Here is a 55541-nt window from a genome sequence, read left to right as displayed (position 1 = left end):
GGTGACGTGCTCGGTTCGATCGCGGCAAAGAACCACCGCAACGGCGTGGCCAATCCGTACGCCCAACTGCGCAAGGATCTGGGCGAGGAGTTCTGCCAGACCATTTCGGACAAGAACCCGGTGGTGGCCGAGCCGCTGCGCCGGACCGACTGCTCGCCGGTCTCGGACGGCGCCGCCGCGGTGGTGCTCAGTACCGAGGCACCGCGTTCCGGGGCCGCGGCTGCTGCCGTGCGGCTGGCCGGATTCGGCCATGCCAACGACTTCATGCCGGCCGAGAAGCGCGACCCCACGGCCTTCGCGGGCAGCCGGGCCGCCTGGCAGCGGGCGCTCGGCATGGCTGGCGTGGGTCTGGAGGATCTGGACCTCGCCGAGGTGCATGACTGCTTCACCATCGCCGAACTGATCATGTACGAGGTCATGGGGCTGACGGCCGCCGGCGAGGGCCGCCGGGCCATCGAGGAGGGCACGGTGTACCGCGGCGGCAAGCTGCCGGTGAACCTGTCCGGCGGCCTGAAGGCCAAGGGGCACCCGGTCGGCGCCACCGGCGTCTCGCAGCACGTGGTCAGCGCCATGCAGCTCTCCGGCACCGCCGGGGACATGCAACTGCCGGGTGCGCGGCGCGCTGCCGTGCACAACATGGGCGGCTTGGCGATCGCCAACTACGTCAGTGTGCTCGAAGCGGTCTAGCCAACTACCAGTCCACTATCCAAACGACTGCACCGATCTGGCCCTTCCGGGATCTCCGGGAGGGCCAGGCCCGTACAGTTGATGGGGTTTTTAGCCCGCGGGTTGTGATGAGCTCAGCGCACGCAGGTACCGTCGACGGGCAATCCGCTGCGCGATCATTGACTCCTCCGGATTGCGCCGGTGTCCAGCAGGTCCTGCAGGCCTCGCCGGAACAACTCCTTGCCGCCATGGGCCGGGTGGCGGATCTTCGGCACGTCCAGGCCGCTGGCGGTCACGCTCCGATGCCCGATGTTCCCCACCGCGACCACTGAGTCGATCTTGAACAGTCGGGCCAGATCCTGCCAGAAGAGCGTGCCGGCCGCGATCTCCGGCATCGACGGCGTGCGGTTGGACTGCGTCCGCCCGGGCTGGTGCGGATGGAACGGATAGGCGCTCCACAGCAGCGGCAGGAAATCCAGATCTGCCAGCACGTTCCACATGACCGTGGCGGTGGGTTCGGCCGGGACGGTCAGCACCTCCGGCGGCAGCAGGTACCCGTTGTCCGGGCCGAACATCCCGAAAGGGTCGTGCCCGGAGATCAGCGCCTTGTTCGTAAAGGGGACGCCGGTAACGGTCATGCCGCGGTAGCCCGGGGCCTCCCCCACCAGCAGGACAGCCGGCCGGCGTTCCAGCATCTGCTCAAAGTAGCGCGTGACGTTGTGCCGGCGTGCTGCGTTCTCGGGCAACTCCGTGGAGAAGAAGTTGCGGCTGGAGGGCCCGGTCTGGAACGTGCCCAGCCGCTCCACGAAGTCCCGGATCTCCTGCCCCGTCATCGATGCTGTCCCGTCACGATTCGAGCCTAGCCTCAGGGTGGGCGCCGATCGAACGGACGCAACGAGTGGTGAGAAGATGGCATCCCTGATGGGCAAAGATGCCATCTTCTCACCACTCGTTGTGGGGATGTGAGGGCTGTGCGCGTAGGAATGTGAGGTGCGCACGCGTGGGGATGTCAGGGCTGTGTGCGTAGGAATGTGAGGTGCGCACGCGTCGGGATGTCAGGGCTGCGCGTGTGGGAATGCGAGGTGGGCACGCGTCGCGATGTCAGGGCTGTGCGTGCATTAGCGCGGCGACAACGGGGCCTCGCAGCGCACACAACAGACGCCGGTGCCCGCCGCGGGAAGAATCCACGTCCGGGCACCGGCGTCGTGCTGTGAAGTTGTCAGGATGCGGCGGGCGCGGAGCCTGCCGCTAACCCGCTAGGCGCGGGCGGAGTCCTTGGGCAGCCGGGCGGCCAGCTTCCAGGCGGCGGGCATGGCCGCGGCCGCGATCAGGGACTTCACGATGCCGCCGATGATGAACGGGTACAGGCCCCACTCAAGCGTCTGCTGCAGATCGGCGCCCAGCGAGATGGCCAGCCAGGCCATGCCGAAGACGAAGGTAATCACGGTGCCGGCGAAGAAGGAAACCGTGGCGCCCAGGAACTTCTTGTCCCAGTTGCGCTTGGCCAGCCAGCCGGTCAGGCCTGCCGCCGCCACGAAGCCCACCAGGTAGCCGCCGGTCGGGCCGACGGCAGCGGCCAGGCCGGAGGAGGCCTCGGAGAACACCGGCATGCCGGCGACACCGGCCACCCAGTACAGCGCCATCGCCAGCATCCCGCGCACCGGGCCGAGGGTGCTGCCAACCAGCAGCACGGCCAGGGTCTGGCCCGTGATCGGGACCGGCCACAGCGGCACGGCCAGCTGCGCCATCACAGCGGTCAGGCCGGCGCCACCGATAACCAAAGCGGTGTTGGTCAGGGCGGTGCTGGGGACGAGGGCATCGGCCAGAACACCCTGGCGCGCGACGACGGCTGTACTCATGTTTGCTCCTTCTCGAGGGGTCTATCCCTGCGAAACTCCGGATCCGGATCTCGCACCACTGTACCGGCAGCCCTCAACGGCGTCCCGGTTTATGGCGATGATTACGCCATTCCAGCAGTATCGCGGCCCGCCGGCACGCACCGGCCCAGTCGGCTCAGGCCCGCCGGCACGCACCGGCCCAGTCGGCTCAGGCCCGCCGTCAGCTCGGGCGCCTCAGCGGGCGCCCGACCCGAAGTCGGCTCAGGCGGCCAGGCCGCTGGCCTCCGCGGTCAGTTCCAGGGCGCGCAGCCGCTGCGCGACCGTGGGCGCCTGGAACGCCACGATCAGCTCGTCAGCGTCGGCGTGCTTGGCGAATCCCTCCAGGTATTCCGTCACGGTATCCGGGGTTCCGACGGCCGAGTACTTGACCATCTGCTCCACGTGCTGGCCCTGCGGCGAGTCCAGGATCAGGTCGGCTTCCTCGTCGGTGAACTTCCGGTCCCGGCCGAACAGCAATGAGACCCGGCTGCGCCGGACAATCCGGAACTGCTCCTGCGCTTCCTCGTTGGTGTCCGCCGCGATGGCGTTCACGCCGGCGATCACGTACGGTTCGGCGAGCTGCTCGGAGGGCTGGAATTCGCGGCGGTAGACGGACACCGCGTCCTGCAGGGCGTTCGGCGCAAAGTGCGAGGCGAACGAGTACGGCAGCCCCAGCGCAGCGGCCAGCTTGGCGCCGAACAGCGAGGAGCCCAGGATGTACAGCGGCACGTTGCTGCCCTTGCCCGGTGTTGCATCCACGCCCTTGATCCGGGTCTGACCGGTGAGATAGCCCTGCAGCTCCAGCACGTCCTGCGGGAACGAATCGGCGCTCATCGGATCGCGGCGCAGCGCCCGCAGGGTGTTCTGGTCGCTGCCCGGCGCGCGGCCCAAGCCCAGGTCGATGCGGCCCGGATGCAGCGCTTCGAGGGTGCCGAACTGCTCGGCGATGGTGAGCGGAGCATGGTTGGGCAGCATGATGCCGCCGGCGCCCAGCCGGATCGTGCTGGTGTGCGCGGCAACGTGGGCAATCAGCACGCTGGTGGCGGACGAGGCGATCGACGCCATGTTGTGGTGTTCGGCGTACCAGACGCGCCTGTACCCGAGTTCCTCGGCCCGTTGCGCCAGCGCCACACTGCCGGCCAGGCTTTCGCCCACGGTCTCGTTGGTGCCGATGGTTGCCAGATCAAGGATCGACAGAGGTACGTTCACGCCGACGGGCCTTTCGTTGCGGGATGGCCCAGGGTAGTTGCCGCGGGCACACGTCGGGCATAACGACGGCGATGCCCGCCTTATTTCTTCCCCGTCCCCTCGGCGGGTTGTGGCTGGTGGCCGCGCGTTCTGCGCAGAGGGATCCCGGCGTAGAGTCTGGAGGCATGGAACATCGCCATCAAGGCCATGCGGAGGATCCCGACGAGTTCTGGGAGTCCTTTTACGCCGAGCGGGACCAGATCTGGAGCGGCCGGCCCAACGCCATGCTGGTCCGCGAACTCTCCGGCCTGCGTCCGGGCAAAGCGCTGGAACTGGGCTGTGGCGAGGGCGCTGATGCCATCTGGCTCGCTGAACAAGGCTGGCAGGTCACCGGCCTGGACATGTCGGCGCTGGCGCTGCAGCGGGCGGCCGAGCACGCCGCACAAGCCGGCGTTGCCGACCGGATTCACTGGCGCCGGCAGGATCTGGCGGACTGGCAAGCCGCCGAGCGGTACGACCTGGTTTGCGCGCAGTTCCTCCACTCACCGGTCGAACTGCCGCGGAACGCGATCCTCGCGTCGGGCGCCCGCGCCGTTTCCCCCGGCGGCCGGCTGCTGATCGTCGGCCACGAATCGTTTCCGCCGTGGTCCAGGCATCCAGAGCCGGAGGAAGCGCTGCCTACCGCAGCCGAACTCGCCGCAGAGCTTGGGCTGGATGGTCCGGCATGGACCTTGGAGACGGTGGACTCGGTTGAGCGCGAGGTCACGGGTCCGGATGGCGAAAGCGGCACAGTGACGGACAGCGTCCTGCTCGCCCGCCGATTCGCTGCCTAGCCCCGCCAGCTCCCCCCGTCCGGCTGTCCGGACGTGTCCTATCGCGAGCTCACACGACAACGCATGTGTGGCAGCTCTTATCCGGCAGCGTGCTCGATGCTGCAATCGGTGCCGGGAAAGACCATGCTCTCGTGGCCGTCGTCGAAACGAACGAAGTAGGGCGGGGCGCCGCCGTCGCCTCGAACCTCGATGACTTCTCCGTGCCGGTCCGCCGACTCCACCGTCTTTCCCCTGATGACAATGCGGTCTCCGGGTGCTGCGATCATGACCGCTCACCTCCCTCCCCCATAGCGTAGGGCAACGAGGTGCCGGCGACCAGAGTCAGCGTACCCAGCGGTGCGGAGCGGGGCGGCGGGTGCTGGGCAGCGCGTTGTTCTCCCGCCATTCATGCAGCCACTCGGGCAGCACCAGGTCGGCCGGCGGTTGCTGGCCGGTTGCCGCGAAGATCTCCTCGTTCGCGACCGGTCCCTGCTTCGATACCAGCCGGGTGGCGATGTAGGCGCGGGCATAGATCTCGCCGCGGGACACCATGCGCTGCTCGAAATAGATGGCGCGGTCGTCGAAGCCGATGATCCGGGTTTCAATGCTGTACTGCTGGCCGAGGGTGAGCGACTTGCGGAAGGCTATGGTCTCCGCGCTGACCACCGGGGACCAGCCCTTCCGGCGGAAGACGTCCCATACCCCGGCCCGCACCATCAACTCGAAGCGCCCAAGGTCCATCAGCGAGAAGTACATCCCGTTGTTGACGTGCATGGCGATGTCGATGTCCGTGGGCAGCACGCGCAAGGACAGCGAGGACGAATCCCAAATACCCAGTGCGGGCCGGCGGCGCGCCGTGACAAGCAGCAACAGGGTCCGGAAGATCAGATGCATGCCGTCATGCTACCCGCTGGTAACTTAGCTTCCCAGCACCGGAAGGTGCTGTTTGCAGCGGCGGGCCCGCGGACGGCAGAACGAAAGGCAGTGGACGGGAAGGAACGTATCTGCCCGCTAGCCCGACTGCCAGGCCCCTGCCGTCACCTCCCGCCCCGAACCTCCGGGCTAAACTTCTGCTGTGCAGAACATGAGCATCGTGAAGAAGCCCGGATACGCCGTGGACTCCGTCGATCGCGCCTTGCAGCTGATCGTGCTCTTGCAGGAGCGGGACTGGCTGCGGATCACCGACGCAGCCACGTCGCTCGATGTGGCCCCCTCCACGGCGCACCGGCTCATGGCCATGTTGGTGTACCGGGGTTTTGCCCTGCAGGATGACCAGCGGCGGTACTGCGCCGGCCCCGCGCTGCGCGCCGACTCCTCGGCAGATCCCACCCGGGCTGCCGTCTCCATCGCCCGTCCGCACCTTGAGGCGCTTGCCCTCTCCGTGCGCGAAACCGTCAACCTCGTGGAACGCGTCGGCGTCACCGCCCGCTACCTGTTCACGGCCGAGGGCCCGCAGTTGCTGCGGGTCGGCAACCGCACCGGCTCGGTGCTTCCGGCGCATCTTTCGTCCGGCGGCAAAGCCATCCTGGCCACGCTGCCGGCGGCGTCGGTCGCGCAGCTCTACACGGGCCGGCAGGCGCAAAAAACCGCCGCCAGCCTCGCAGCGGCGGAGCTGGACAAACTGCAGCAGGAACTGACTGAAGCGCGGGAGCGGGGATATGCCGTCAACCTCGGGCGCACGGAGGCGGATCTCGCGGCGGTTGGCGCACCGCTCGCCACCACAGGCCGGGCCGCCGCTCTGGCCATATCAATCACTTCGCCCCTGTCGCGCGGCGCCGAGATCCAGCAGCCGGAGGTCATCACCGCCCTCCACGCCACGTGTCAGGCTGTGCTGCGCGATCTTCAAGCGGAAGGCGCGCTGCCCACCGCCTAATATTCTGCTGGACAGAATCTCTTGGCGAATCCGTGGCGCCGATCACTACGCTGTGATCCGACGACCGAGCCAGGCAACGAGCCTGACAGAACCTCCAGGAGCATCATGCAGTTTTATCTCGACGGCTACCATCCAGGCGACCCCGAACTCCGGCCGGCTGCGGACGGCCGCCCGGACCGCCAGGGCGAATTGCCGGCGGAAGTGGACGTTCTGGTAGTCGGCACCGGACCAGCCGGCGTTGTGCTGGCCGCCCAGCTGGCCGAATTCCCGGGCATCACCACACGCGTGGTGGAGCGGCGCGAAGGCCCGCTGGCCCTGGGGCAGGCCGACGGAGTGGCCTGCCGAACGGTCGAAATGTTCAATGCCTTCGGCCTGGCCGAGCGCCTGGTCCGCGAAGGCTACTGGGTCAACGAAACCGTGTTCTGGCGGCCGGATGACCAAGACCGCTCACGGATCGTCCGCAGCGGACGGGTCCAGGACGTGGCCGACGGATTGTCCGAGTACCCGCACGTGATCGTCAACCAGGCCCGGATGCAGGACTACCTGCTGGAGCACATGCGCAAGTCCCCCAGCCGACTGGAACCGGACTACGGACTGGAAGTCACCGGCGTCGAGGTCGACGGATCAGGTGACTACCCGGTCCGGGTGACCATGCGCAGGACCAAGGCCGACGCGCCGTCGGAAGAGGTAACCGTCCGCGCTAAGTACGTAGTGGGATGCGACGGCGCCCGCAGCAGTGTCCGCCGGTCGATCGGCTTGGAACTGCGTGGCGACGCCCGCAACCATGCCTGGGGAGTCGCGGATGTCCTGGCCGTCACGGATTTCCCGGACGTCCGCTTCAAGGCGGCCATCCAGTCGGCGCAAGACGGCAACATCCTGCTGATCCCGCGCGAAGGCGGCTACCTGATCCGGTTGTACGTGGACTTGGGTGACCTCGACCCTGCCGACCGCGGCGCCCGGCAGCGGTTCACTTCGGACATGATCATCGAAGCAGCACAGCGCATCCTGCATCCCTACACCCTGGAGGTGAAGGACATCGCCTGGTGGTCGGTCTACGAAGTGGGCCAGCGCATCGCCGACCGGTTCGACGACGTCCAGCCGGACGAGCGCGGCCAGCGCACCCCGCGCGTCTTCATTGCCGGCGACGCCTGCCACACGCACAGCGCCAAAGCCGGCCAGGGCATGAACGTCTCCATGCAGGACGGCTTCAACCTGGGCTGGAAGCTCGCCGCCGTCCTGGAAGGCCGTAGCCCGGAGTCCCTGCTGGATACCTACTCGGCCGAGCGCCACGCCGTGGCCCAGGAACTGATCGACTTCGACATCCGCTGGTCCAAGACGGTCAGTTCCCGCCCAAAGGATCCGAACCGGCCCGGTGACGAAGGCCTGGAACCGGCCGAGCTGGAACGGCAATTCGTGGAGGCCGGCCGCTTTACCGCTGGCTTCGCCACGGACTACGCGCCGTCGATGATCACCGGCGAGGACACCCACGAGCACTTGGCCAAGGGTTTCCCGATCGGCGAGCGGTTCCACTCGGCCCCGGTTGTCCGGCTGGCCGACGCCAAACCGGTGGGGTTGGGCCACACTGCTCAGGCAGACGGCCGTTGGCGGCTCTACGCCTTCGCCGACTCCGCCCACCCGGGCGCGGCGGATTCCCGGTTGGTCGCCCTGTGCCGGTTCCTGGCCGAGTCCGAAGATTCACCCGTCCGGCGCTACACGCCCGCCGGAGCCGACGCCGATGCGGTCTTCGATGTCCGCGCCATCTTCCAGCAGGGGCACCGGGAGCTAGACGCAAACGACGTGCCGTCCTTCCTGTTCCCGCAGAAGGCTCCCCTTGGCCTGAAGGACTACGAGAAGGTCTTCACTCCCGATCAAAAGTCCGGGGAAGACATCTTCGATCTGCGCGGCATCGACCGCCAGCAGGGCGCTTTGGTGGTGGTTCGGCCGGACCAGTACGTCGCTCACGTACTCCCGCTCGACGGATACCAGGAACTCTCGGACTTCTTCGCCGGGGTCCTGCAGGAGTAAGGGGAACCGACGACAAGCGGCGGCGGACAGGTACCCGCAGGTTCCATGTCCGCCGCCGTTAGTGTTGTCGCTGCCTAAGACTCACCGTGCTCAGTCGGCAGAGTCGTCCCAGCCGTAATCCGGGTACTCGAAAAAGTCGTCGCCGTCGAGCGTGTCCACCTCGCCGGTGGCCATGGAATCAATGAGCGACTCCAGTCCGGTCTGGACCGTCTTGACCAGCATGCCCTTCATCTTCTGGCCGAAGGTATTCGACTGGCCCCGGACCTCAAAAAGGACCGTAGCCGACCCGTTCAAGGCAAACGCGGAGCGGCCTTGCCCGGCGTATTCACGTTCCTCCGGGTGAAGATAGCGGCCCACTGCTGCCAGCGGTGACTGGGAGCCATAGCTGTCCTTGATCCCGTCTGCCACCGCCAAGGCGTACCGCCTGGACTTGTCTTGATCAAGCAGCGGCCAGTCCTCCTTGTAGGCGGCACCGTCGTTGACACCCAGCGGCGGGTAATCCAAGGCCACCGAAATGTGTTTGCCGTCCTGCTCGCCTCCGGTCTGAACGTTACAGGGGCCCATGTGGTGTAGATCGACGACGGCGTCGACTTCGCCGAATTCGGCCCGTAGGTCAACATAGACGTCCCTGATGGCCTGGGATTCCGGAGCGAGGAAGAAGCCCGAATCTACCTGGCGTCCCGGCATGTCTTCCGGCTTCGGCACATAGTCGAGGTCCGGGTTGAAGTCCCGGTTCAAGTCAAAGCCGGGTACGTCGGTGCCGCCGTTGCCCGTCCGGTAGTACCAGGCAGGGGTGGACCCTTCAAGCTGCGGATGCAGGCGTTCCACGTCATCCCATGACTGCACGTTGGTGCGGCGATTCAGTTCACCTCCATCTGGATTCACCATGGGCATGGCAATCAGGGTGACTTCTTCCAGTGTCCGCTGGGTCTCAGCATCGTTGCTGGAGCCTAGCTTCTCGACGATCGCCAGCAGCGCTTCGGTTCCGGTCCGCTCATTGCCATGAATGGCGCTTTGGATGAGCAGCACACGATCGCCGTTGCCGACGCGGGCGGCATAGAGGTCGCGGCCGAGAGAGGACTGGCCCACCACATCCACGTCCACGCGGCCCTTGCTTTTCTGTTCAATACGATCAAGCCGGGAACCGAGCTCCTCATAGCTTGTCCAACCGCTGAACTGCGGGGAGTCCGTCGTCTTGCATGTTCCGTGGCCCGGCACGTTGGCCTGTGCCGGTGCCGCTCCGGCCGGGACGGCGGTGACCATCGTGCATACCAACGCCGCAGCGCCGATAGCGCCGAATAATCTGCTGGGATTGTTCACTGGTTCTCCTCTGGCGAGTGATCGAGACAAGTCAACCGTTTACCCAGCAGAGGCGGTGGTCAAGATCCATCAGTCGATTTCGGCGCGAGAGCAGCAAAGTAGCGGGGCGGGGCCGGCGAACATGCGCCAGCCCCGCCCCTGAGCGGATGAGCGACGCAGCCGTCTAGCGATGCGCCAGCCCCGCCCTCATTGCGTGAGCTACGGGTGGTGTCCGTGTTTCTTTCCATCGCCGACGTCTTCGGGAAGGCCTCCGGCGGGATGGTTCGGTCCGCCCGAACCATTCGTGAACCGCGGCTCTTCTTCCTCGACCACCCGCATCTCCGACGTCGTGGTGGGCACCGCAAACGGCACGTTGCTGGGCACACTGACCGCGCCGCGCACCGGGCCCATTCGTCGTTGCCGCAACGGATCCCGGCGCAGGTCCACGTACAGGGACACGCACAGCCCGATAATGATCAACACGAAGGGCGTCGACGCCAAGATGGTGAACGTCTGCAGCGCGTCCAGTCCGCCGACGAACAACAGCACAGCCGCCACCGCGCCGGTGAGAATGCCCCAGATGATGACCAACGGCTTCCACGGTTCCTTGCGGCCGCGGGAGGACAGCGTTCCGAGCACCACGGCGCCCGCGTCGGCACCACTGACGAAGAACACCGCGGTCAGCACCATCACCACGATGGCCGCGCCGATGAAGAACGGATAATGCTGCAGCGTGGCAAAGAAGGCGGCCGCCTCGTTTCCGGCCCCGGCAATGTCTTCCCCGCCCAACTGCAGGTTGATGCCGGCGCCGCCGAAGATGGAAAACCAGATCACGCTGACGGCGGTGGGGACCAGCAGCACGCCCAGGACGAATTCCTTGATCGTCCGGCCGCGAGAGATCTTGGCGATGAACGTGCCCACGAAGGGCGTCCACGAAATCCACCAGGCCCAGTAGAAGATGGTCCAGTTGGCCAGCCATTCGGTGCCGCCGAACACGGCCGAATGGAAGCTCATGGGCACCAGGTTGGCCAGGTAGTCACCGATCGAGGCGGGGATCAGGTCCAGGATGAAGACGGTGGGACCGAGGACGAACACAAACAACAACAGGACCAGGGCAAGCACCATATTGGTATTGCTCAGCCATTTGATGCCGCGGGAAACGCCACTCGCAGCCGAGATCACCACGCCCACGGTCAGCACGCAGATGATCAGGATCGGGGCCGCCGCTCCCGGATTGTCCTCGAACTGGCCGGTCCTCAGCAGCGCCAGGCCGGCGGCAATCTGCAGTGCGCCCAGGCCCAGCGAGGTCGCCGAACCGAACTTCGTACAAATGATGGCCAGGATGTCGATCGGCTTGCCCCAGCCCTTTTTCTCGATCCGCTCTTTGCCGAACAGCGACTGGAAGGGCGAGCTCATCAGGTTGCCGCGGCCCATCCGGTAGGTGGAGTAAGCGAGCGCCAGGCCCACCACCGAATAGATAGCCCACGGATGCAGCCCCCAGTGGAAGAGCGTGTAGGCCATCGCGTTGTTCGCCGCCTCGGGCGATCCAGGGGCAGCATCAACGAACGGGGGCGGCGAGGCCAGGTGTGTGACCGGCTCGTACACGCCAAAGAACATCAGGCCGATGCCCATGCCCGCGCTGAACATCATCGATATCCAGGACAGCGTGGAGAACTCCGTCGACTCCCCCTCGCGCGAGAGCGGAATGTTGCCGTACCGACCGAAGGCCAGCACCAGCGAGAACGCCACAAAGCCCGTCGCGCCGAGAATGAACAGCCAGCCGAAGGTACTGGTCACCCACCCGAGGAGAGCTCCGGCCACTTCGGTAACCTGCTCCGTAAAGAAAATGCCCAGCAGGCAAACGACGACGATTATGCCGCCCGAAACGAAAAGAACCGTCTTATCGACGGTTTGCCAGCCCCGCCGCCCGTCGTCCGATTCCTCGGAAACAGTCGGCAGAGGGCCAGTGTATTCGCTGCTCATCATGGTCCTCACTATTGTCACCGGTTGGCGTTGCGCAGCCCCGGGCTTCCTGTGGCTCTTCGATGTCAAACGTCCCGTAAGTATAGTTGCAGGCATGAATGAACGTGGCGAATCAGTAGCGGACAACCAGCCGGAAACCGATCATTATGGGGACTCCGGCCGCACCGTGTTCGGCAGCCACGGCGAAGTGTCGAAGAACGATCTGCGGGTCGTTGCGCACGCCGAGGTGGATGCGGCCAACGCCGCCGTGGCGGTAGCCATGGCCGGCGGCGGGCTGGCCGCCGAGGCCAACGCGATGCTGGTCAGCGTGCAGAACGACCTGTTCGATCTGATGGCCGACCTGCTGGTGCCGTACCCCAGCGACCTCCCGGTAGACGCGCGCATCATCCCGGAGCATGCGGAGCGGCTGGAGCGCGCCATCGAGCACTTTAGGCAGGAAGCCGACGATCTCAGCGGCATGCTCCTGCCCGGAGGAACGCTCTCCGCCGCCCTGCTCTATCAGGCCCGCACCACGGTGCGCCGGGCCGAACGAATGGTGTGGGCCGCCTTGGACGAACACGGCGACGTGGTCAACCGCGAAACCGGACGCTACCTCAACCGGCTGTCGGGCCTGCTGTTCGTGATGGGCCGCGCGGCAAACGCCGAGCACGGGGACGTGATGTGGGTTCCGGAGTCGTCTGTGCTGGGCGTCCTCGAGGACCGCCCCGACGAAGACTGACCGCACCGCTACCCATGCTGTAACCAGCATCACGGTCAGGCCGCTGGCCGGGTATCCTCTCCAGTGATGATCATCACCAGCGAGCCCGTCCTCCGGCCCGGCGCCGAGCCGTCCGTGCGCACTTTGGCGCGCGGGCTGTCCGTGCTGAGCGTGTTCGACGACGGCGCTCCGTCCATGCGTGCCGCCGACGTCGCGGCACGTGCCGGACTGAACCGGGCGGCCACCGCCAGGGTGCTGCGGACGCTGGTCCATTTGGGCTATGTGCGTTACCACGGGGAGAAGTTCGCGCTGACCCATCAGGCGCTGGAACTGGGCCACGGCTACCTGTCCGGCTCCCCCTTGGTGCTGGCCTCCCGCCAGAGCGTCGAATGGTTGACGGATGAATTCGACGAACCGTGCACGGTTGGCGTGCTGGCCGGCGGCGACGTCATCTGCATCGCGGCCACCCGGGTGCCCGGAATGATCCGCGCCGGGCTGACCGTCGGCGTCCGCATTCCGGCCCACGCATCGTCGATGGGAAAGGTGCTGATGGCCGGGCTCAGCGAGTCCGACTTCCGCTCCGCCATGGACGCAAGCCAGTTCAGCCGGCTGACAGAGCAGACCATCGACAGCACCGAACGCTTCCGGCTGGAGATCGAGCAGGTGCGCAGGCAAGGCTACGCGGTCAACGACAGCGAACTGCAATCCGGCCACCGCACCGTTTCGGTGCCGGTCAAGGACAGAGCCGGGGCGGTGGTCGCCGCCGTCGGCGTCAACATGCTGGCCAGTCCGGACACCCTGCACACGGCGACGGAGGCCCATCTTCCGCTGCTCCGCCGAGCCGCCGAGCGCATCGCCGAAGGCTGCGCCCCGGAATAGCCGAGCGCATCGCCGAAGGCTGCACCCCGGAATAGCCGAGCGCTTCGCCGAAGGCTGCGCCCCGGCATAACGCACGACGGCGGCGCTCCAGGTGGGACGCGAATCCTCACCCGGGCACCGCCGTCGTCATTCCCGTGGTTCAGCGGTCAGGGCACCGGATCCGCTGCCGCCGCGAACTGGGACATGTAGAGCCGGTAGTACGGGCCTTCGGCCGCCAGCAGCGTGGCGTGGTTGCCCTGCTCCACGATCTTGCCGTCCTCCATCACCAGGATCACGTCCGCGTCCCGGATGGTGGAGAGCCGGTGCGCGATCACAAAACTCGTCCGGTCGGAACGCAGCGCGGCCATTGCGTGCTGCACGAGCAACTCGGTGCGCGTGTCCACCGAGCTGGTGGCCTCGTCCAGGATCAGCAGCGACGGGTTGGCCAGGAACGCCCGGGCAATGGTGATCAGCTGCTTCTCGCCGGCGGAGACGTTGTTGCCGTCTTCGTCGATCAGGGTGTCGTAGCCGTCCGGCAGCGCCCGGACAAAACGGTCCACGTAGGTGGCCTTGGCTGCCGCCATGACCTCTTCCTCGGTGGCATCCAGGTTGCCGTAGCGGATGTTGTCGAAGATCGAGCCGCCGAACAGCCAGGCGTCCTGCAGCACCATGCCCACCTTGGAACGCAGTTCGGCCCGGCTGAGCGCGGTGATGTCCACGCCGTCCAGCGTGATCCGGCCGGCGTCCAGTTCGTAGAACCGCATCACCAGGTTGACCAGCGTGGTCTTGCCCGCTCCCGTCGGCCCCACGATGGCCACCGTCTGCCCCGGGTTCGCCGAGAAGGAGAGGTCTTCGATCAGCGGCTTGTCCGCGGTGTAGCTGAAGCTGACGTTGTGGAACTCCACGTGGCCGTCGGTCTTGGCCGGCAGCGTCTCGGTGGCCGTGTCCGGCTCCTGCTCATCGGCGTCGAGCAGTTCAAAAACCCGCTCCGCGGAGGCAACGCCGGACTGCAGCATGTTGGCCATGCCCGCCATTTGGCTCAGCGGCTGGTTGAATTCACGCGAGTACTGGATGAACGCGGTGGCGTCGCCCAGGGTCATGGACCCCGATGCCACCCGCAGGCCGCCCACCACGGCAATGCCCACGTAGCTCAGGTAGGAGATGAACTGCATCACCGGCATGATCATTCCGGAGACGAACTGGGCACCGAACGAGGCCTTGTACAACTCCTCGTTCTTCTCATCGAACTGCTCCACCGACTGCTGTTCGCGGCCGAAGGCCCGGACCAGATCGTGGCCGCTGAACGACTCCTCGATGTGGCCGTTGAGCGCACCGGTGTGCTTCCACTGGGCGGTGAACAGTTTCTGGCTGCGCGTGCCGATGATGCCGGCGCCGACGGCAGACAGCGGCAGCGCGATCAGCGCGATCAGCGCCAACTGCCAGGACACGATGAACATCATGATGGTGATGCCCAGCAGGCTCAGCGCGGACATGATCAGCTGCGCGAAGGCCTGCTGCAGTGCCTGCTGGATGTTGTCGACGTCGTTGGTCACCCGGGAGAGCATGTCGCCGCGCTGGCGGGTGTCGAAGTAGTTCAGCGGCAGCCGGTTCAGCTTGGCTTCCACGTCCTGGCGCAGCCCGAAGACCACCCGCATCACTATCCGGTTCAGCAGCCAGCCCTGCAGCCACATGAACAGCGAGGAGACCACGTACATGCCCAGCACCAGCAGGATCAGGTTGCCCAGCAGTTGGAAGTCGATGCCCACGCCGGGCACCAGTTCCATGCCGGAGAGCAGATCTGCGAACTGATCCTGGCCCTGCGCGCGGAGTCCGGCGATGACTTCTTCCAGGCTGGCGCCGGCCGGCAGGTTCATCCCGATCGCGCCGTTGAAGATGACGTCCATGGCGTTGCCCAGCACCTTGGGCGCAATCACGTTGAGCACCACGGCCACCACAACCATGGCCAGCACCAGGACGATGCTGGCTTTCTCCGGCTTCAGCAGGCCGAACAGGCGCTTGGCGGACGGCCAGAAGTGCTGGGCCTTGCGGGTCGGCGTCCCGGTCATGAAATCCTGGTCGGCCTCGCCGGGCTGGAACTGCTCCTCGAGGACCTCGGCCTCGGCTTCCGCGGCAGCGGCAGGGGTGGGCGCCGTCACCGGGTCGGGTCCGGTGGCCAGCTCGGACTGGGCTTCTTTGTCCGGACTCATGCCACTTCCTCCACCGCGGTCTGGGAATCAACAATTTCCTGGTAGGTTTCGGAGCTTTCCAGCAGTTCCTCGTGGGTGCCGCGGGCCACGATCTGCCCGTGCTCCAGCACCAGGATCTGGTCCGCCTCGATGATCGTGGCCACGCGCTGGGCAACGATGATCACGGTGGCGTCCTCGGTAGTCCCCTTCAGCGCAGCCCGCAGCCGGGCGTCGGTTGCCACGTCCAGCGCAGAGAACGAGTCGTCGAAGAGGTAGACCTTGGGCTTGGCCACCAGCGCGCGGGCGATGCAGAGCCGCTGGCGCTGTCCGCCGGAGACGTTGGTGCCGCCCTGCGAGACTGCCGACTCCAGGCCCTTGTCCTTGGCGCGGACGAAGCCGTCGCCCTGGGCCACGCGCAACGCCTCCCAGAGTTCTTCGTCGGTGGCGTCCGGATTGCCGAAGCGCAGGTTGTGCGCCACCGTGCCGGAGAACAGGTACGGCCGCTGCGGCACCAGGGCCACCCGGTCGGTGATCTCCGTGCGGGCCATCCGGGTGACCGGAACGCCGTCTATCAGCACGTCGCCGCTGCCGGCATCGAACAGCCGCGGCAGCATGCTGATCAGCGTGGTCTTGCCGGCACCGGTGCTGCCAATGATCGCCGTGGTTTGACCAGGCCGTGCGGTGAAGCTGACGTCGCGCAGCACCGGCACTTCGGCGCCTGGATAGGCGAAGGTCACGTTGCGGAACTCGACGACTCCGGCGGGCTCGCGTGTCTTCTCCGGCTCGGCGGGTTCGTGCACGGAAGGCTCGACGTCGAGCACCTCGCCGATGCGTTCGGCGCAGACCGAGGCGCGCGGAATCATCATCGCCATGAACGTCCCCATCATCACCGCCATCAGGATCTGCAGCAGGTACTGCAGGAAGGCGGTCAGAGCACCCACCTGCATCTCGCCGGCGTCCACGCGCAGGCCGCCGAACCACAGCACAGCTGCCGTGGCCAGATGCAGGATCATGCCGATCGAGGGGAACATCAGCACGAACAGGTTGCCGACCGAGATCGAGACATCGGTCAGTTCACGGTTGGCCTTCTCGAAGCGCTTGGCCTCGTAGGGCTCGCGGACGAAGGCCCGGACCACGCGGATGCCGGTGATCTGCTCGCGGAGCACGCCGTTGATACCGTCGATCTTCTCCTGCATGGTGCGGAAGAGCGGCATCAGCTTCCAGACCAGCAGGCCCACCACCACAAACAGCAGCGGCACCGAGACCCAGACCAGCCAGGACAACTGCAGATCTTCGCGCAGGGCCATGATGATGCCGCCGACGCACATGATCGGGGCCATCACCATGAAGTTCAGGCCCATCAGCACCAGCATCTGCACCTGCTGCACATCGTTGGTGCCGCGGGTGATCAGGCTGGGCGCGCCGAACTGGCCCACCTCGCGGGCGGAAAACCCGGTGACCTTGTGGAAGATTCCGCGGCGCAGGTCGCGGCCCATCGCCATCGCCGCCTTGGACCCGAAGTAGACGCCGGCGATCGCGGCGGCCACCTGCACAAAGCTGACGGTCAGCATGACGCCGCCGGTGCTCCAGATGTAGTCGGTGTCGCCGCGGGCCACGCCCTCGTCGATGATCTGGGCATTCAGGCTGGGTAGATACAGCGCCGCGATGGTGGCGATGAGCTGCAGCACCACCACAGCGGAGACGAAGGGAAGATAGGGACGGCCGTAATGGCGGATTAAACGGAGCAGCATCGGTGTGACGCAACTTTCGGGCAAGGGTTGAGTGAGGCCAGATAGAGGCTACACCTTTTAACTGATTGGCGAAAGCCAATCGGAGGAGTGTTTTCATTGCGGTTGTTGAAACGATTTGGCCCGCAACCACACCGGGGAGGGCACTGTGGCTGGTGTCATATGTACGTGCGCTGGAATACTGAGCCGAACCAAACCGCTACTTGGGGAGGACCCAACCTTGGACGACCAGATTTTCCAGATCATCGCCATGCTGATCTACATGGCAGGAATGCTGGCTATCGGCTGGTGGGCCTATCGGCGCACCAGCGACCTCGACGACTACATGCTGGCCGGCCGCGGCCTCAAGCCCGGTGTCGCTGCATTGAGCGCCGGCGCCTCGGACATGTCCGGCTGGCTGCTGATGGGGCTGCCGGGTGCACTCTACGTCGGCGGCCTGTTCGAAGCGTGGATTGCGATCGGCCTGACCATCGGCGCCTGGCTCAACTGGAAGCTCGTGGCCCCGCGGCTGCGCTCCTACACCGAAGTGTCCAACGATTCGATCACCGTTCCCAGTTTCCTGGAGAACCGGCTGAAGGACCGCTCGCACCTGCTGCGGGTCGTTTCCGGCGTCATCATCTTGGTGTTCTTCACCTTCTACGTCTCCTCCGGCATGGTGGCTGGCGGCATCTTCTTCGAATCCTCCTTCGGCTCTTCCTACGAGGTCGGCATGCTGGTGGTTGCCGGCGTCACGGTGCTGTACACCATGTTCGGCGGCTTCCTCGGCGCGAGCTACACCGACGTAGCCCAAGGTCTGCTGATGTTCGCGGCCCTGCTTCTGGTGCCGATTGTCGGGGTCTTCGCCACCGGTGGCCTCGGTGCCACCATCGAGTCGATCCAGCAGGTGGACCCGAATCACCTGAGTCTGTTCACCGGCGGCGCCGTAGCCGGCATCTCGGCTGCCGCGTGGGGCCTGGGCTACTTTGGACAGCCGCACATCATCGTGCGCTTCATGGCACTGCGCACGCCCGGCGAGGCGAAGGCCGCCCGCCGGATCGGCATCGGCTGGATGCTGCTGACCGTTGTCGGCGCCACCGCCACCGCACTGGTGGGCGTGGCCTACTTCCAGCAAAATCCCGGCATGACCCTCACGGACGCCAAGTCAGCCGAGTCGGTCTTCCTGGACCTGTCCCAAATCCTGTTCCACCCGTTCGTCGCAGGCTTTGTGCTGGCAGCCGTGCTGGCGGCGATCATGAGCACCGTCTCCTCGCAGCTGATTGTCTGCTCCTCGGCGCTGGTGGAGGATCTGTACAAGATCTTCGCGCGCAGGCAGGCGTCGGCGCAGACCCAGGTAATGCTCGGCCGGCTGGGCGTGCTGGCGGTCTCCCTGGTGGCGGGCATCCTGGCGTGGGCCCGCAACGACACCATCCTGGGCCTGGTGGCCTTCGCCTGGGCAGGCTTCGGCGCCTCATTCGGGCCCACCATCATCCTGTGCCTGTTCTGGCGGAAGCTCACCGTCGCCGGCGCACTCTCCGGCATGGTCGCCGGCGCGGCAACAGTGTTTGTTTGGAAAACGTCGGGGCTCTCGGACACCATGTACGAGATTGTTCCGGGCTTCATCCTCAACGTGGCCGTCGCCGTCGTCGTCAGCCTCCTGACGCACAAGCCCGTGCCGGAAATCGACGCGGAGTTCGAGGAAGCCGTCCGCCGGGTCCATGCGCAGGAAACACCGCTGGCCGCCGCAGAGCGCTGATCCGCTCCACGCGCTACACCCGCACAGGTGCCCTTCCCGGCGTCGGCCTCTTCCGACGTCGGGAAGGGCACCTTCCGCGTTTGGGAGACTTCCGGCGTCGAGCCTTCGGGCGGGCACACCCCGAGACTCGGGGACATCCGGCGTCGAGCCTTCGGGCGGGCACACCCCGAGACTCGGGGACATCCGCCGTCGAGCCTTCGGGCGGGCCCAGCCGAGACTCGAGGACATCCGCCGTCGAGCCTTCGGGCGGGCCCGCCCGGAGATTCGGGGACATCCGCCGTCGAGCCCGCAGCCGGGCCGAGGCTGCCGTCGGGCGGAGGCGCCTCGGTATGGGCCTACGCGGAAGGGCAGCCTACCTACCGGTGTTCGTACGTCAGGCAGTCGGCGTTGTCGGCGCCGGGTCCCACATGGACCGCCGGGGCTTGGCACATGAGGTGGTCGTTGTGCGTGCATTCAGCGCGCTGGCAGGCACCCACTCCGGCCAGGACCTTGGGCAGGCCGCCGTGCGCTCCAGTGTCAATGAACGTGGCGCAGGCAGCGTGGTTTTCGCCGCCGGCAACGGTGATGGCACCGGCGTTGCATTCAGAGTGATCGTTGAAAGAGCAGTTGGTAACACTGCAATCGGAAACGTGAGCTGTTGCTGTCATGGCGGTTCCTCCATGCTTCTGTCGCTCGGGATGGGCATCCCTGGCTGGGCGGGCCCTGATTCCACGTTAGGCCTGTGCGACGCAATCAAAAAGGCAGATTTTCGTTCCCTATTTCCCCGCCATCGGATTTTCCCCGGACGAAAACCGTCGACATATCTACCTCCATAGATATAGAGTCGAGGTGTCTTGGGATTGTGCACTGCATCACAATCAAGCCGCCATCGAGGAGGACAAGTACCCATGAGCGCAAAGAACCTCCAGGAAGTCCTGGACCAATCCGGCAATACCGTCGATTTGCTGCGAAACTCGCAGCTCGGCGCCTACATCTACCCGGTCGTCGCGCCGGAATTCACCAACTGGCGCAGCGAACAGCGAGCCTGGCGTGAGTCCGCGGTGCTGTTCGACCAGTCGCACCACATGGACAACCTGTTCATCAAGGGCAAGGACGCCCTGAAGCTGATTTCGGATACCGCCATCAACTCGGTGGCCAACTTCCCGGTCAACAAGGCCAAGCAGTACGTTCCCACCACGCCGGCCGGACACGTGATCGGCGACGGCATCCTCTTCCATGAGGCCGAAGGCGAGTACGTCTACGTGGGCCGCTCCCCTGCCGCCAACTGGCTGATCTACCACGGTGAAACCGGCGGCTACGATGTGGACATCGAAGTGGACCGCCGGTCCCCGTCGCGGCCGATGGGCCAGCCGGTGAAGCGCAAGTACTGGCGCTTCCAGATCCAGGGCCCGAACGCCTGGAAGATAATCGAGAAGGTCAACGGCGGCCCGGTGGAGCAGCTGAAGTTCTTCAACATGGATCACATGCAGGTGGCCGGCCGCCAGGTCCACACCTTGCGCCACGGCATGGCCGGCGCGCCGGGCCTGGAGATCTGGGGACCGTACGAGACTTACGACCAGGTGCGTGACACGATCCTGGAAGCCGGCCAAGAGTTCGACATGCTCGCCGTCGGCTCCCGCGCCTATCCGTCCAACACGCTGGAATCCGGCTGGATCCCGTCGCCGCTGCCGGCCATTTACACCGGCGAGGAACTGCGCTCCTACCGCGAGTGGCTCGGCGCCGACAGCTACGAGGCCGTCAACGCGGTGGCGGGCAGCTTTGTCTCCGACAAGATCGAGGACTACTACCTGAACCCGTGGGAGCTGGGCTACGGCCACATGGTGAAATTCGACCACGACTTCATTGGCCGCGAAGCCCTCGAGAAGATCGACCCGGCAACGCAGCGCAAAAAGGTCACGCTCGAATGGAACGCCGACGACGTGGCCAAGATCTTCGCCTCGCTCTTCGATGCCGACGGCACCTCGTACAAGTACTTCGACCTGCCGCTGGCCAACTACGGCTCGTCGAACTATGACGCCGTGCTCGACGCCGCCGGCGAGACGATCGGCCTGTCCATGTTCACCGGCTACTCCGCGAACGAGAAAAAAGCGCTGTCCCTGGCCACCGTGGACGCGGACGTGCCGGAGGGCACCGAAGTCACCGTGGTGTGGGGCGAGCCCGACGGAGGGTCCCGCAAGACCACGGTGGAGCCGCACCAGCAGCTGAACGTGCGCGCCATCGTCAGCCCGGTACCGTATTCCTCGGCGGTCCGCCAGGACTACCCGGGCGGCTGGCGCTCCGGCAAGAAGGCCTGATGTCCGGCTGCTCCTGAGGAGCACGACGGCGAACGGCGGGGAGGGTGCCCGAAGGCATCCTCCCCGCCGCTTCAGTTAATCGGCTGGTAAAGGACTGGGCCTGGCCGGATGTCCCGGCCAGCGCGTCAGTGCTGAACTGGCCGCTGGCCGGCGTCACCGGCGATCCGTGGTGAACGCGGGACCCCGCGCGCTTTAGTCGCCATCCTCCGGCAGGACCGTCTCTTCGACGTACCGCTCGCCCGTCTCTGTTTCGCGGACGCTGTAGTGCTGTTCCATATGCTCGATGGCGGCGGCATCCTCGGGGCCGGGCGCCTTGACCGGGTCATCAATGGCGGTGCGGTCGGCATCGCCGTAGACGTTGGCCAGACCTTGCTTGGCGTCCGGGGGCAATTCGCCCGGGGCCAGTACCTCTTCGTCCCGGGACGTTTCGCCCGCGGTCTCGTCCCGGTCCTTCCGGTCATAGCGGTCCGGATTGTTGATTTGCTCGCTCATGGAACTCCTCCCGTCAGACGCCCGTGCGCCGTATCTTCACCTAATCACAGAGCCGTCGCAGGCAACAGGGCCGCCAGACCGCGTTCGCCGTGTCCCGGGGGCTGCGCAGGCGTCCGTTCGCTCCCACGTCTTAAGAGTCGGGCGAACCATTCGCGCTAGTCAGAGCGGGGTAATCGTTTTGAAACATGGGACGTTACTCCTATAGGTGGGAGCGAAGGCCCGCTGAGGTGGGAACGAAGGCCCGCTGAGGTGGGAGCGAAAGTCCGCTGCCACCGGCCCGCGAATACGCCGCACCGGCAAGCCCCGCTACCGCCCGCCGCGGAAGCCCGCGAACACGCGGCACCGGACGCCGCACCGGCAAGCCCCGCTACCGTCCGCCGCGGAAGTCCGTGACCCACTCCGCGGTGGCCTTCATCCCGCCGAAAGTGTAGAAGTGCAACTTCACCGTGCCGTGCACTGCCGGATCGTAGCGGCCGGCGAATTCCTCCAGGAACTTGTCCGGTCCGGCGGTGCCCAGCAGGTTGGTCAGTGAGAACCCGTACTTGTGCACGATTCCGGCCGAAGAGGCCACGCCGAAACGCTTGGCATAGTTCAGCAGCCGCTTGACCCCAGCCGGCCCCGGGACGCCAATCCGCACCGGTGCATTGATTCCCCGACGACGGACCTCGGCCAGCCACGCGAACACCGGATCGACGTCGAAGCCGAACTGGGTGATGATGACCGATTCCAGGTTTTGCTGCTGCAATTCGGCATATTTGTTCTCCAGTGCCTGCCACAGCACGTCGTCGGAAATATCAGGGTGGCCCTCCGGGTAACCGCTGATCCCCACCCGGCGAATGCCGTACTTGGCGAGCAAGCCGGTGCGGATGACTTCCAACGAGTCCGGATAGGGCCCCATCGGCTCGGCCGGATCCCCGCCCACCACAAAAACATTCGCCGGCGCTGCGTCCGCCGACAAGGCCTGCAGGAAATCCTCCAATTCCGCCTGCGACGCCAACCGGCGGGCGGAGACGTGCGGCACCGGCACGAAACCGAGCCGCTTCACGGCAGCTGCCGCGGATACCCGCATGGGCAGGTCCTCGTTCCCCAGGAAAGTCACGTTGATCAGCGTGCCCGGAGGAATCGCGCCGGCCGCATCTTCCAGCGCGGGAACGTCCTTGCCCGTCATCTCTAACGAGAAGTCATCGAGCAGCGCACGGGCAGCGTCTGACGAAGCGTGTTTCGGGTCGGCCATGGTGTCAGTCCTTCCACATGTGGCGCCGATCACTCCCGACCGGCCTGCTGCGAGTCTAGCCGTAAAAGCACTACGGACATAGAGGGTTGGGAGTGATTTGCTTTTCTCAATCACTGGGCGGATACTATTGAGGCCTTCCCTTCTAACTCCAGGAAACCATCATGTCCACGCCCCGCGTGCTGAGGCCTTTCGCCCACCGCAACTACCGGATCCTCATTTCCGCCCTGGCCATCTCGGTTTTCGGCACAGGGATGTGGGCCGTGGCCATGGTCTACCAGGTCATCGCGCTGGGCGGCGGCCCCATTCAGCTCTCGCTTGTCGCCACTTGCTCAAGCGTCGGCCTGCTGGCTTTCGTGCTGCTGGGCGGCATCGCGGCCGACCGGCTTCCGCGCCGCCGCCTGATCATCTGTGTGGAGGCAGCCAATCTGGTGGCCATCGGCGTCGTGACACTGCTTGCCTTGACCGGGCTGTTGCAGCTGTGGCACCTCGCCGCCGCCGCCTTCCTGCTGGGTGTGGGAGCCGCTTTCTTCTTCCCCGCATACTCGGCCATCCTGCCCAGAATACTGCCGGCAGAGGATCTGCTGGCGGCCAACGGCATGGAGGGCACCATGCGCCCGCTGCTGCAGCAGGCGGCGGGCCCCGCTTTAGCAGGAATCGTCGTGGCTTCCTTCTCGCCCGCGGCAGCCATCGGCTGGATCTCGCTGTGCCATCTGGCCGCGCTGGTCATCCTGAACTTTCTGGGCCAAGAGCTGGTTCCGGATCAGGGAACGGTTGCGTCGGTCTCCGCCGAGGACGAGCCCCCGGCCAAACGCAGTTCGGTACTGGCCGATCTGCGCGAAGGCGTGACCTACACGCTGAAGACTCCCTGGCTGCTCTGGACGCTGCTGTGGGCCGTAGTGAGCGTGCTCATTTTCATCGGCCCCATCGAGGTGCTGCTGCCGTTCGCCGTCGCCGACCAATTGGGCGGGGATTCGAAGACCTTCGGCTTCCTGCTCGGCATCTTCGGCATCGGCGGGGCGCTGGGAGCCTTGTTCACTGCCTCCCTGCGGCTGCCCAGGCGCTACCTCACTTTGATGCTGCTGTTCTGGGGGGCCGGCGCCCTGCCCATTGCGGTCATCGGCTTTACCGACAGCTTCTGGGTGATGGCGGTGGCGCTGTTCGTGGTCGGGGCCACCGGCAGTGCGGGCCAGGTCATCTGGGGCACGCTGCTGCAGCGCAGGGTTCCGCCGCATCTGCTCGGCCGCATTTCCAGCCTTGACTTCTTCGTCTCGCTCGCGCTGATGCCGGTGTCCATGGCGCTGGCCGGTCCGGTGGGCGAAGTGGTGCCGATCTGGCTGATCTTCCTGCTGGTGGGCCTGGCCCTGCCCCTGCTGGCGGTGCTGGCACTCACGTTCGGCGGCATGCTGAAGGATGAGATCGAGCACCCGCTGGAACGCAAGCTGGAACCTGTGGAGCCTGCCAGCGCCTAGCAGCAAAGGCCTGCACCTGAGGACGACGGCGGCGCTCACCTGAGCGCCGCCGTCGCCCTCAGCGGCATGGGCTCTATTCCCCCGGCTCCGAGCCCGCGCCATTCCGAGCGCTACGCTTGACGGCAGGAGGGACTGGACCTCCCCGGGACAGTAGTTGAAACCGAACCGCCAGGCATGCCCGTGCGAGCGGGCCGCGCACCGGCCACCCATTTGCAGGAGACATCATGGTTGCAAACCAGGACCTCGCCCAGGACCAGGACCTCCGGCGTGCGCTGCTCACCGCCCGCCGCGGCACCGACTTCTTTGGCCGCAAGCTCAGCGACCTCTCCGACGACGAGTTCGCCGCGCCTTCGCTGCTGCCCGGCTGGACCCGGGCCCACGTCATCGCCCACGTCGGCTACAACGCCCGCGCCATCGCGCGCTTGATCGAGTGGGCCAACACCGGCGTGGAAACGCCGATGTACTCCTCGCGACAGGCCCGGAACGAAGAAATCGAGCATGGCGCCACGCTCTCCCCGGTCGAATTGCGCGACCTCTACGAACAGTCCGCCAACCAGCTCGACGTTGCATGGCGGAACACACCTCAAGAAGCGTGGGCACACGAGGTCAAAGCCGCCCAGGGCTACACCGCACCGGCCGCCGAAACCGTATGGTGGCGGACCCGCGAAGTCTGGATCCACGCCGTCGACCTCGACAACGGCGCCAGCTTCGCTGACATGCCCTCCGACGTGCTCGAACGCCTGCTCAAGGACATCACTGGCGCCTGGCACAAGCGCGGCGACGACAAAAACCTGCGCCTGGACGTCCTAGGCTCTGGCGGCGTCACGCAACTCGGCGACGCTACGTCCGCCGACCCGGTCATCGTCACCGGAACCCTCCCGGACATCACCGCGTGGGCGGCCGGCCGATCCACCCGCGGCATTACTTCCAACAGGCCGGATACGCTCCAAGCACCGCGCTGGATCTGAGCCCGGCGGCAGCCGCTCGGATCTCCGCGCAGGCGCAAGCGCCTTTGGTCGATCACCGGAGGCCGGGCGTGGGGGCCTTTGGCCGATCATCGGAGGCCGGTTGTCGACCAAGCGAAGCGCGTGGAGACACTGCCGGGCCGGATCTCCGCGCAGGCGCAAGCGCCTTTGGTCGATCACCGGAGGGCGGGCGCAAGCGCCCTTGGTCGATCACCGGATGGCGGGCGGGTTAGGACACGTCGATGGTGACGACGGCGGGGCCTCGGCCGGGAGCGGCGTCCGCCTTTGCCCCGGTGCCGGAGGTCACGGCGCGGGACACGCAGCAGCACATCTTTTCCGCTGCCCGCTGCTGGCGCTCACTGTAGAAGACGTCCCGGTGGTCGATCGCACCGTCCAGTTCCAGCACGCGGACTTCGCAGAGGCCGCATTCACCCTTGCGGCAGTCGAACATCATGTCCGCACCGGCCTCTTCGAGGGCCTCAAGCATGGAACGGCCCTGGCCCACCGTGGCCTCGATGCCCAGCCGCGGGATCCGCACCACGAATTCCTCCGGGTCGTACCAGCCACTGTTGCCGAAGGTCTCGTAGCGCAGGTTCGGCACCGGCAGCTCGCGTTCCTTCCAGGCGCGGCGGACGGCGTCCATCAGCCGAATCGGTCCGCACATGTACAGTTCGGTATCCATGTCCGCGCCGGCCACCAGCTCACCCACCTGCAGCGACGTGGCCTCATCGTCCACGTGGACCTGCAGCCGGTCTCCGTGCTCCTCCTGCAACTGGTCCAGGTAGGCCATCGCCTCGCGGCTGCGGCCGGCATACACCACGCGGTAATCCGCCTTCACGGCCTTGAGCACCCGCGCCATGTTGACGATCGCGGTCACGCCGATGCCCCCGGCCAGCAGGATGTACCGCTCGGCCCCGACCCGCAGGGGGAAATTCTGCAGCGGCTGAGTGATTTCCAGCCTGTCGCCGGCCGCCAGCGTGTGCATGAATTCCGATCCGCCCCGCGAAGCCGGCGCCTTCAGCACGCTCAGCGCGAGGCGGCGTCCGCCGTCGGAGGAGTCCACGATGGAGTAGGAGCGTTTGTCTTGCTGGCCGGCAATCCGGACTTTCAGGTCAACATGCGACCCCGGTTCTGCGTTCTTCGGCAGGGCCGGCTCCAGCACGATCCGCCGGATGCCGGCCGCCACGTCCTGCACCTCTACTACGGTGGCATGCTGCCAGACTTCTACGTTTGTTGCTGCCATGTTGTCGCCTGCGCCTTCCTTCAGACGCCGGCCTGGACGGCAGAAGCCATCCGGCCCTCGGCGACCAGCATCCGCTCGATCAGCCGGCGCACCCACATGCCGCCGGAGTCGATGTTGAGGTTGTAGAACTCGTAATCCGGATTCGCGTCGATGGCCGCCTGCTGCGCCTTGAGCATTTCCTCGTCCTCGCCGAAGACGCCGTGCACGCCGTCGCGCAGCTGCGTGGTGATCAGCTGGCTGTCCAGCCGGTAGTTGCGCATGAACGCCCAGAAGTAGTGGCAGGACCTGTCGGTTTCCGGCGAGATCGTGTTCATCACGAATCCGTTCACACCCTGGCTGCGGTCCCCTTCCGGTGCACCGGTGCCGGCCTTGGCCACCCCGACGTCGATGCAGATGGTGGACGGGGCTTGGAACGTGATGATCTGCCAGCGGTCCACCTTGCCCTCGAAGCCGGGGAACTTGTCCCGCATGTTCTTCAGCCAGAAAGGCGGGGCGTCGATATTGTGCATCCAGCGGGTCACTGTGACGGTGCTGCCCTCATGGCTGACCACGAAGTCGGATTCGCTGAGCTCTTCCTGCCCAATCGAGGACGAGTGCACGAACTCTTCGTGGGTCAGGTCCATCAGGTTGTCCAGCACTAACTGGTAGTTGCAGTCGGCGTGGATGGTCTCGCCGTCGCCCGCCCATTCGGGCGAGTCCATCTGGTGCATGTCCGGCACCAGGTCCGGATCAGCCTGCGTCGGGTCGCCCAGCCACACCCAGACGTAGCGGTGGCGCTCCACCACTGGGAAGGACGGGACGGTGGCCGACGGGTTGATGGTCTCCTGCGCCGGCATCGAGACACAACGTCCGGCGGAGTTGTAGACAATGCCGTGGTACGGGCACTGAATTCCGTCTTTGCCCAGGGTCTTGCCCATGGAGAGCGGCGCGAGGCGGTGCCAGCACGCGTCGGCGAGCGCAACGGCTTTTCCGCCTTCGGTGCGGTACAGCGCCAGCGGCCGGTTGGCGATACGGCGGGCCATCGGCTTGCGGGTGACCTCGTGGTCCCAGGCCGCCACGTACCACGCGTTGAGCGGGTGGCCCATGACCTTGTGGGTGGTGGAGCTGGCGGTCTGCACTGCAGCGGTCACAACGGTTCCTTCCGGTAGCGCGAGCCGACCTCGTCAGCGAGGCAGGCTCAGTTATATTTGGCCGATGGCGGCGCCGTCTCCGGATCCGCTAACTAACTATCAACATAGATAGTGGCGTGGCTCTCAGACTATCGATGGATATAGTGATTGGCAACACAGCTCAAAAGAAAGTTGGATCAATGAGTCTTCGCTACGCCCTGCTGGCGCTACTCAGCGTTGAGCCCATGACCGGCTACGACCTCTACAAGGAATTCGAGGCCTCCGTAGGGCACGTGTGGCACGCCCCGGACTCTCAGATCTATCCCGAGCTGCGGCGGATGGAGAAGGAAGGCCTGCTCGACGGCGAGGAGGTCACCTGGGGCCAGCGCGGCAAGAAGCGCCGCTACCACATCACCGATGCCGGCGTGCAAGCGTTCCGGGACTGGATGAACACCACGCTCGAGTACACCCGGGTGCGGGATCCAGCACACCTGAAGGCCGCTTACCTGGAGTGGGCCGCGCCCGAAGCCGCGCGTGAGCAGATGCGCGCGCACATTGAGCACCACACCGGGCTGCGCCAGCAATGGGAGCAGCGCATCCGCGAGATCGACCAGGACGCCAGTGAAATGCTGAACCGGCGCCTGGCCGGCACGCCCGAAGCTGACCGCGACCGGGTCAAGGCCTTCAAGAGGTTCACGTATGAGGGCTTGGTAGCCCGGGCCGAGCAGGAGATAGCGTGGGCCGAGCGCGGGCTGGACCTGATCGACGACCTCTACGCCAACCGGCGGAGTTCCCGGCAGGGAGCCGGCACCAAGAAGTAGCCCGGCCCCCGGCTCCGGAGGAGCCGACGCCGGGCACCGCCGTCGTTATCCGCGGCAGAGTGGGACTGCGGCACCGCCGTCGTTATCCGCGGCAGAGAGGGGCTGCGGCCCCGCCGCCGTCCGCCGCAGAACAGCTCCGGCCGCCGTCGCTGCCCTGAGCGGGAACGACGGCGGCACCGGTGGCCACGAGCAGGCTAGTTGGAGTATTCCTTGCGCAGGTCGGCCTTGCGGATCTTGCCGCTGGCGGTCCGCGGCAGGTCCTCCACGATCACCACCGACTTGGGGATCTTGTAGCGGGCCAGCCTCCCGTCCAGGTGCTGCTGGATGTCCTCGGCGGTCACCGCAAAGCCTTCGCGGACGGTCACCACCGCACGCGGCACTTCGCCCCACTTCTCGTCCGGAACACCGATCACCGCCGCGCTGCTGACCGCCTCCAACTCCAGGATGATCTGCTCCACCTCGGCCGGGTAGATGTTCTCGCCGCCGGAGATGATCATGTCCTTCAGCCGGTCGGAAATGAACAGGAAGCCTTCGTCGTCCACGTAGCCCATGTCGCCGGACTTGAACCAGACGCCGTCGGCATAGCTTTCGGCCGTGGCATCGGGCCGGTTCCAGTACTCGCGGATGACATTGGGGCCGGAAATCTGGATCTCGCCCACCTCGCGCGCCGGCAGCACGTCGCCCATCGGGTCGGCAATCCGGACGTCGGTGAAGAAGTGCGGAAGTCCTGCGGAACCGGCCTTCGGGCGTGATTTCTCGGCCGCCAGCGTGGTGGCGCCGGGGGCCGTCTCCGTCATGCCGTAACCGTTAGTGAAGGACAGTCCGCGCGCCTCGTAAGCCTCCAGCACCCGCATCGGCACCGCTGAGCCCCCGCAGGTCAGCTTGTTCAGCGAACTGATGTCGGTCTTATCCCAGTCGGGGTGCTCGCACAGCAGTTGGTAGGTGGTCGGCACGCCGCTAATGGCGGTGGCCTTGTACTTCTCGATCAGCATCAGGGTCCGGCCGGGTTCAAACTTCGGCTCAAGCACCACGGTGGCGCCCTTGAGCAGCGCCGGCAGCACGCCCATGCCGAGCGATGCCACATGGAACATCGGCGCGATCATCAGCGCGACGTCGCTGCTGGCCATGTCGAAATCCACCAGCACATTGATGCTGTTCCAGGTCATGTTGCCGTGCGTGAGCAGCGCGCCCTTCGGCCGGCCGGTGGTGCCGGACGTGTAGAGGATCATGGCCGGATCATCGAGCGAGACGGCCACGTCGCGGCGCTCTGCGCTGCCGGAGGCGATCACCTCTTCCAACAGCTCGACGGCGGTGCCCCGCCCGCCTGCCTCGGGTGCCGTCTGCACAGCGGCCATTCCGGCCGGCGCGTCTTCCACCACGATCCGGTGGCTGAGCTCCAGCAGCGAACTGCCGCGGACGGCCAAAGGCTCCAGGCTGCGGGCGTGGACCAGAATGCGGCTGCCCGAATCCTGCAGCGCGAACTGAATCTCCGGCGGAGCCAGCCGGGTGTTCAGCGGAACGAAAATCGCGCCCAACGTGCCGCAGGCAAAGAACGTCTCCAAAAAGGCCGGGTGGTTCTCCCCCAGATAGGCAACCCTGTCGCCCCGCGCGATGCCGCGGTCCGCCAGCGCATTGGCCAGCCGGTCGACCCGCTCGGCAAATTCGCCGTAGCTCATCTCGCCCGCCGAGCTGATGATCGCGGTCTTGGCCGCGGACTTCATGCGGCGCTTATGGATCCAGGCACCGAGCCCCTGATTCTGCATCGTTCAAACCCTTTCGACGTACCCGGCGCCCGGGCTACCCAGCGAAGCCGCAGTGAAGCGCGTCACCATGGCCCACACCCCAACCTAATGTCTCTTAGTTGAAAAAGTCAATAGTTGAGAATACCGCTCGACTACAGCTCCGCCGGGGGTCGCCAGACAGCGATGATGCCCCTTCCGAGAGGGAAGAGGCATCATCGGCGCTTGGTGCGGGACCTGCTGTCTTACTGCTGCGGCAGCAGCGCCTCCATGTCCGGAAGCTGGTCAATCAGGCCGTTCTTCAGCGAGATATCGGCGATCTCCTTGATCGAGTCGGCATTGACTTCCTGCGGGAACTTCGGCAGGGTCAGCTTCTCGATCACGGCCGGGTCCAGCTTCGTGTAGGTCGGCAGGATTTCGCGTACGCGGTCAGGGTTCTCATCGGCGAAAGCCAGCGACTTCTTCATCGCCCGGACGAACGCTTCGGTGATTTCCGGCTTCTCCTGCATGTTCTTGTCCGAGGTGAAGTAGGTAGCTACGGTCAGATCCTTGACGGGATACGCGTAGTTGGAGAAGACCGGCACTGCGCCGTCGCCGGCCACAATGGTCGCGAACGGCTCGACGGCGGCAATTGCGTCGACCTGGTCGTTTGCCAGCGCGGCCGGCATATCCGGGAACGGCATTTCCACGAAGTTCAGGTTGGACGAATCGCCACCGGACTGTTCCACAGCCTCGCGGACGGTGGAGTCGCTGATGTTATTGAGCGTATTGACGCCGATCCGCTTGCCCACCAGGTCCTTGATTTCCTTGATGCCACTGTCCGGCTTGACCATGACAGCGGCGAAGTCCTTATCCCGGTCGCCCGTGGTGGCAACGCCGTTGGCCACCATCTTCATGTCCAGGCCCTTGGAGCGGGCGATGACCAATGAGGTGACGTTGCTGAACCCGAAGTCCATCTGGCCGCTCGTGATGGCCGGAATGATCGCGGCACCGCCCTGCGCCAGGGTCAACTCCAGGTCCAGCCCCTCTTCTTCGAAGAAGCCCTCCTCCTTGCCCAGGTAGATCGGCGCCACGTCCACGATCGGGATAACGCCCACATTGATCTTCGTCATGCCGCCGGATGCTTCGCCGCCGCCCGCGGGAGCTGTTTCCCCGCCGCCGCCCGACGGGCTTCCACCGCCGCACGCCGTCAATGCCAGCACCGCCGCCAGTGCCACTGCTGCCCTGATTTTCTTCACGGGTTCCCTCTCCCATCAATCCTTCACTAGGCACGGGTGTGCCCCAGATCACTCACAGTATCTACGTCCATAGTGCTCGACGTCAACGAAGCATCCGGATTGTTATCAACGCTGATCCTCGGCCGCAGTGGTGGGGCAGCCTGCCTCCCGCTGCCGGCCCTACTGTGTGCTGGCAGGGAGCAGCGCGTCGAGATCCACTTCCTTGTCGACGGTGCCGTACTTCAGCACAGCATCAGCGAGCGTCTGGGCGGCATCGCGGTCGAACTGCGGGTCGAAGCGCGGCAATACGATTTCCTGCAGAAGTGCCGGGTCGGTCTTGGTGTAGGTGCCGATGATCTCCCTGACCTCATCTGGGTTCTCTTGCGCGTAGTTCATCGACTTGGTCATGGCCGCGGTGAACTTCTCCACCAGCTCCGGGTCCTGCTGGATCTTGTCCGCAGAGGCGAAGTAGCCACCGATATCCAGGTTCGGGTGGGTTCCGCGGTACGGCCAGGAGACTACCCGCGCCCCGCTCTTGATGGCGGAGGTCAGGAAGGGCTCCAGGATAAGGGCGGCGTCCACTTGGCCGTTCTCCACGGCGGCCAGTGCGTCAGGGAACGCGACCTCCACGAACTTCAGGCTCGAGCCGTCGCCGCCGGCCTTGTCCACGGCGGTCCGGATGGTGGTGTCGCCGATGTTGGCCAGATTGTTGGAGGAGACCGTCTTGCCTTCCAGATCGGTGACCGACTTGATGTCCGAATCCTTCGCCACCACGACGCCGGCAAAGTCGACGTCGTCCTCGTCAGAGGCGCGGGTTCCGTTAACCACGTACTTCAGGTCCAGCCCCTGATCGCGGGCCACCATCAGTGAGACGGTGTTGCCGAAGGCAAAGTCGAAGCTGCCGCTCACCACCCCCGGGACGGAGACCGCGCCGCCGGTGGTGTTTTCGATGGTCAGGTCGAGCCCTTCCTCTTCGAAGAACCCTTTGGCCTTGCCCAGGTGGAGGGGCGCCACGTCGCCGATCGGAATCGCCCCCACCGTCACTGCGGTCATCCCCTCCGCCGGCGAAGCGCCGCCGCCGTCGGTTGCCGCCGGCCCGCCGGACGGCGATCCGCCGCCGCAGGCCGCCAGAACTGCCGCGACGGCGGCGGCACAGACGATGGTGGCAAGTCGCTTCATGGTGCACTCCCTCGTGTCGTTTCACGGTTTCTTGGGAGTCTAGGCAGCCACTCTCCGGCAGGCCACAGTATGGGCCCGCTGGGCACCGCTCCGTGCAGTTAATACTTTGACCTACCGCTCGGAACCACCGCGGCCGCGGCGCCACACGCAGCAGGGGCGGTTCCCGGAATTCCGGAAACCGCCCCTGCTCAATGCTGGACCGGACCTACTTCACGGTCATGGCCTGCACATCCGGCTGGTTGTCTACGTACTTGTACTTGACCATCAGCTCACCCATGTCGCTGAGCACCTGGCTGCGCACCTCGCCGTCGAAAACCTCCATCTTGAGGTTCTTGGCCACCTCTTCCGGCATGCCCATGAAGTCCGGCAGGACAGCGCGCACGCTGTCGTTGTCCGCTTCGGCACCCTTCAGGGTTTCGGTCACGGCGGCCTTGAAGTCGGCAACGATCTCGGGGTTCTGCTCGGCGTAGCTGCCGCTGGTGAAGGTCACCATGGTGGGCAGGCCCGGCAGAGTCTTCTGGTTCGGGTAGCCCAGCAGCTTGTAGTCCTTGTTGGCCAGCGCCTTGGACTGGAACGGCTCCGGAACCCAGATGGCGTCCACGTTGCCACGTTCCAGCTGCGCTTCCATGTCCGGGAACGGCATTTCGCTGAACTTCAGCTTGGACGGATCGGCACCGTCCTCGGCAGCCGACTCCATGATGGTCAGGTCGCCCTGAGTCTTGAGGGTGTTGACGGCAGTGGTCTTGCCGGCCAGATCGGCGAAGCTCTCGATCCCCGAATCGGCCTTGACGATCACCGCATTGTTGTCTTCGCCTTCGGCCCGGGAAGCGCTATAGCCCGAGACGATTTTCATGTCGAGGCCCTTGTCCACCGCGGTCATCACCGACAGCGGGTTGCCCACCGCAAAGTTCATCGTGCCGGTGGAAACGGCCGGCAGCATTGCCGCGCCGCCCTGGCCGGTCTGGAGCTCGACGTCGAGCCCGTGCTTTTCAAAGATGCCTTCGTCGATGCCGTACTGCATGGCGCCGGACGGTGCGATCGGCAGCACGCCGACCGCGATCTTGGTCAGACCGCTGTCGGCGGCACCGGACTCCGCGGCTGGGGCTCCGCTGGATCCGGACGGAGAGCCGGATCCGCAGCCGGTCAGTGCCATGGCGGCAATCGCGCCGCCGGCCAACAATTTGGCCAAGTGCTTCTTCATGAATCGCTCCTTGGGTCCGTGGTGCCGTCCCCCGACCGTCGGGGGCTGACTGTGACCAGCACCACAGCTAAGTACAACGTAGATACAATAGTTGAATAAATCAATAGTTGTGGCCCGTTTGTGACATGCGCTCCGGTTTACGGCACCCGGTTCCGGCCTCAGCACCGAACCCGGCCACGGCCCCGGCCCCTGCTGAGGCCACGCCCCCGGCCCCGAAACCCTGGAGGGCCTGGAGCCGGGACCGGACACAGCCGGGCTATCAGACGTAGAAGCGCGCCAGGAACTCAGCGATGACCGCCGGACGCTCCTCGCCCTCGATCTCGATGGTGTTGTTGGTCTTGATCTGCACGCCGCCCTTGACCTCCGTGACCTCGGAGATCGTGGAGTGCATGCGGACCTTGGCGCCGGCCTTGACCGGGTTGGTGAAGCGCACCCGGTCGAGTCCGTAGTTGACCTTGGTCTTGACGCCTTCGACGTCGAACAGTTCGCTCCACAGCGGGATGACCAGGGACAAGGTCAGGAAGCCGTGCGCGATCGGTGCTCCGAAGGGGCCCTCCTTGGCCTTCTCCACGTCGGTGTGGATCCACTGGTGGTCGTCGGTGGCGTCCGCGAAGGTGTTGATCTGGTCTTGGGTGATCTCCCGGTAGTCGGTGTAGCCGAGGTCCTTGCCGACCAGGTTGGGCAGATCTTCGAAGTTGACGACGGTGTTGCTCATGATTGCTCCTTGGGAAATGTGGTGTAGCTGAGGTCTAGCGGAAGGCGCCGGTGCCGGTAATGGCCCGGCCGACGATCAGGGCGTTGATTTCGTGCGTGCCCTCGTAGGAATAGACGGCCTCTGCATCGGCATGGAAGCGCGCGACGTCGGTGTCCAGCGTGATGCCGTTGCCTCCGACCACTTCGCGCGCCAGGGCGACGGTCTCGCGCATCCGGGCGCTGCAGAACATCTTGGCCAAGGCGGAATTTTCGTCCTTGTAGATGCCTTCCTCCTGCTGCTGGGTCAGCCGCACCGCCATGCCGAGCGACGCCGTGACGTTCCCGAGCATGGTGGCGAGCTTCTCCTGAATCAGCTGGAAGCCGGCCAGCGGCTTGCCGAACTGCTTCCGCTCCTTGACGTAGCGCAGCGCTGCCTCGTAAGCCCCGGCCTGCAGCCCGGTGGCGATCCAGGCAACGTCCGAGCGCATGTTCCGCAGCAGCGAGGCCACGTCCGCGAACGAGTTCACATTCTGCAGCCGGGCCGAGTCCGGGACCCGCACGCCGGTCAGCGTGATGTCCGCGTTCTGCATCATCCGCAGCGAGGTCTTGCGCAGGATCTTGGAAAGCTCGACGCCGGGGGCATCGGTCGGCACCAGGAAGCACTTGACCTGGCCGTCGGCCTGGTCGCGGGCAAAGATCGCCAGCACATCGGCAGTAACGGCACCGCCGATCCACCGCTTGGCGCCGTCGATAATCCACTCGTCGCCGTCGCGCCGGGCGCTGGTTTCCAGGCCGCCGGCGATGTCCGACCCGTGCTCCGGTTCGGTCAGCGCGAAAACGCCCTTAAACTCGAAACTGCGGATCTTCGGGTCCAGCTCGGCGGCCTGCTCTGCGCTGCCGCCCAGGTTGACGGCGGTGCGGAACAGCCCGGACTGTGCGTTGTAGAAGGTGGCAACAGACGCGTCCGTCCGGGCGAGTTCAAAGTTGCGGAAGCCCTCATACAGCCCGGACGGCTTGGCACCGCCCTCGGTCAGTTCTGCCGGAGCCATCAGGTCCAGGTCGTAGAGCGGTTGGGCGATCTGGTACGGGAACTCGCCCTGTTCCCAGTAGTCGGCCAGCAGCGGGTGGACCTGCTCCTGCAGCACCGTGCGCAGCCGGCCGAGCACGCCGCGTTCGGCGTCGGTCAGCAGGGTGGCGTAGCCGTACTGGTCGGACGGGTAGAACTGCTCGGACATAGTCCCGGCCCTCTCTGCGGCGACGGCGCTCATCGCTGTGCCCCGTCCAGCCCCAGCAACCGCACGGCGTTGTCCTTCAGGATCTTCGGCCGCACCTCGTCCTTCAGCGGCAGGTCCGCGAAGGCACCCAGCCACTTCTCCGGGGTGATCAGCGGGTAGTCGGTGCCGAAGAGCACCTTGTCCTGCAGTACCGAGTTGGAGAGCTTCACCAGCGACTCCGGGAAATACTTCGGCGACCAGCCGGACAGGTCGATGAACACGTTCGACTTGTGCGTGGCAATGGAGTTGGCCTCATCCTGCCAGGGCACCGACGGGTGCGCCATGATGATCTGGAACTGGGGGAAGTCCGCGGCGATCTCGTCCAGCAGCAGCGGGTTGGAGTAGCCCAGCTTGATCCCGGACCCGCCGGGGGTGCCGGCACCCATGCCGTTCTGCCCGGTATGGAAAACGGCCGGCAGGCCAAGCGACTCCAGCGCCTCCCACAGCGGGTAGTACCGTTCGTCGGACGGGTTGAAGCCCTGCAAGCTGGGGTGGAATTTGAACCCCCGCACGCCGTAGTCCTCGACCAGCAGCTTCGCCCGGTCGATAGCTTCGGCGCCGGTGAGCGGATCAACCGAGCCGAACGGGATCAGCACGTCGTTGTTCCGGGCCGCCCCCTCGGCAATATCCTCGATGCTGTTCGGCTGGTGCTTCAACCGGGTCCGGGCGTCCACGGTGAACACTACGGCGGCCATCTTGAGCTCCCGGTAGGTGGCCGCAATCGCATCCAGCGACGGGGTCCGCTCCTCGGCCTTGAAGTACTTGCTCGAGGCGTCCATCAGTTCCTGCGGCAACGAGACGTGCCCGTGGCCGTCGATCTCGACATGCACATGCATATCGATCGCGGTCAGCGAGGCGACATCCAGGCCCAGTTCGTAGCGCACGGGTGCCATCGCTACTTCGCCGCCGGCTCAGGCTGCAGTTCGGCCGGCAGTTCGGGGAATTCTTCGCCCACGCTCTGCAGCCGGCCGCCGAACAGGTCCTCGAAGCGCTCGCCCAGCTCAGCATAGGTCCAGCCGCCGTCCTGGAACTCGGTGGCCACGGCCTCCGGGTGCGACCACAGCTGCAGCCGGTCGCCGCCCACGCCGATCGCCTGGCCGGTCACCGCGCCAGCCGCATCGGAGGCGAGGTAGGCAACCAGGCCTGCAACGTCGTCGGCCGTGCCAAAGCCCAGATCCTTGCGGAAGAAGTCCGGCATCGCCTCGCCGCGTTCGTCGGCCTCCACCGCCTTCTGGAAGAACGGCACGGTTTTGGTCATTGCCGTGGCGGCCACCGGGATGATGGCGTTGGCGGTGACGCCTGCCCTCTTCATCTCCAGCGCCCAGGTGCGGACCATGCCCACAATGCCGGCCTTCGCGGCGGCGTAGTTGGTCTGGCCGAAGTTGCCGCGCTGCCCGGTGGGCGAGCCGATGGTGATGATTCGGCCGGCCACGCCGTTTTCCTTGAAGTACGCGTATGCCTCGCGGACGCAGGTGAAGGTGCCGCGCAGGTGCACGTTGATCACCAGGTCGAAGTCCTCATCCGTCATCTTCAGCAGCGACTTGTCCCGCAGCACGCCGGCGTTGGTCACCAAGATGTCCAGCCCGCCGAAGGCCTCGACGGCGGTGCTCACCAACTGCTTGGCAGTCTCGGTGGAGCCCACCGGAGCGACGACGGCGGTGGCCTTGCCACCGGCGGCCGTGATGCTGGCGACGGCTTCCTCGGCCACCTGTGCATCAACATCATTGACGACGACGGCGGCGCCCTGGCGGGCAAGCTCCTGTGCGTAGGCCAGGCCGAGGCCGCGGCCGCTTCCGGTGACGATGGCTACTTTTCCGGCCAGTGACATTTGATGCTCCTTGTTCCTGCACTTGAGGGGTGCATGGGTTTATGCTGGTCTGAAACCAATGACAACCCATATGATTGAAAAAGTCAATCATATTTTCAGGCATCAAGACGTAGCGAGGGACCATGCCCGCACCAACCACGGCCGAGGCGGCCACCTCCAGCCAGCCCACGGCAGGAAACGGCGTCGAGCGGCTGTACAGCACGGATCTGGCCAGCGAGATCGAATTCCTTACTGCCCGGGCGCGGTCGCTGGGCTCGGGCCGGGCCAACAACATGCTGGCCGAGCTTGATCTGAAGGTGCGGTCCTATTCGGTCCTCTCGCTGGCCTGCAGTGGGCAGAATCCCTCGCAGCGCGAACTGGCAGACTTCCTGAGCCTGGACCCCAGCCAGATCGTGGCCCTGGTGGACCAGCTGGAGAAGCGCGGCGCCGTCACACGGGAAGCCGATCCGCGCGACCGCCGGTCCAAAGTCATCGCCCCCACGGCTGCCGGCCGCCGGCTTTACAAGCGGGCCGAGGCCATTGTCCAGCAGGCCTCGGACCACTCGCTGTCGGCCCTCAACGAGCAGGAACGCGAGACGCTGCGCGACCTGCTCCGCCGCATCGCCTTCTGACACCCGGCAGGGGTGCTTCCCCGCCAGGCGCCCCCTCTCCCCGAGGCCCCATGCGCCCCTGCCCAACCGCCCTCTCCCCTCCATCGACCGCTAGAACCCAAGGCGCTGAGAAGGGCGTTATCTCAACAGTCGATTTCAGGCCAGGACCTCGGTTAAGCAGCGGAGCCGGCCACTTCCGCGAAGGAAACGGCCGGCTCCGGCGTTTATCGGGCCTGGCTAGCTTGCGCTGCCGGCCTGGGTGGCGGCGGCGGGGCGGTGGCCCTGCTTGGCGCGCTGGATCTGCTCGTACACGTGGTGGCGCAGCTCGGTGAACCGCGGCAGGGCGCGGGTGTTGAGCTGGTCGCGCTCGTCCGGCAGGTCGATCTCCAGGTCTTCCTGGACCACGGTCGGCGAGGAGGACAGGATGATCACGCGCTGGCCCAGGTACACCGATTCGTCGATGTCATGGGTGACGAACAGGACGGTCACGCCGAGCTTCTTCCAGACCGTGCGGATCAGGTCCTCCAGGTCGGCGCGGGTCTGCGCGTCAACGGCCGCGAACGGCTCGTCCATCAGCAGCACCTCGGGCTGGTAGGCCACGGCACGGGCGATCGCCACGCGCTGCTGCATACCGCCGGACAGCTGCCAGGGGTAGGACTGCGGCACGTGGTCCAGGCCGACGGCCTCCAGGGCCTCGTCCACCAGCTTGTCCCGCTCGGCCTTGCCCATGCCGGCGTTCTTCAGCGGCAGTTCCACGTTCTCGCGGACCCGCATCCAGGGGAACAGCGAGCGGCCGTATTCCTGGAACACCACCGCCATCTTCTTCGGCGGGCCGGTCACTCGGGCGCCGTCCAGCAGCACTTCGCCCTCGGTCGGGGCCAGCAGCCCGGAGATGCACTTGAGCAGGGTGGTCTTGCCGGAACCGGACGGACCGACCAGGCAGGCCAGCTCCCCCGCCTTCAGGTCGAAGGTCAGGTTGCGCACCGCCTCGATGTCGCCGCCGTCGGTGTGGTAGACCTTCTTGACGCCGCGGACCGAGAGCATTGCCTGGCCTTCGGGCAGGGTCCTGCCGGTGGAAACGGGAGTGGTTTCAGGCTGCATTTTCTACCTCTCGCAGGCCGTGGTACCAGCGCAGGATCCTGCGCTCGGTCCATTGGAAAATTAGTGACATCGCAACACCGATCAGGCCCAGCACCACAATGCCGGACCACATCTCCGGGATCGCGAAGGAACGCTGGAACTGCACGATGGTAAAGCCCAGCCCCTCGGACGAGGCGAACATTTCGGAAATGACCATCAGGATCAAACCGATCGACAGGCACTGGCGGACACCGGCCATGATCTGCGGGGCCGCGGACGGCAGCACCAGGTAACGCACCCGGGCGAAGCCCCCGATCCCGTAGGTGTGGGCCGAATCCGAGAGCACCGAGTCGATGGCGCGGACACCCTCGATCGTGTTCAGCAGCACCGGCCAGATGCAGCCGGAAATGATGACTACAACCTTCATCGAGTCGGTGATGCCCATCAGCAGCATCAGGACCGGAATCAGCACCGGCGGCGGGATTGCCCGGAAGAACTCCAGCACCGGTTCGGTGAAGTCACGCAGCCACTTGACCGAACCGATCAACAGGCCGGCAGCGATACCGAGCACGATTGCCGCGATCACACCGACCAGCAGCCGGCCGATGGAGGGCAGCACGTCGGAGAAAATCCGTTCGCCGAACCAAGTCTCGGCGAACGCTTCGGACAGCGTCGCCGGCGTCGGAACAAAAAAGTTCGTGGTGCCCAGCGTGGAGGCCCACCAAATCAGGACCAGGATGACCGGCAGGGCCAGCCCGTAGGCAATGCCTTTCAGGATTTTCACACGATCACCTCGGAACGGATGGAGGAATGCCAGGACAACGTCTTGCGCTCAATGAAGCGCATCACCAGGTTGATCAGCACACCGATCAAACCGGTGGCCAGCACCAGCGCATACATCCCGGAAATCGCTCCGCCGGACTGAGCCAGCGAGATTTCCCTGCCCAGGCCCGGGGAACCGATCACCAGCTCGGCCGTGATCGCCAGGATCAGCGCCACCGCCGCCGCCAACCGCACGCCGGTCATCAGGTACGGCAGCGCCGTCGGGAACACCACGTAACGGACGCGGGCGAACCGGCCCAACCCGTAGGACTTGGCGGTCTGCATGGCCACGTTGTCCACGTCGGCCACCCCGTACAGCACCTGGATGAAGACCTGCCAGAACGACGCGTACACGATCAGCATCAGCGAGGACTCGATCTTCACGCCGAACAGCAGCACGGCCAGCGGAATCAGTGCCACCGACGGAATCGGGCGCAGGAACTCCACCGTGGAGTTAGTGACCTTCCGCAGGAAGTTGGACGAACCGATGATGAACCCAAGCACCACTGCCAGCAGCACGGCCATCAACAGGCCCAGGAACCACGCCAACATGGTCTCGCCCACCGCCACCCAGAAAGCCGTCAACCCGAAATCGTTGAACAGCATCGCGATGACATCGGACGCCGGCGGCAGGAAGCGCGCTTCCACAATCCCCACCCGCGGCACCAATTCCCACACCAGCAAGAACGCCAAAATACCGGCCAGCCCCAGCAACTGCTTGGTGGGGCGCTTCTTCGCAGGGCGCTTGCGCGGCCGGCTGGCCGCGGCACCCTGGCTGTCTGTTGTCACCGTCGGAGCGCTCATGACAGCAACTCATCCCGGTGCGGCGCCCTATTCAGCGCACATTTCATTTCCACTCCTTCTGCCCCGAGGAGAACGGGGATACAGACCACTTGTTCGCTGACCGAACACGCGTTCACTATTTCAAGTGTGGTCGATGCCACTTCGTGACGTCAAACACTCTAGGGCATCGTTACCCAGCCGAAACCACAAGACAGTGTTTGACGGGGTTTAGGAGCAGTGGATTGAAATATTCAACGGATTGTGTTTAGGGATTCAGCGCTTGCGGCCGAAGAGGAAGTAGGCCGCAGGGCCAACGAAATTGAGGAACGACGCCGCGAACCACGCCGGCTTCGGCCCGTTGACCATGGCGGCCGGCCGCTTCTTCAGGTCCCTCAGCGCGGCGGTCTGCAGGGCGATCTGCACCGCGGCGGTGAGGCCAACCCGCAGCTTCTGGCCGGTGCTCAGGTCCTTGAAGGACTTTTTCTTGGTGGCCCTCGTAAGTGCGTTCTTCATGGCGGTCTCCCGGTCTATGCAGGCAGCAGGTGCCACAAGTCTAGAGGCGCGCATCGGCGGGCGGAATAGGGGTTTAGTGGTCCCGTTCGTACCGCCACGGCAGCGACCCGGTGGAGAGCCGGTGCCGTGCCCCGGCGGACGCCGCCGGCCCGGGCCCGGGGTACGCATCGTCGCCCGCCCAAACGATGATCTGGCCGGTGGCCGGATCATCGATCACGTGGCTTTCAAAGTCGAAGGGCCGCGCGCCGCGGACCGCAGCCAGGGCGTCGGACACCGTTGCGAAGCCGCTCAGTTCGTGCAGCGTGACCCAGGTGGGCGGGACCAGTTGCATGCTGCCGGCCTGGTGCCGGCGGAGTGCCTCGGCTGGCGACATCCACGCGTAGCCGGCCAACTCGTCGTCGTTCAGCTGGACCTCTCCGTCCGGCGCTGCGGCCAGGAAGAACCATGTTTGGAAGCGGCGAACCAGGCTGTGCCGGGGCACCCAGTTGGACAGGTGCACCAGCTCCTGCCCGGCAATCCGCAGCCCGGTTTCTTCGAACGTCTCGCGCACCCCGGCATTCCTCGCCGCGGCCAGTTGCTTGGCTAGGCCATTGACGACGGCGGTGCCCGGCGAGGCGGGGACGCCGGCTTCCGCCTCGGCTTCCAGATAGTCGTCCGGATCCACCTTGCCGCCGGGGAATACCCAGGCCCCTGCGAAGGTTCCCTTGCCAGGCCGTTCCAGCATCAGGACCTCGAGTCCGTCCGCGCTGTCGCGCAACAAGACGACTGTTGCCGCCAGCTCCGCTTGGTTCGCCTGGCTGTCCACCGTGTTGTCCACGTCCTCTAGCTTAGGTCCGTGGTTGAAACGAGAGTGCCAGCCGACCGTTTCACCCCATGAGAGGACTTCCAGATGAAGATTGCCGTCTACGGCGCCACCGGCATGGTCGGCAGCCAGATCACCGCAGAGGCATTGCGCCGCGACCACCAGGTCACCGCGATTTCGCGCAGCGGCACCGCGATGGATGGCGCATCCACCCTGGCGGCGGAGCTCTCCGACGTGAAGACCTACAAGCAGGTTGCCGGCGAGCACGACGTCGTCGTCCTTTCCATCCCGCCGTCGCGCACCGGCGAGTCCCACGCGCCGTTCGTGGATGCGCACGAGGCGATCTCCGAGACCCTCATCCCGGCGCGGCTGTTCGTGGTGGGTGGCGCCGGCGCCACCGAGGTGGACGGCGTGCAGCTGAAGGACCTGCCCGGCTTCCCGGAGGACTACAAGCCCGAGGCCACCACCATGGCCGAAGTTCTGGAACTGTACCGCTCCGCGTCCGGCCTGGAATGGACCATGCTGGCTCCCGCGCCGCAGATCGCGCCCGGCGAGCGCACCGGCAGCTATAAGCTGGGCGCCGATTCACCCGCCGGCGAGAGCGTCTCCACGCAGGACTTCGCCGTGGCGGTGCTCGATGAGCTGGAAAACCCGCAGCATGAAAACCGGCGCTTCACCGTAGCCAACTAGGACATTCTCGGTGACAGGGTGCCGGCGCTGCGGAGTGCCGGCACCCTGCCTCGCCTATTTCCGGGCCAGCAGGCGTTCGACCCGCGGCTTCACCTCGGTGGCCAGCAGCTGGATGGATTCGAGCAGGTGCTCATGCGGCAGCCCGCCGATGTCGGTCTGGAGGAAGTGGCGCATGTGCCCCAGATGGCCGTGCAGGTGGACGATGCGCTCGGCGACTTCGTCCGGGTTGCCCACGTAATAGGCGCCCGGGGCCTCGGCTTGGGCCAGGAAGGCGCGCTTGTCCGGGGCGGGCCAGCCGCGCAGCCGCCCCATTTCCACATTGAGGTTGTGCCAGCCCGGGTAGAACCTGTCTAGGGCCTCCTGCTTGGTCGGGGCCACCAGGCCCAGCGCTGCCACGGACACCTTGATCTCCGGACCCGAATGGCCCGCCTGTGCAGCGCTGCGACGGTAAAGCTCGGCCAGCGGCGCGAACCGGTGCGGTGCCCCGCCGATGATCCCGTAGGAGACCGGCAGCCCTAATTGACCGGCCCGGGCCGAAGAACCTGCGTTGCCTCCGGTGGCCAACCAGATGGGCATCGGCCCGGCGGCGGGGCGCGGCACCACGGCCAGGTTCGTGATGGCCGGCCGCCGGGAGCCGTCCCAGTTCACTTCGGGCGTGGCGCTGTTGTTGATGGTCATCAGCAGGTCCAGCTTCTGCGCATACAGTTCGTCGTAGTCGCCCAGGTCGTAGCCGAAGAGCGGGAAGGTCTCGACCGACGAACCGCGGCCCGCGGTGATCTCGATCCGGCCGCCGCCGGAAATCGCGTCGGCCGTGGCGAACTGCTGGAAGACGCGAACGGGATCGTCGGTGGAAATGATGCTGGCCGCGCTGCCGAGCTTGATCTGCTTCGTCGCAGCCGCGGCTGCTGCCACGATCGCGCCCGGTGAGGACGCGGGCATGCTGGTGGTGTGGTGTTCGCCGATTCCGAAATAATCCAGGCCAGCGTGATCAGCTTGGACGATCGCCTCGAAGAGATTGCGGACTGCCTCGGACGTCCCGCGCTGCGAGCCGTCCGGGTTAAGCTGCGTGTCGCCGAAGCTGTAAGCGCCGATTTCCATGGTGTGTCCTGTTCTGTTCACTGACGTCGTCAGGGGCGGGCGGGTTCGTTTGCCTCGGCCAAGAGACCTCGGAGTTGTTTGGCCGTATGGGCCGCATTGAAGATGGTGGTCCCAGGCTGGAAGACGCGGCCGGCCGACAGCGGACCGGCATCGATCGGGTCATAGCCGAGCCGGTCGATGAATCCGGCAACCACCGCCTTGGCGTCGTCGTCGTCGGAGGCAAGAGCCAGGGCGCGCCGGTCGGCGGATCCGGGTTCGCGGGCGTCCACCTCAAGCTCTCGATAACCAATGTGGTTCAGCGATTTCACTAGGCGCGCGCCCGCCAGGAACTCTTGGATGACCTCGCTGCTGCCGCGCTCGTCGTCGAAGTCGGCAATCACACCGTCGGTCTGCGCCCAGTAGTTCATGGCGTCGACGACGGTCCTTCCGGCCAACAGATCCGGACGCAGCGTGCGGTACTTGTGCAGGGGAACGGCCGCGACGACGAGGTCCGCCGCCGCAGCTTCGGCTGCATCGACCGCTTCTGCTCCCGGCGTGATGATCTCGGCCAGCAAGGCGATCTCGGCTGCCGGTTTAGCCGTGGCGATCTTCACGCGATATCCGGCCTTGAGCGCCTGCCGCGCCACAGCCGTCCCCACCTGCCCCGCTCCCAGAATGCCAATCACGCCAAGCTCCACGGCCAACTCCAGTCAGTAAAAAATATGTGGCTGGACAGACTATATTCTCGACAGAATATCTGTGCAACTTCGTGTAACCGGTTATGATGTGTCCCATGACAGGAGCCCCTGCAGCGGCCGATATCCCACGGCCCGACGCGATTCCCGGCGATCTCGGCTGGAATCTGGGCATGGTGCTGCGCGGATACCAGTCCCGGTTCGAGGAGGCAGTCGCCGGCATGCCCGAGGGGATCCGCGGCTACCAGGTGCTTTCCGCCGTCGTCCACCGGGATCCGCCGAACCAACAGGCACTCGGCGCACACTTGGCGATTGACCGCACGGTGCTGACGTACCTCTTGGACAGACTGGTGGCTGCCCGGCTGGTGGAACGCGTTCCCGCGGCCAACGACCGGCGGGCCCGCAAGATCGTCCCGACCGGGCAAGGGCGCACAGTGCTGTCGACGTACGAGAGGCGCCTGGATGCCGCTGAGCAAGGCCTGCTGTCCAGCCTGGCGGCGGACGAGGTGAGCCTGTTGTCCGGCCTCATCCAACGGCTCGCCATGGAGATCCACCGGGCTCAACCGAACTCCAACCCGTGTGAAGCGATGGACCACCTGCCCTAGACTCGTCCGCATGTGGATCGGCTGGATTGAGTTCGACCTGCTCCTGGGGGATGTCCATTCGCTGAAGGAAAAACGCTCGGTACTGCGACCGATCATCGCCGAAGTGCGGAAGCGGTTCGACCTTTCCGTGGCCGAGGTCGGCCAGCAGAACCTCTACCGCCGGGCGGAACTGGGTATCGGTTTGGTCGGCGCCGACCGGGCGCACGTGGTGCACGTGCTGGACACAGCCGAAAACTACATCGCCTACCGGCCGGGCGTCGACCTGCTGAGCACACGGCGGAAGATCCTCTCCAGCGAGGACTGAGCCCCGGCGGCGGGTTGCAGAGCAATGCCGGGCGCGTGATCAGGGGTCCGGGCTTGGTAGCGTGGATCACGCCAATGATCCATGCCACGTCCGGGAGGACACCGTTGACCACCCCTGCCCCCAACGCGCAGTTTGCCACGGTCGAGGACCTGGTCCGCCACCGCTACGCGTCTGACAAAGCATCACAGCACCTCGGCATTGAAGTGCTCGAGGCCGAAGAGGGCCGCGTGGTCATGGCCATGGCCGTCCAAGACTACATGCTGAACGGCCACCACATCCTGCACGGTGGCTATCTCTTCACCTTGGGCGACACCTGCTTCGCGTTTGTGTGCGAATCGCTGGGCCGCCCGTCCGTCTCCCGGCAGGCCGAAATTACCTACATTGCACCCGGTGCGGCGGATTCACGCCTGATCGCCACCGGCATCGAGCGCACCCGCTTCGGCCGCAACAACATCGTGGACATCTCCATCCACGACCAGGACGGACAGCATCTGGCCGAACTGCGCGTGTACGGCGTGCTGGTCCCGAAAAAGTAGTTCCACATCCCCTGTACGAAGGAGCATCCTGTGGTCACTGTGCCCACCATCGACCTCAACAACGGCGTCGCCATCCCGCAACTGGGTTTCGGCGTCTTCCAGGTGCCGCCGGCCGAAACCCAGCAGGCGGTCGAGGCTGCGCTCGAGGCGGGCTACCGCCACATCGACACGGCCGCCGCGTACCGCAACGAGTCCGGCGTCGGCGCCGCGATCAAGGCCAGCGGGATTGCCCGCGAGGACCTGTTCATCACCACCAAACTGCGCAACGGCGAACAAGCGACCGCGAGGGAAGCTTTCGACGCCAGCCTGCGCGCACTCGGCCTGGACTTCGTGGACCTGTACCTGATCCACTGGCCGGTGCCGTCGCAGAACCTTTACGTACAGGCCTGGCAGGTGCTTGAGGAGATCTACACCGAGGGCCTGAGCCGGGCCATCGGCGTCTCCAACTTCATGACCGACCACCTGGAGACGCTGCTGGCCGCCGGGGGCACGGTGCCGGCGGTCAACCAGATCGAGATCCACCCGACCTTCCAGCAGCGCGATGTGGCAGCGCTCAGCCGCAGGCACGGCATCGCCGTCGAGGCCTACAGCCCACTGGGCCAGGGCGCCGATCTGGAGGGCCGGACGGTCACCGCCATCGCAGCAAAGTACCTGGCCACTCCGGCCCAGGTGGTGCTCGCCTGGCATCTGGCCAACGGGAACATCGTGATCCCCAAGTCCGCCAACCCGGACCGGATAGCGCAAAACCTGGCCGCAGCACGGCTCACGCTCGATGCGGAGGACCTGGCCGCCATCACGGCGCTTGATGCCGGCGGCCGTATCGGGGCCGATCCGGCCACGGCTGCCTTCACCCAGCTCTAGAGCGGACCCGCCTCAACGAAAACGACTGTACCGATAACGCCCATCTCCGCGCGGGAAGCGGGCGTTATCGGTACAGTCCTTCGAGCCGGGAACGTCCTGAGCGCTACTAGAGCCGGCGGTACTGGGCCACCATCGGGCAGTCGAACGGGTCCCGGGCGGAGAGCCCCACCTTGTTCAGGTACCGGACCACCGTTCCGTAGGACTTGGGCAGCGAGGTTTCCGTGTACGGGATCTTGTGCGTGGCGCAGTACTCGCGCACGATCTCGGCGGCCTTGGCCAGATTGGGCCGCGGCATGCTGGGGAAGAGGTGGTGCTCCACCTGGTAGTTCAGCCCACCCATAAGGGCGTTGATGGAACCGCTCCCCAGCCGGGTCCGACCGATGATGTTGCGGCTGGTCAAGACCTGGCGGCTGAGGAAGTCCACCTTGGAATCCTTGGGGATCAACGGCATGCCCTTATGGTTCGGGGCGAACGACGCGCCCATGTACACCCCGAAGACGGCCAACTGGACCCCGATGAAGGCGAAGGCCATCCCGGTGGGCAGGAAGATGAAGATCGCGGCGATGTAGAGCGACAGCCGGGCGAAGAGAATGGACAGTTCCCGCTTGCGGCCCTTGACCTGGCCGCGGGCAAACAGCGACCTGATCGACGTGGCGTGCAGGTTGATGCCCTCGAGCATCAGCAGCGGGAAAAACAGGTAGCCCTGGCGGCGGGTAAACCAGGCCATCAGGCCTTTCCGCTCGGCCGCCTGCTCGGGCAGAAACGAAATAGTGTCCTGTTCGATGTCCGGGTCTTTGCCGATCGTATTGGGGTTGCCATGGTGGCGGCTGTGCTTATTCATCCACCACTGGAAGCTGATTCCCACCACGGCGTTGGCCAGGAACCTTCCGGCCCGGTCGTTGGCGGGTCCGGATTCGAAGACCTGCCGGTGGGCGGCCTCGTGGGCCAGGAACGCCAACTGCGTGAACAGGATCCCGAGTGCCGCTGCAATCAGCAGCTGGAACCAGCTGTGGCCCAGCAGCACAAAGCCGGTGACCGCACCGCCGAGCCCCAAAGCCAGCGCCACGAACAGGCTGATGTAGAAGCCGCGGCGCTTCCTGAGGAGGCCGGCGTCCCGGACAGTATTCAGGAGTTGGGAGTAGCCAGTGGCTGCCGCCGAACCCCGCCTAGTGCGGGTGGAGGTTGCAGGTGGAGATACAGATAAGTTCATGCGGCCTTCGGTGGTTGGGTCCGACTTCCCAGCCGCTTTAGTGGGCAGATACCCCGTAGATGAAGATCACTCTACGCGGCCTTGCTGAACGGACGCTGAACGCGGCAGTCCGTGGTAGTGCCATTCGGCATCCCCGCAGCTATCGTGTACTGTGAAACTTGTAGTTGTTGTGTTGCGCATTTGATTTTGAGCAACGGGCCCTTCACCGAAGGGCTTGTGCTTCTCTGAACGGCGGACGAAAAAACACCGCTGCAAGCGATTCGTGAAGTCCGCGGATCGTGAAATTACTCGGAGGAGTACAAAATGGCAACTGGAACCGTCAAGTGGTTTAACTCTGAAAAGGGCTTCGGCTTCATCGCTCCGGACGACGGCTCGGCCGACGTTTTCGCTCACTACTCGGCTATCGAGAACAATGGCGGATACCGCGAGCTGCGCGAAGACCAGAAGGTCGAATTCGAAACCGTGCAGGGCCCCAAGGGTCTGCAGGCTGCCAACATCCGCGGCCTCTAAGACGGCAGCGGCAACGCCGCACTAGTCTTCTGATGGAGCCGGTTCCCGCAAGGGAGCCGGCTCCATTGTTTTCCCGGACTTTTCCTCGTACTGGCAGGAACCGGTCCTTCGGGGGCAAACTTGAGGCATGAGCATGACGGCGACCGCGAGTTCCGGATCCTTCCTGGCTGACATGGTCCTGCAGATCCTCCTGTTCACCGGCATCACCATGCTGTGCTTCGGCACGGCAGTTGCCGTAGGTACATGGCTGCTGATTCGGCGGATCCGGCGATCCAGCCTGCTCCGGAACGGGCTGCGCACGGGGACCCTCACGGTGCGCAGCTACACCAAGGACGACGCCGGCCGCCGCCTTGCGCGGCAACGGCTCGGCCTGCAGCGCTCGGCCGACGCGACGGGACGTGCTCTGGCCGCCGCTTTCGCGGAGGGCCGCCCGGTCGGCGAACTGCCGCTGGTAGCGGACCGGCTCCAGGCCGCATCCAGGACTCTGGATGAACAACTGAAGCTGGCCGAAGGAGAGCCGGAGCCTAGCGTCAAGCGTTCCCTGGCCACCAGCTTGGCGGCCCGGACGGACCAACTGAACCGGCTTTCCGGCGAACTGCGGCAGCATTTGATGGAGGCCGGCTATTCCGCCGACGCCGAACAGTTGGAACTCGCCGGCAGGCACTTGTCCCGCGAAATCGAGGCGCTGCAAGCGTGGTCTTCGTCCTACCGCGGCACTCCTGGCGGCTACGGCACCCCTAGCGGTCACGGCGCTCCTGTCCCGCCACACGGATGGCTGGGCGCCCAGCCGCGCCGCCGGTCCGCCCCGGCGCAACGCCGGCCCAACCCCTCTAGGAGCTGATGTGTCCATCAAACGCCGTATCGGACGCATTATCCGTGCCAACCGCACCGCCAAAGAACCGCCGGTGGATCCGATGGCCACTATCGCTGCAAGCCAGCAACAGCAGTACGACGCCGTGGACCAAGCCCGCCGCAGCGTTGCCGACATCGCCGCTGACTGCCGGCGGATCGAGTTGCTGCTTGACGAGGCCAAAGCCGAGCAGGCCTACTGCGACCGCTACGCCGAAGAGTGCGTGGCCAGGGGCGACGACGACGGCGCCCGCGAGGCCCTGCACCGCAGCATCACCGCGTCCAAGCGCGTGCAAGCGCTCTCCCGCCAGTACGAGCGCATGGCCGAACAGTGGCGGCAACTGAACGGCGAGCTGGGCCGGCTGTCCCTCCGGATCGACGAAAGCCGGATGCAGTTCCAGGCTCTGCAAGCCCGCCACAGCGTGGCCCAGGCCACGCTGGGCATGCAGCAGGCCGCGTCGGCAGCAGCCGGCAGCGCAACCGACATGCAGTCGGCTGCCCGCGAGGCCGAGCGCGAGACCCGTCGGATCGAGGCAGAGGCCGCGGCCCGGAATGAAATCGCCTGGTCGGACCCGGATTCGCCCCAGGTACAGGCCGCGTTCGAATGGCTGGAGGCCAGCGCCGAAGTCGAGGGCCAGCTGGGAGAACTCAAGACCAAAGGCAACCAGCCGCCCCGCAGGTGACAGCCTGGGTGGTAGGACCGCACTCCCGTCCCGTTCTTGGCGGCCCTGCAAGCGGTGCGCTGACAGGTGCCCACGGAATCATTCAACGGCAACCGGATGTTTGAGCGCATCGCGGGCCCTCCTCGACGCCGCGCAGTTCTGAGCTCCGACACCGCGCACTCCTCTAGGATGGTCACGGCCCCGAGCCCAGGGCCCATGCGGCAACGGAAAAGGTGGAGGATGGCCGAGATGCAGGAGACCTTGACGGAACACCAGGCCTTCGAGGCCGGCGACCGGGAGACCGCCCCGAGGCCGACCGACAAGCCGGTGGTCGCCGTGCTGTACAAGGACAACCTCCCGCCGGGCATGGAGGATGTGGAAGCTGCCGCCGAAGTCCGGTATGCCACTGCGGACCAACTGGCCGAGGCGCTGGAGGGGGCGCAGGTGCTGTTGCTCTGGGACTTCTTCTCCTCCGCGCTGGAGGATGCCTGGCATGCCGCCGGCTCGCTGGAGTGGATTCACGTGGTGGCCGCCGGCGTGGACAAGCTCCTGTTCGACGACTTGCGGGAATCAGGCGTGGTGGTCACCAACGCCCGCGGCATCTTCGACCGTCCGATGGCGGAGTTCGTGCTCGCCGGGATGCTGGCTTTCGCCAAGAACCTGCCGGGCCTGCTGTCTCTGCAGCGGGAGCGGACCTGGCAGCACAGGGAAACCGAACGGCTGGAATCCGGCCGGGCGCTCATCGTCGGCACCGGGTCGATCGGCCGCGAGATTGCCCGCGTGCTCAAAGCCATGGGCCTGCACGTCGCTGGGGCCGGGCGCACCTCCCGCAGCGGTGATGAGGATTTCGGCGAGATATACGCATCGTCCGAGCTGGCCGACGTCGTCGGTGGCTTTGACTGGGTGGTGATGGTGGCACCGTTGACCGAACAGACGCGGCACCTCATCGATGCCCCCGTGCTGAAGGCCATGAAGCCCACGGCCCGGCTGATCAACGTGGGCCGCGGTGCCAGCGTGGATACCCAGGCATTGGTGGAGGCGTTGCAGGCCGGAGCCATCGCCGGAGCTGCCTTGGACGTGTTCGACGTCGAACCGCTGCCGGCCGACCACCCGTTGTGGTCGATGGATAACGTGATCATCTCCCCTCACCTGAGCGGCGACGCCCGGGGCTGGTTGCCGCAGCTCGCCGGGCAGTTCGCGGACAACTTCGGCCGCTACGCCCAGCAGCAGCCGCTGGAGAACGTGATCGACAAGAAGCTGGGCTTCGCCGCGCCGTCCTAGACCTGTTTGGGAGCCGCCCTCGGTGCCGGCTATTCCGGAAGCTTCGAAACCGCGCGGGGCGCCGGCCCGGAAGCTTCCGGCACTGCGCTGCCCAGCCTGCCGAGCAGTTCCGCGGCGACCCCGACGGCGATGGCGGCGGGCGCCTTTCCGCCGGTGCCGGGCAAGCCGATGGGGCAGCGGATGGAGTCGACGTCGTCATGCCCTTCCGCGCGGAGCCGCTGCCGGAACCGGGCCCATTTTGCCGTCGAGCCGATCAGGCCCACATCCAGGCCGCCCCGGCGCAGTGCGGCGTCGCACAGCAGGAAGTCCTCGGCGTGGTCGTGGGTCATGATGTAAACGTGCGAGCCGGCCGGCAAGGCCTGCAGCACAGTCTCCGGTGCCGGGGTGTGGTGGACCGTGACGGTGGCGCTGCCGGCAGTCACGTCGGCCAGCCGGAGCGGATCGAGCTGCCCGGCCCGGCTGTCGGTCAGGTGCAGGCGCAGGCGCAGCCGGGAGAGGATCCGGGCCAGCTCGAACCCCACGTGCCCGACGCCGAAAATTGCCACCACCGGATCATGGCGCAGCGGCTCCAGCAGGACCCGCACTTCGCCGCCGCAGCACTGGCGTCCATGCTGGTTCGCCGCGTGCTCGTTGAGCGCAAACGTCAGGGTTTCGGGCGCTTCGGCCGCATCGGCGATCATGCGGCGGGCCCGGTCGATCACTTCGGCCTCAAGGTTCCCGCCGCCGATGCTGTCCCAGAGAGCGTCTGCGGCGATGACCATCTTGGCGCCGGCCTCGCGGGGCGCGTGACCCCGCACGGAGACCACGGTGGCAAGCACACCGGGTCGTCCGTCGTCGCGCAGGTTCTGCACCGCAGCCAGCCAGTCCATCATCCGCCCGCTCCCGATGCGGCGGACGTCGTCGCAGGCAGCGTGCCCCTGCCCGCGGCAGCCCGCGCCTCTTGGACAGCCCAAAAGACGGCTTCCGGCGTCGCCGGGCTGGGCAGCTCCAGTGGTCGGCCTGCCGGTCCGAAGGCAGCAGCCGCGGCGCGTATGGCCTCGCGCACACTGAAGGCAAGCATCAGCGGCGGCTCCCCCACCGCCTTGGAGCCGTACACCACACCGCTCTCGGTGGCCCGTTCGTACAGGTGGACGTTGAGCTCCTCGGGCATCTCGGAAAAGCTGGGGATCTTGTAGGTGCTGGCGGCCTGCGTGGCCAGCCGACCCCGGTCCGGTCCAGCGCTCGTGTCCCAGCGCAGTTCCTCCAGGGTCAACCAGCCGGCGCCTTGGACGAAGGCGCCTTCGATCTGGCCCTGGTCGATCAGCGGCGACAGGCTGTCGCCGACGTCGTGCACAATGTCGGTGCGCAGGAACCGGTACGCCCCGGTGAAGCCGTCCACCTCAACCTCGGAGACTGCGGCGCCGTAGGAGAAGTACTTGAAGGGCTCGCCCTGCATTTGGGTGGAGTCCCAATGGATGCCCTCGGTCCGGTAGAAGCCTGCGGCGAAGAGCGGTGTGCGCTGGAAGTAGGCGGTGTGCACCAGTTCGGCAAAGGACAGACTCTCGGCTGAGCCCAGGCTGGTCACCCGGCCGTCGACGAAGCGCACGTTGTAGGGCTGTGTGTCCAGCTTGCGTGCGGCGACTTCGGCCAGTTGCTCGCGGATCTGCTCGCAGGCGTGCTTCACCGCCCCGCCGTTGAGATCGGCGCCCGAACTCGCCGCCGTGGCCGAGGTGTTGGGCACCTTGTCCGTCCGCGTCGGTGCCAGCCGCACGAAGTCCAGCGGCACGCCCAGGGCGGTGGCGGCCACCTGGCGGATTTTAGTGTGCAGGCCCTGGCCCATCTCGGTTCCGCCGTGATTGACCAGCACCGAACCGTCCTTGTAGACGTGCACCAGCGCGCCGGCCTGGTTGAAGGCCGTGAAGTTGAAGGAGATGCCGAACTTCACCGGCGTCATCGCCAAGCCGCGTTTGCTGTGCTCGTGGCTGGCGTTGAAGCGCTCCACGGCTGCCCGCCGACGCTCCACGTCCGCCCGCACCGACAACTGCGCCCAGATGTCCTGCAGCCGTTCGGCGTGCCGGACCGGCTGCCCGTACGGTGTGCTCTGGCCCGGCGCGTAGAAGTTGCGGCGCCGCAGTTCGGCCGGCTCGATGCCCAGCGCCGGCGCGCACCGGCCCAGGATGTCCTCGATGACCAGCATGCCCTGCGGCCCGCCGAACCCACGGAAGGCTGTCTGCGAGGTTTTGTTCGTCTTGGCAATCCGGCCCAGGACCTCGACGTCGGGGATGAAGTAGGCATTGTCGATGTGGCAGAGGGCGCGGGCCAGGACGGGCTCGGACAGATCCAGGCTCCACCCGCCGTCGGACGTGATGGTGGCGCGCAGCGCGAGCAGGAGCCCGTCGTCGTCGAACCCCACTTCCCAGCTGGCGTGCATCGGATGCCGCTTGCCGGTCATGGTCATGTCCTGGGTGCGGTTCAGCCGCAGCCGGACCGGCCGCCCGGTGAGCACGGCTCCGAGCGCGGCGACGGCGGCCAATCCGTGCGGCTGCATCTCCTTGCCGCCGAACCCGCCGCCCATCCGCAGGCACTGGACGGTGACCTCGCTGTTGGTCAGGCCCAGCACATGGGCGACGATCTCCTGCGTCTCCGAGGGGTGCTGCGTGGAGGACTGGATGAACACCTGCCCGGACTCGTCCACGTGCGCCAGCGACGTGTGGGTCTCCAGATAGAAGTGTTCCTGGCCGCCGAACTCGAACGACCCGCTGAACCGGTGCGGCGCGCGCTTCAGCCCGGCCTCGGCGTCGCCGCGTGCCACCACCGGCTGGTTTCCCTGAAAGCTGGCCGCGTCGATGGCCTCGGTGAGGGTCAGCAGTGATGGCAACTCCTGGTAATCGACCTCCACGGCTGCCGCGCCCAGCTGCGCGGCCTCGGCGGTTTCGCCCAGCACCCAGCACACGGCGTGCCCGTAGTACATCACCTCGCGGGGGAAGAGCGGTTCGTCGTCCTTGGCCCCGGCGTCGTTGACGCCGGGCACGTCGGCGGCGGTCAGCACCCGGACCACGCCGGGAATGGCCGACGCCGGTTCGGTGCGCAGCGCCGTCACGTAGGCGTGGGCGTGGGGCGCCTGCACCGGCCAGGCATGCAGGCATCCGCGCATCCGACCGACCAGATCGTCCGTGTAGAGGGCGGTTCCGGTCACGTGCAGCGCCGCGCTTTCATGCGATACGGCTTGGCCCACGGCGGGGTTGTCGGGCCGGTCGGCGAGGGAGGTCACCGGATCACCTCCAGTTCCGGCGCGTTGTCGGCATAGAACCGCAGCATCGCCTGCTCCAGCATTGCGGCGCGGTAGCGGGCGCTGGCCCGGTGGTCGTCCATTGGGGTGCCCTCGGATGCCAGGACAGCGGCTGCCTCCGCCGCGCTCTCCCGGGTCAGTTCCCTGCCGGCCAGCGCATCCTCGGTGGCCTTGGCCCGCAGCGGCGTCGCGGCGATGCCGCCCAGCCCAATCCGCACATCGGCGACGACGGCGCCGTCGAACCTGGCCGCGAACGCGACGGCCACCGAGGAGATATCGTCGAATCTCCGCTTGGCCACCTTGTGGAACGCCGTGATCGGAGCCAGCGGCAGCGGCACCCGAACGGCGCGGATGATCTCGTCCGGTTCGCGCGCGGTCTGGCGGTAGCCGGTGAAGTAATCGGCGAGCGCCACTGACCTCTCACCTCGCGGTGAAGTGAGCAGCAGGGTGGCGTCGAGGGCCAGCAGGACCGGCGCGGCGTCGCCGATCGGAGACCCGGTGCCGAGATTGCCGCCGAGCGTGGCGCTGTTCCGGATCAGCCGGGAAGCGAACTGCGGGAAGAGCTCGCTCAACAGCGGCACCCGTCCGCCCAGCCCCTGCTCGACTTCGCTCAGCGCGAGGGCGGCGCCGATCTCCACGTACTCGGTCGCGATGTCCAGGCCGCGCAGCTCCTCCAGCCGATCAATGGCCAACACTAACCG

54 protein-coding genes (2 of these 54 only partly in view) are annotated in these 55541 nt (G+C 66.1%); 21 read left to right on the top strand and 33 right to left on the bottom strand.

Annotation, left to right across the window (positions count from 1 at the left end):
- Positions 1-687, top strand: partial view of an acetyl-CoA acetyltransferase gene (locus tag E4J89_RS12950; protein WP_136786558.1) — the 3' portion only. It extends 504 nt beyond the left edge of the window; only the last 687 of its 1191 coding nucleotides appear in the window; its start codon lies off the left edge, out of view; the stop codon is at positions 685-687.
- A gap of 155 nt (positions 688-842) precedes the next feature.
- On the opposite strand, the gene E4J89_RS12945 is transcribed toward E4J89_RS12950, so the two are convergent.
- The 3 genes from E4J89_RS12945 to E4J89_RS12935 all read right to left on the bottom strand — a co-directional run bounded on the left by E4J89_RS12945 (position 843) and on the right by E4J89_RS12935 (position 3752).
- On the bottom strand, positions 843-1499 hold the full coding sequence (locus E4J89_RS12945; protein WP_136786557.1) for a uracil-DNA glycosylase: 657 nt from the start codon (positions 1497-1499) through the stop codon (positions 843-845).
- A gap of 423 nt (positions 1500-1922) precedes the next feature.
- Positions 1923-2525: a biotin transporter BioY gene (locus tag E4J89_RS12940; RefSeq protein ID WP_136786556.1), complete on the bottom strand. Its 603-nt coding sequence runs from the start codon at positions 2523-2525 to the stop codon at positions 1923-1925.
- 240 nt (positions 2526-2765) lie between these two features.
- Entirely contained in the window at positions 2766-3752 is a 987-nt protein-coding gene (locus tag E4J89_RS12935) for an LLM class flavin-dependent oxidoreductase (protein WP_136786555.1), read from the bottom strand.
- 164 nt (positions 3753-3916) lie between these two features.
- On the opposite strand from E4J89_RS12935, the gene E4J89_RS12930 reads away from it, so the two are divergent.
- Positions 3917-4564 carry a class I SAM-dependent methyltransferase gene (locus E4J89_RS12930; protein ID WP_136786554.1) on the top strand — a complete coding sequence of 216 codons (648 nt, stop codon included), beginning with the start codon at positions 3917-3919 and terminating at the stop codon, positions 4562-4564.
- 77 nt (positions 4565-4641) lie between these two features.
- Here E4J89_RS12930 and E4J89_RS12925 read toward each other — a convergent pair whose 3' ends face one another.
- Together E4J89_RS12925 and E4J89_RS12920 are read right to left on the bottom strand one after the other, a co-directional pair.
- Positions 4642-4830 (bottom strand): DUF1918 domain-containing protein, encoded by a 189-nt coding sequence (locus E4J89_RS12925; RefSeq protein WP_136786553.1) that lies wholly within the window; start codon positions 4828-4830, stop codon positions 4642-4644.
- Between the two features lie 55 nt (positions 4831-4885).
- The gene (locus tag E4J89_RS12920) at positions 4886-5437 is read right to left on the bottom strand and encodes an acyl-CoA thioesterase (RefSeq protein WP_136786552.1); all 552 of its coding nucleotides are present in this window, start codon (positions 5435-5437) and stop codon (positions 4886-4888) included.
- A 190-nt stretch (positions 5438-5627) separates the two neighbouring features.
- On the opposite strand from E4J89_RS12920, the gene E4J89_RS12915 reads away from it, so the two are divergent.
- On the top strand, positions 5628-6416 hold the full coding sequence (locus E4J89_RS12915) for an IclR family transcriptional regulator (RefSeq protein WP_136786551.1): 789 nt from the start codon (positions 5628-5630) through the stop codon (positions 6414-6416).
- Positions 6417-6521: 105 nt separating this feature from the next.
- Positions 6522-8441 (top strand): FAD-binding monooxygenase, encoded by a 1920-nt coding sequence (locus E4J89_RS12910; RefSeq protein ID WP_136786550.1) that lies wholly within the window; start codon positions 6522-6524, stop codon positions 8439-8441.
- A 90-nt stretch (positions 8442-8531) separates the two neighbouring features.
- On the opposite strand, the gene E4J89_RS12905 is transcribed toward E4J89_RS12910, so the two are convergent.
- Complete coding sequence (locus E4J89_RS12905; RefSeq protein WP_136786549.1) at positions 8532-9761, bottom strand: M14 family zinc carboxypeptidase; 1230 nt, start codon at positions 9759-9761, stop codon at positions 8532-8534.
- A gap of 198 nt (positions 9762-9959) precedes the next feature.
- Entirely contained in the window at positions 9960-11726 is a 1767-nt protein-coding gene (locus E4J89_RS12900; protein WP_136786548.1) for a BCCT family transporter, read from the bottom strand.
- A gap of 91 nt (positions 11727-11817) precedes the next feature.
- Between E4J89_RS12900 and E4J89_RS12895 the strand changes: the two genes are divergently transcribed.
- Together E4J89_RS12895 and E4J89_RS12890 are read left to right on the top strand one after the other, a co-directional pair.
- A complete protein-coding gene (locus E4J89_RS12895; protein ID WP_169304002.1) occupies positions 11818-12441 on the top strand; it encodes a cob(I)yrinic acid a,c-diamide adenosyltransferase in 624 nt (207 codons plus the stop codon).
- 66 nt (positions 12442-12507) lie between these two features.
- Positions 12508-13299: an IclR family transcriptional regulator C-terminal domain-containing protein gene (locus tag E4J89_RS12890; protein ID WP_136786546.1), complete on the top strand. Its 792-nt coding sequence runs from the start codon at positions 12508-12510 to the stop codon at positions 13297-13299.
- 146 nt (positions 13300-13445) lie between these two features.
- On the opposite strand, the gene E4J89_RS12885 is transcribed toward E4J89_RS12890, so the two are convergent.
- Both E4J89_RS12885 and E4J89_RS12880 read right to left on the bottom strand, forming a co-directional pair.
- Complete coding sequence (locus E4J89_RS12885; protein WP_240691881.1) at positions 13446-15344, bottom strand: ABC transporter ATP-binding protein; 1899 nt, start codon at positions 15342-15344, stop codon at positions 13446-13448.
- A 137-nt stretch (positions 15345-15481) separates the two neighbouring features.
- Entirely contained in the window at positions 15482-17215 is a 1734-nt protein-coding gene (locus E4J89_RS12880) for an ABC transporter ATP-binding protein (RefSeq protein ID WP_136786544.1), read from the bottom strand.
- Between the two features lie 217 nt (positions 17216-17432).
- Here E4J89_RS12880 and putP point away from each other — a divergent pair, with 217 nt between their 5' ends.
- Positions 17433-18944, top strand: a complete 1512-nt coding sequence (putP, locus tag E4J89_RS12875) for a sodium/proline symporter PutP (protein ID WP_136786543.1) — start codon at positions 17433-17435, stop codon at positions 18942-18944.
- 356 nt (positions 18945-19300) lie between these two features.
- Here putP and E4J89_RS12870 read toward each other — a convergent pair whose 3' ends face one another.
- A complete protein-coding gene (locus E4J89_RS12870; RefSeq protein WP_136786542.1) occupies positions 19301-19591 on the bottom strand; it encodes a DUF1540 domain-containing protein in 291 nt (96 codons plus the stop codon).
- Positions 19592-19831: 240 nt separating this feature from the next.
- Here E4J89_RS12870 and E4J89_RS12865 point away from each other — a divergent pair, with 240 nt between their 5' ends.
- Positions 19832-21238, top strand: a complete 1407-nt coding sequence (locus E4J89_RS12865; RefSeq protein WP_136786541.1) for an aminomethyltransferase family protein — start codon at positions 19832-19834, stop codon at positions 21236-21238.
- A gap of 192 nt (positions 21239-21430) precedes the next feature.
- Here the strand turns inward: E4J89_RS12865 and E4J89_RS12860 are convergent, their stop codons facing one another.
- Both E4J89_RS12860 and E4J89_RS12855 read right to left on the bottom strand, forming a co-directional pair.
- Positions 21431-21730, bottom strand: coding sequence for a hypothetical protein (locus E4J89_RS12860; RefSeq protein ID WP_136786540.1), 300 nt, complete (start codon positions 21728-21730; stop codon positions 21431-21433).
- A gap of 367 nt (positions 21731-22097) precedes the next feature.
- The gene (locus tag E4J89_RS12855; protein WP_136786539.1) at positions 22098-22964 is read right to left on the bottom strand and encodes a methylenetetrahydrofolate reductase; all 867 of its coding nucleotides are present in this window, start codon (positions 22962-22964) and stop codon (positions 22098-22100) included.
- A 161-nt stretch (positions 22965-23125) separates the two neighbouring features.
- Here E4J89_RS12855 and E4J89_RS12850 point away from each other — a divergent pair, with 161 nt between their 5' ends.
- A complete protein-coding gene (locus tag E4J89_RS12850) occupies positions 23126-24433 on the top strand; it encodes an MFS transporter (protein ID WP_136786538.1) in 1308 nt (435 codons plus the stop codon).
- 224 nt (positions 24434-24657) lie between these two features.
- Positions 24658-25401 carry a maleylpyruvate isomerase family mycothiol-dependent enzyme gene (locus tag E4J89_RS12845; RefSeq protein WP_136786537.1) on the top strand — a complete coding sequence of 248 codons (744 nt, stop codon included), beginning with the start codon at positions 24658-24660 and terminating at the stop codon, positions 25399-25401.
- Positions 25402-25627: 226 nt separating this feature from the next.
- Here E4J89_RS12845 and E4J89_RS12840 read toward each other — a convergent pair whose 3' ends face one another.
- Complete coding sequence (locus E4J89_RS12840) at positions 25628-26641, bottom strand: PDR/VanB family oxidoreductase (protein WP_136786536.1); 1014 nt, start codon at positions 26639-26641, stop codon at positions 25628-25630.
- A gap of 20 nt (positions 26642-26661) precedes the next feature.
- Positions 26662-27726, bottom strand: a complete 1065-nt coding sequence (locus E4J89_RS12835; protein WP_136786585.1) for an aromatic ring-hydroxylating dioxygenase subunit alpha — start codon at positions 27724-27726, stop codon at positions 26662-26664.
- A gap of 224 nt (positions 27727-27950) precedes the next feature.
- Between E4J89_RS12835 and E4J89_RS12830 the strand changes: the two genes are divergently transcribed.
- Positions 27951-28571, top strand: coding sequence for a helix-turn-helix transcriptional regulator (locus tag E4J89_RS12830; protein ID WP_136786535.1), 621 nt, complete (start codon positions 27951-27953; stop codon positions 28569-28571).
- 194 nt (positions 28572-28765) lie between these two features.
- Here E4J89_RS12830 and E4J89_RS12825 read toward each other — a convergent pair whose 3' ends face one another.
- The 8 genes from E4J89_RS12825 to E4J89_RS12790 form a co-directional block, all read right to left on the bottom strand.
- The gene (locus tag E4J89_RS12825) at positions 28766-30334 is read right to left on the bottom strand and encodes a long-chain fatty acid--CoA ligase (RefSeq protein ID WP_136786534.1); all 1569 of its coding nucleotides are present in this window, start codon (positions 30332-30334) and stop codon (positions 28766-28768) included.
- 221 nt (positions 30335-30555) lie between these two features.
- Positions 30556-31548: an ABC transporter substrate-binding protein gene (locus tag E4J89_RS12820; RefSeq protein WP_136786533.1), complete on the bottom strand. Its 993-nt coding sequence runs from the start codon at positions 31546-31548 to the stop codon at positions 30556-30558.
- Between the two features lie 159 nt (positions 31549-31707).
- Positions 31708-32706, bottom strand: coding sequence for an ABC transporter substrate-binding protein (locus E4J89_RS12815; RefSeq protein ID WP_136786532.1), 999 nt, complete (start codon positions 32704-32706; stop codon positions 31708-31710).
- A 205-nt stretch (positions 32707-32911) separates the two neighbouring features.
- The gene (locus E4J89_RS12810; protein ID WP_136786531.1) at positions 32912-33907 is read right to left on the bottom strand and encodes an ABC transporter substrate-binding protein; all 996 of its coding nucleotides are present in this window, start codon (positions 33905-33907) and stop codon (positions 32912-32914) included.
- Between the two features lie 259 nt (positions 33908-34166).
- Entirely contained in the window at positions 34167-34622 is a 456-nt protein-coding gene (locus E4J89_RS12805) for a MaoC family dehydratase (RefSeq protein ID WP_136786530.1), read from the bottom strand.
- Positions 34623-34656: 34 nt separating this feature from the next.
- Entirely contained in the window at positions 34657-35835 is a 1179-nt protein-coding gene (locus E4J89_RS12800) for an acyl-CoA dehydrogenase family protein (RefSeq protein ID WP_240691877.1), read from the bottom strand.
- 29 nt (positions 35836-35864) lie between these two features.
- The gene (locus E4J89_RS12795; protein ID WP_136786528.1) at positions 35865-36767 is read right to left on the bottom strand and encodes an amidohydrolase family protein; all 903 of its coding nucleotides are present in this window, start codon (positions 36765-36767) and stop codon (positions 35865-35867) included.
- 2 nt (positions 36768-36769) lie between these two features.
- The gene (locus tag E4J89_RS12790; protein ID WP_136786527.1) at positions 36770-37702 is read right to left on the bottom strand and encodes an SDR family NAD(P)-dependent oxidoreductase; all 933 of its coding nucleotides are present in this window, start codon (positions 37700-37702) and stop codon (positions 36770-36772) included.
- 122 nt (positions 37703-37824) lie between these two features.
- On the opposite strand from E4J89_RS12790, the gene E4J89_RS12785 reads away from it, so the two are divergent.
- Positions 37825-38313: a MarR family winged helix-turn-helix transcriptional regulator gene (locus E4J89_RS12785; protein WP_136786526.1), complete on the top strand. Its 489-nt coding sequence runs from the start codon at positions 37825-37827 to the stop codon at positions 38311-38313.
- Positions 38314-38529: 216 nt separating this feature from the next.
- On the opposite strand, the gene E4J89_RS12780 is transcribed toward E4J89_RS12785, so the two are convergent.
- From E4J89_RS12780 to E4J89_RS12760, 5 genes are all read right to left on the bottom strand, one after another.
- Positions 38530-39393, bottom strand: a complete 864-nt coding sequence (locus E4J89_RS12780) for an ABC transporter ATP-binding protein (RefSeq protein ID WP_136786525.1) — start codon at positions 39391-39393, stop codon at positions 38530-38532.
- The gene (locus tag E4J89_RS12775) at positions 39383-40156 is read right to left on the bottom strand and encodes an ABC transporter permease (protein WP_136786524.1); all 774 of its coding nucleotides are present in this window, start codon (positions 40154-40156) and stop codon (positions 39383-39385) included. Before E4J89_RS12775 ends, E4J89_RS12780 begins: the two co-directional genes overlap by 11 nt.
- Positions 40153-40998, bottom strand: coding sequence for an ABC transporter permease (locus E4J89_RS12770; protein WP_136786523.1), 846 nt, complete (start codon positions 40996-40998; stop codon positions 40153-40155). Before E4J89_RS12770 ends, E4J89_RS12775 begins: the two co-directional genes overlap by 4 nt.
- 252 nt (positions 40999-41250) lie before the next feature.
- Positions 41251-41490, bottom strand: coding sequence for a PLD nuclease N-terminal domain-containing protein (locus tag E4J89_RS12765; RefSeq protein ID WP_136786522.1), 240 nt, complete (start codon positions 41488-41490; stop codon positions 41251-41253).
- 73 nt (positions 41491-41563) lie between these two features.
- Positions 41564-42307 (bottom strand): NUDIX hydrolase, encoded by a 744-nt coding sequence (locus tag E4J89_RS12760; RefSeq protein WP_205754494.1) that lies wholly within the window; start codon positions 42305-42307, stop codon positions 41564-41566.
- A 72-nt stretch (positions 42308-42379) separates the two neighbouring features.
- Between E4J89_RS12760 and E4J89_RS12755 the strand changes: the two genes are divergently transcribed.
- Positions 42380-42982 carry an NAD(P)H-binding protein gene (locus tag E4J89_RS12755; RefSeq protein ID WP_136786521.1) on the top strand — a complete coding sequence of 201 codons (603 nt, stop codon included), beginning with the start codon at positions 42380-42382 and terminating at the stop codon, positions 42980-42982.
- 54 nt (positions 42983-43036) lie between these two features.
- On the opposite strand, the gene E4J89_RS12750 is transcribed toward E4J89_RS12755, so the two are convergent.
- Positions 43037-44080 carry an LLM class flavin-dependent oxidoreductase gene (locus E4J89_RS12750; protein ID WP_136786520.1) on the bottom strand — a complete coding sequence of 348 codons (1044 nt, stop codon included), beginning with the start codon at positions 44078-44080 and terminating at the stop codon, positions 43037-43039.
- 29 nt (positions 44081-44109) lie between these two features.
- Positions 44110-44745 carry an NAD(P)-binding domain-containing protein gene (locus tag E4J89_RS12745; protein ID WP_240691876.1) on the bottom strand — a complete coding sequence of 212 codons (636 nt, stop codon included), beginning with the start codon at positions 44743-44745 and terminating at the stop codon, positions 44110-44112.
- A gap of 107 nt (positions 44746-44852) precedes the next feature.
- On the opposite strand from E4J89_RS12745, the gene E4J89_RS12740 reads away from it, so the two are divergent.
- The 4 genes from E4J89_RS12740 to E4J89_RS12725 all read left to right on the top strand — a co-directional run bounded on the left by E4J89_RS12740 (position 44853) and on the right by E4J89_RS12725 (position 47060).
- Positions 44853-45359 carry a MarR family winged helix-turn-helix transcriptional regulator gene (locus E4J89_RS12740; RefSeq protein WP_136786518.1) on the top strand — a complete coding sequence of 169 codons (507 nt, stop codon included), beginning with the start codon at positions 44853-44855 and terminating at the stop codon, positions 45357-45359.
- 10 nt (positions 45360-45369) lie between these two features.
- Entirely contained in the window at positions 45370-45663 is a 294-nt protein-coding gene (locus E4J89_RS12735; protein WP_136786517.1) for a DUF503 domain-containing protein, read from the top strand.
- Between the two features lie 104 nt (positions 45664-45767).
- Positions 45768-46199: a hotdog fold thioesterase gene (locus E4J89_RS12730; RefSeq protein ID WP_169304001.1), complete on the top strand. Its 432-nt coding sequence runs from the start codon at positions 45768-45770 to the stop codon at positions 46197-46199.
- A 39-nt stretch (positions 46200-46238) separates the two neighbouring features.
- Complete coding sequence (locus E4J89_RS12725; protein WP_136786583.1) at positions 46239-47060, top strand: aldo/keto reductase; 822 nt, start codon at positions 46239-46241, stop codon at positions 47058-47060.
- A gap of 106 nt (positions 47061-47166) precedes the next feature.
- On the opposite strand, the gene E4J89_RS12720 is transcribed toward E4J89_RS12725, so the two are convergent.
- Positions 47167-48270, bottom strand: coding sequence for an acyl-CoA desaturase (locus tag E4J89_RS12720; protein WP_136786515.1), 1104 nt, complete (start codon positions 48268-48270; stop codon positions 47167-47169).
- Positions 48271-48573: 303 nt separating this feature from the next.
- On the opposite strand from E4J89_RS12720, the gene E4J89_RS12715 reads away from it, so the two are divergent.
- The 4 genes from E4J89_RS12715 (at position 48574) to E4J89_RS12700 (ending at position 51572) form a co-directional block, all read left to right on the top strand.
- Positions 48574-48780: a cold-shock protein gene (locus E4J89_RS12715; protein ID WP_136786514.1), complete on the top strand. Its 207-nt coding sequence runs from the start codon at positions 48574-48576 to the stop codon at positions 48778-48780.
- A gap of 127 nt (positions 48781-48907) precedes the next feature.
- A complete protein-coding gene (locus E4J89_RS12710; RefSeq protein WP_136786513.1) occupies positions 48908-49621 on the top strand; it encodes a hypothetical protein in 714 nt (237 codons plus the stop codon).
- 1 nt (position 49622) lies between these two features.
- Positions 49623-50312 carry a PspA/IM30 family protein gene (locus tag E4J89_RS12705; protein ID WP_136786512.1) on the top strand — a complete coding sequence of 230 codons (690 nt, stop codon included), beginning with the start codon at positions 49623-49625 and terminating at the stop codon, positions 50310-50312.
- A gap of 219 nt (positions 50313-50531) precedes the next feature.
- Positions 50532-51572: a D-2-hydroxyacid dehydrogenase gene (locus tag E4J89_RS12700; RefSeq protein ID WP_240691875.1), complete on the top strand. Its 1041-nt coding sequence runs from the start codon at positions 50532-50534 to the stop codon at positions 51570-51572.
- 29 nt (positions 51573-51601) lie between these two features.
- Here the strand turns inward: E4J89_RS12700 and xdhC are convergent, their stop codons facing one another.
- The 3 genes in view from xdhC to E4J89_RS12685 are tightly spaced (each overlapping or abutting the next) and all read right to left on the bottom strand, a layout consistent with a single transcriptional unit that may run on beyond the window.
- Positions 51602-52444 carry a xanthine dehydrogenase accessory protein XdhC gene (xdhC, locus tag E4J89_RS12695; RefSeq protein WP_346763383.1) on the bottom strand — a complete coding sequence of 281 codons (843 nt, stop codon included), beginning with the start codon at positions 52442-52444 and terminating at the stop codon, positions 51602-51604.
- The gene (gene xdhB / locus E4J89_RS12690; protein WP_136786511.1) at positions 52441-54822 is read right to left on the bottom strand and encodes a xanthine dehydrogenase molybdopterin binding subunit; all 2382 of its coding nucleotides are present in this window, start codon (positions 54820-54822) and stop codon (positions 52441-52443) included. The genes xdhC and xdhB overlap by 4 nt, the downstream gene beginning before the upstream one ends.
- A protein-coding gene (locus tag E4J89_RS12685) for an FAD binding domain-containing protein (protein WP_136786510.1) crosses the window boundary here: on the bottom strand, positions 54819-55541 show its 3' portion. It continues 735 nt past the right edge of the window; 723 of the gene's 1458 nt are visible here — the last part of the coding sequence; its start codon lies off the right edge, out of view — the gene reads right to left on this strand; its stop codon occupies positions 54819-54821. Before E4J89_RS12685 ends, xdhB begins: the two co-directional genes overlap by 4 nt.

The organism is Arthrobacter sp. CAU 1506, from assembly GCF_005047635.1.
Classification (GTDB): Bacteria; Actinomycetota; Actinomycetes; order Actinomycetales; family Micrococcaceae; genus Crystallibacter.
The sequence above is the reverse complement of the archived record's forward strand: the minus strand, read 5'-3'. Positions and strand labels throughout refer to the sequence as shown.

Excerpts from the sequence above, each read along its gene's own strand:
- E4J89_RS12715 (WP_136786514.1), top strand. The coding sequence starts at position 48,574 with ATGGCAACTGGAACCGTCAAGTGGTTTAACTCTGAAAAGGGCTTCGGC.
- E4J89_RS12825 (WP_136786534.1), bottom strand. The coding sequence starts at position 30,334 with ATGCAGAATCAGGGGCTCGGTGCCTGGATCCATAAGCGCCGCATGAAG.
- E4J89_RS12765 (WP_136786522.1), bottom strand. The coding sequence starts at position 41,490 with ATGAAGAACGCACTTACGAGGGCCACCAAGAAAAAGTCCTTCAAGGAC.
- E4J89_RS12720 (WP_136786515.1), bottom strand. The coding sequence starts at position 48,270 with ATGAACTTATCTGTATCTCCACCTGCAACCTCCACCCGCACTAGGCGG.
- E4J89_RS12865 (WP_136786541.1), top strand. The coding sequence starts at position 19,832 with ATGAGCGCAAAGAACCTCCAGGAAGTCCTGGACCAATCCGGCAATACC.
- E4J89_RS12930 (WP_136786554.1), top strand. The coding sequence starts at position 3,917 with ATGGAACATCGCCATCAAGGCCATGCGGAGGATCCCGACGAGTTCTGG.
- E4J89_RS12945 (WP_136786557.1), bottom strand. The coding sequence starts at position 1,499 with ATGACGGGGCAGGAGATCCGGGACTTCGTGGAGCGGCTGGGCACGTTC.
- E4J89_RS12890 (WP_136786546.1), top strand. The coding sequence starts at position 12,508 with ATGATCATCACCAGCGAGCCCGTCCTCCGGCCCGGCGCCGAGCCGTCC.
- E4J89_RS12840 (WP_136786536.1), bottom strand. The coding sequence starts at position 26,641 with ATGGCAGCAACAAACGTAGAAGTCTGGCAGCATGCCACCGTAGTAGAG.
- E4J89_RS12780 (WP_136786525.1), bottom strand. The coding sequence starts at position 39,393 with ATGCAGCCTGAAACCACTCCCGTTTCCACCGGCAGGACCCTGCCCGAA.
- E4J89_RS12895 (WP_169304002.1), top strand. The coding sequence starts at position 11,818 with ATGAATGAACGTGGCGAATCAGTAGCGGACAACCAGCCGGAAACCGAT.
- E4J89_RS12940 (WP_136786556.1), bottom strand. The coding sequence starts at position 2,525 with ATGAGTACAGCCGTCGTCGCGCGCCAGGGTGTTCTGGCCGATGCCCTC.
- E4J89_RS12860 (WP_136786540.1), bottom strand. The coding sequence starts at position 21,730 with ATGAGCGAGCAAATCAACAATCCGGACCGCTATGACCGGAAGGACCGG.
- E4J89_RS12740 (WP_136786518.1), top strand. The coding sequence starts at position 44,853 with ATGACAGGAGCCCCTGCAGCGGCCGATATCCCACGGCCCGACGCGATT.
- E4J89_RS12790 (WP_136786527.1), bottom strand. The coding sequence starts at position 37,702 with ATGTCACTGGCCGGAAAAGTAGCCATCGTCACCGGAAGCGGCCGCGGC.
- E4J89_RS12870 (WP_136786542.1), bottom strand. The coding sequence starts at position 19,591 with ATGACAGCAACAGCTCACGTTTCCGATTGCAGTGTTACCAACTGCTCT.
- E4J89_RS12810 (WP_136786531.1), bottom strand. The coding sequence starts at position 33,907 with ATGAAGAAGCACTTGGCCAAATTGTTGGCCGGCGGCGCGATTGCCGCC.
- E4J89_RS12830 (WP_136786535.1), top strand. The coding sequence starts at position 27,951 with ATGAGTCTTCGCTACGCCCTGCTGGCGCTACTCAGCGTTGAGCCCATG.
- E4J89_RS12850 (WP_136786538.1), top strand. The coding sequence starts at position 23,126 with ATGTCCACGCCCCGCGTGCTGAGGCCTTTCGCCCACCGCAACTACCGG.
- E4J89_RS12855 (WP_136786539.1), bottom strand. The coding sequence starts at position 22,964 with ATGGCCGACCCGAAACACGCTTCGTCAGACGCTGCCCGTGCGCTGCTC.
- E4J89_RS12805 (WP_136786530.1), bottom strand. The coding sequence starts at position 34,622 with ATGAGCAACACCGTCGTCAACTTCGAAGATCTGCCCAACCTGGTCGGC.
- E4J89_RS12880 (WP_136786544.1), bottom strand. The coding sequence starts at position 17,215 with ATGCTGCTCCGTTTAATCCGCCATTACGGCCGTCCCTATCTTCCCTTC.
- E4J89_RS12920 (WP_136786552.1), bottom strand. The coding sequence starts at position 5,437 with ATGCATCTGATCTTCCGGACCCTGTTGCTGCTTGTCACGGCGCGCCGC.
- E4J89_RS12755 (WP_136786521.1), top strand. The coding sequence starts at position 42,380 with ATGAAGATTGCCGTCTACGGCGCCACCGGCATGGTCGGCAGCCAGATC.
- E4J89_RS12710 (WP_136786513.1), top strand. The coding sequence starts at position 48,908 with ATGAGCATGACGGCGACCGCGAGTTCCGGATCCTTCCTGGCTGACATG.
- E4J89_RS12925 (WP_136786553.1), bottom strand. The coding sequence starts at position 4,830 with ATGATCGCAGCACCCGGAGACCGCATTGTCATCAGGGGAAAGACGGTG.
- E4J89_RS12785 (WP_136786526.1), top strand. The coding sequence starts at position 37,825 with ATGCCCGCACCAACCACGGCCGAGGCGGCCACCTCCAGCCAGCCCACG.
- E4J89_RS12845 (WP_136786537.1), top strand. The coding sequence starts at position 24,658 with ATGGTTGCAAACCAGGACCTCGCCCAGGACCAGGACCTCCGGCGTGCG.
- xdhC (WP_346763383.1), bottom strand. The coding sequence starts at position 52,444 with ATGATGGACTGGCTGGCTGCGGTGCAGAACCTGCGCGACGACGGACGA.
- E4J89_RS12700 (WP_240691875.1), top strand. The coding sequence starts at position 50,532 with ATGGCCGAGATGCAGGAGACCTTGACGGAACACCAGGCCTTCGAGGCC.
- E4J89_RS12770 (WP_136786523.1), bottom strand. The coding sequence starts at position 40,998 with ATGAGCGCTCCGACGGTGACAACAGACAGCCAGGGTGCCGCGGCCAGC.
- E4J89_RS12795 (WP_136786528.1), bottom strand. The coding sequence starts at position 36,767 with ATGGCACCCGTGCGCTACGAACTGGGCCTGGATGTCGCCTCGCTGACC.
- E4J89_RS12835 (WP_136786585.1), bottom strand. The coding sequence starts at position 27,726 with ATGGGCCACCCGCTCAACGCGTGGTACGTGGCGGCCTGGGACCACGAG.
- E4J89_RS12910 (WP_136786550.1), top strand. The coding sequence starts at position 6,522 with ATGCAGTTTTATCTCGACGGCTACCATCCAGGCGACCCCGAACTCCGG.
- E4J89_RS12900 (WP_136786548.1), bottom strand. The coding sequence starts at position 11,726 with ATGATGAGCAGCGAATACACTGGCCCTCTGCCGACTGTTTCCGAGGAA.
- E4J89_RS12885 (WP_240691881.1), bottom strand. The coding sequence starts at position 15,344 with ATGACCGGGACGCCGACCCGCAAGGCCCAGCACTTCTGGCCGTCCGCC.
- E4J89_RS12735 (WP_136786517.1), top strand. The coding sequence starts at position 45,370 with ATGTGGATCGGCTGGATTGAGTTCGACCTGCTCCTGGGGGATGTCCAT.
- E4J89_RS12815 (WP_136786532.1), bottom strand. The coding sequence starts at position 32,706 with ATGAAGCGACTTGCCACCATCGTCTGTGCCGCCGCCGTCGCGGCAGTT.
- E4J89_RS12800 (WP_240691877.1), bottom strand. The coding sequence starts at position 35,835 with ATGTCCGAGCAGTTCTACCCGTCCGACCAGTACGGCTACGCCACCCTG.
- E4J89_RS12915 (WP_136786551.1), top strand. The coding sequence starts at position 5,628 with ATGAGCATCGTGAAGAAGCCCGGATACGCCGTGGACTCCGTCGATCGC.
- E4J89_RS12750 (WP_136786520.1), bottom strand. The coding sequence starts at position 44,080 with ATGGAAATCGGCGCTTACAGCTTCGGCGACACGCAGCTTAACCCGGAC.